The 56,192-nt window shown below is 71.0% G+C and carries 51 protein-coding genes, 2 tRNA genes and 1 other RNA gene (1 of these 54 running past the window's edge); 20 read left to right on the plus strand and 34 right to left on the minus strand.

Annotation, left to right across the window (positions count from 1 at the left end; all coding sequences use genetic code 11):
* Window positions 1-143, minus strand: partial view of an inorganic phosphate transporter gene (locus ACZ7OU_RS50065; RefSeq protein WP_470260749.1) — the start only. Its footprint begins 982 nt before the window's first position; only the first 143 of its 1,125 coding nucleotides appear in the window; the start codon lies at window positions 141-143; its stop codon lies beyond the left edge, outside the window.
* A 201-nt stretch (window positions 144-344) separates the two neighbouring features.
* Between ACZ7OU_RS50065 and ACZ7OU_RS50070 the strand changes: the two genes are divergently transcribed.
* The 3 genes from ACZ7OU_RS50070 (at window position 345) to ACZ7OU_RS50080 (ending at window position 4,385) form a co-directional block, all read left to right on the plus strand.
* Window positions 345-1,778 (plus strand): acyltransferase, encoded by a 1,434-nt coding sequence (locus ACZ7OU_RS50070; protein ID WP_470260750.1) that lies wholly within the window; start codon window positions 345-347, stop codon window positions 1,776-1,778.
* The gene (locus ACZ7OU_RS50075) at window positions 1,775-3,382 is read left to right on the plus strand and encodes a sialidase family protein (protein ID WP_470260751.1); all 1,608 of its coding nucleotides are present in this window, start codon (window positions 1,775-1,777) and stop codon (window positions 3,380-3,382) included. The genes ACZ7OU_RS50070 and ACZ7OU_RS50075 overlap by 4 nt, the downstream gene beginning before the upstream one ends.
* A 136-nt stretch (window positions 3,383-3,518) precedes the next feature.
* Window positions 3,519-4,385 carry an esterase/lipase family protein gene (locus ACZ7OU_RS50080; protein ID WP_470260752.1) on the plus strand — a complete coding sequence of 289 codons (867 nt, stop codon included), beginning with the start codon at window positions 3,519-3,521 and terminating at the stop codon, window positions 4,383-4,385.
* Here the strand turns inward: ACZ7OU_RS50080 and ACZ7OU_RS50085 are convergent.
* The 6 genes from ACZ7OU_RS50085 to hutH form a co-directional block, all read right to left on the minus strand.
* On the minus strand, window positions 4,369-5,526 hold the full coding sequence (locus ACZ7OU_RS50085; RefSeq protein ID WP_470260753.1) for an FAD-dependent oxidoreductase: 1,158 nt from the start codon (window positions 5,524-5,526) through the stop codon (window positions 4,369-4,371). The genes ACZ7OU_RS50080 and ACZ7OU_RS50085 overlap by 17 nt on opposite strands.
* Window positions 5,527-5,634: 108 nt before the next feature.
* The gene (gene hutI, locus ACZ7OU_RS50090; RefSeq protein WP_470260754.1) at window positions 5,635-6,780 is read right to left on the minus strand and encodes an imidazolonepropionase; all 1,146 of its coding nucleotides are present in this window, start codon (window positions 6,778-6,780) and stop codon (window positions 5,635-5,637) included.
* Window positions 6,768-8,000, minus strand: coding sequence for a formimidoylglutamate deiminase (locus ACZ7OU_RS50095; RefSeq protein WP_470260755.1), 1,233 nt, complete (start codon window positions 7,998-8,000; stop codon window positions 6,768-6,770). The genes hutI and ACZ7OU_RS50095 overlap by 13 nt, the downstream gene beginning before the upstream one ends.
* Before the next feature lie 101 nt (window positions 8,001-8,101).
* On the minus strand, window positions 8,102-9,298 hold the full coding sequence (locus ACZ7OU_RS50100; RefSeq protein WP_470260756.1) for an allantoate amidohydrolase: 1,197 nt from the start codon (window positions 9,296-9,298) through the stop codon (window positions 8,102-8,104).
* Window positions 9,295-10,956, minus strand: a complete 1,662-nt coding sequence (gene hutU, locus ACZ7OU_RS50105) for a urocanate hydratase (protein ID WP_470260757.1) — start codon at window positions 10,954-10,956, stop codon at window positions 9,295-9,297. Before hutU ends, ACZ7OU_RS50100 begins: the two co-directional genes overlap by 4 nt.
* A complete protein-coding gene (gene hutH, locus ACZ7OU_RS50110) occupies window positions 10,956-12,482 on the minus strand; it encodes a histidine ammonia-lyase (RefSeq protein WP_470260758.1) in 1,527 nt (508 codons plus the stop codon). Before hutH ends, hutU begins: the two co-directional genes overlap by 1 nt.
* Window positions 12,483-12,566: 84 nt before the next feature.
* On the opposite strand from hutH, the gene ACZ7OU_RS50115 reads away from it, so the two are divergent.
* From ACZ7OU_RS50115 to ACZ7OU_RS50125, 3 genes are all read left to right on the plus strand, one after another.
* Window positions 12,567-13,349 carry an IclR family transcriptional regulator gene (locus ACZ7OU_RS50115; protein ID WP_470260759.1) on the plus strand — a complete coding sequence of 261 codons (783 nt, stop codon included), beginning with the start codon at window positions 12,567-12,569 and terminating at the stop codon, window positions 13,347-13,349.
* Window positions 13,350-13,447: 98 nt separating this feature from the next.
* A complete protein-coding gene (locus tag ACZ7OU_RS50120; protein WP_470260760.1) occupies window positions 13,448-14,665 on the plus strand; it encodes an MFS transporter in 1,218 nt (405 codons plus the stop codon).
* Window positions 14,666-14,804: 139 nt separating this feature from the next.
* Window positions 14,805-16,043 (plus strand): GGDEF domain-containing protein, encoded by a 1,239-nt coding sequence (locus ACZ7OU_RS50125; protein WP_470260761.1) that lies wholly within the window; start codon window positions 14,805-14,807, stop codon window positions 16,041-16,043.
* A 1-nt stretch (window position 16,044) separates the two neighbouring features.
* Here the strand turns inward: ACZ7OU_RS50125 and ACZ7OU_RS50130 are convergent, their stop codons facing one another.
* Together ACZ7OU_RS50130 and ssrA are read right to left on the minus strand one after the other, a co-directional pair.
* A complete protein-coding gene (locus ACZ7OU_RS50130) occupies window positions 16,045-16,254 on the minus strand; it encodes a hypothetical protein (RefSeq protein ID WP_470245642.1) in 210 nt (69 codons plus the stop codon).
* A gap of 1,347 nt (window positions 16,255-17,601) precedes the next feature.
* Window positions 17,602-17,970, minus strand: a transfer-messenger RNA (tmRNA) gene (gene ssrA, locus ACZ7OU_RS50135).
* A gap of 159 nt (window positions 17,971-18,129) precedes the next feature.
* Here ssrA and ACZ7OU_RS50140 point away from each other — a divergent pair.
* The 3 genes from ACZ7OU_RS50140 to ACZ7OU_RS50150 are packed head-to-tail and all read left to right on the plus strand — an operon-like array spanning window position 18,130 to window position 20,621.
* Window positions 18,130-18,813, plus strand: coding sequence for a sensor domain-containing protein (locus ACZ7OU_RS50140; protein WP_470260762.1), 684 nt, complete (start codon window positions 18,130-18,132; stop codon window positions 18,811-18,813).
* Window positions 18,810-19,940: a sensor histidine kinase gene (locus ACZ7OU_RS50145; RefSeq protein ID WP_470260763.1), complete on the plus strand. Its 1,131-nt coding sequence runs from the start codon at window positions 18,810-18,812 to the stop codon at window positions 19,938-19,940. Before ACZ7OU_RS50140 ends, ACZ7OU_RS50145 begins: the two co-directional genes overlap by 4 nt.
* Window positions 19,941-19,979: 39 nt before the next feature.
* Window positions 19,980-20,621 carry a response regulator transcription factor gene (locus tag ACZ7OU_RS50150; RefSeq protein WP_329051584.1) on the plus strand — a complete coding sequence of 214 codons (642 nt, stop codon included), beginning with the start codon at window positions 19,980-19,982 and terminating at the stop codon, window positions 20,619-20,621.
* Here the strand turns inward: ACZ7OU_RS50150 and ACZ7OU_RS50155 are convergent.
* A complete protein-coding gene (locus tag ACZ7OU_RS50155; RefSeq protein ID WP_470260764.1) occupies window positions 20,606-21,037 on the minus strand; it encodes a GlcG/HbpS family heme-binding protein in 432 nt (143 codons plus the stop codon). The genes ACZ7OU_RS50150 and ACZ7OU_RS50155 overlap by 16 nt on opposite strands.
* A 141-nt stretch (window positions 21,038-21,178) precedes the next feature.
* Here ACZ7OU_RS50155 and ACZ7OU_RS50160 point away from each other — a divergent pair, with 141 nt between their 5' ends.
* On the plus strand, window positions 21,179-21,403 hold the full coding sequence (locus tag ACZ7OU_RS50160) for a hypothetical protein (protein ID WP_470245646.1): 225 nt from the start codon (window positions 21,179-21,181) through the stop codon (window positions 21,401-21,403).
* 93 nt (window positions 21,404-21,496) lie between these two features.
* Window positions 21,497-22,798, plus strand: coding sequence for an acyltransferase family protein (locus ACZ7OU_RS50165; RefSeq protein ID WP_470260765.1), 1,302 nt, complete (start codon window positions 21,497-21,499; stop codon window positions 22,796-22,798).
* Here the strand turns inward: ACZ7OU_RS50165 and ACZ7OU_RS50170 are convergent.
* The 8 genes from ACZ7OU_RS50170 to ACZ7OU_RS50205 all read right to left on the minus strand — a co-directional run bounded on the left by ACZ7OU_RS50170 (window position 22,788) and on the right by ACZ7OU_RS50205 (window position 28,805).
* Window positions 22,788-23,684, minus strand: a complete 897-nt coding sequence (locus tag ACZ7OU_RS50170) for an amidohydrolase family protein (RefSeq protein WP_470260766.1) — start codon at window positions 23,682-23,684, stop codon at window positions 22,788-22,790. The two genes, ACZ7OU_RS50165 and ACZ7OU_RS50170, sit on opposite strands and share 11 nt — an antisense overlap.
* On the minus strand, window positions 23,681-24,163 hold the full coding sequence (gene smpB, locus ACZ7OU_RS50175; RefSeq protein ID WP_470245649.1) for an SsrA-binding protein SmpB: 483 nt from the start codon (window positions 24,161-24,163) through the stop codon (window positions 23,681-23,683). The genes ACZ7OU_RS50170 and smpB overlap by 4 nt, the downstream gene beginning before the upstream one ends.
* 47 nt (window positions 24,164-24,210) lie before the next feature.
* Window positions 24,211-25,104, minus strand: a complete 894-nt coding sequence (gene ftsX / locus ACZ7OU_RS50180) for a permease-like cell division protein FtsX (RefSeq protein WP_470245650.1) — start codon at window positions 25,102-25,104, stop codon at window positions 24,211-24,213.
* Window positions 25,105-25,158: 54 nt separating this feature from the next.
* Window positions 25,159-25,848 (minus strand): cell division ATP-binding protein FtsE, encoded by a 690-nt coding sequence (gene ftsE / locus ACZ7OU_RS50185; protein WP_470245651.1) that lies wholly within the window; start codon window positions 25,846-25,848, stop codon window positions 25,159-25,161.
* Between the two features lie 172 nt (window positions 25,849-26,020).
* The gene (gene prfB / locus ACZ7OU_RS50190) at window positions 26,021-27,124 is read right to left on the minus strand and encodes a peptide chain release factor 2 (RefSeq protein ID WP_470245652.1); all 1,104 of its coding nucleotides are present in this window, start codon (window positions 27,122-27,124) and stop codon (window positions 26,021-26,023) included.
* 63 nt (window positions 27,125-27,187) lie between these two features.
* Complete coding sequence (locus ACZ7OU_RS50195) at window positions 27,188-27,688, minus strand: PadR family transcriptional regulator (protein ID WP_470245653.1); 501 nt, start codon at window positions 27,686-27,688, stop codon at window positions 27,188-27,190.
* 378 nt (window positions 27,689-28,066) lie between these two features.
* A tRNA-Met gene (locus ACZ7OU_RS50200) sits at window positions 28,067-28,143 on the minus strand.
* Between the two features lie 77 nt (window positions 28,144-28,220).
* Window positions 28,221-28,805 carry a TetR/AcrR family transcriptional regulator C-terminal domain-containing protein gene (locus ACZ7OU_RS50205; RefSeq protein ID WP_470260767.1) on the minus strand — a complete coding sequence of 195 codons (585 nt, stop codon included), beginning with the start codon at window positions 28,803-28,805 and terminating at the stop codon, window positions 28,221-28,223.
* A 94-nt stretch (window positions 28,806-28,899) separates the two neighbouring features.
* On the opposite strand from ACZ7OU_RS50205, the gene ACZ7OU_RS50210 reads away from it, so the two are divergent.
* A complete protein-coding gene (locus ACZ7OU_RS50210) occupies window positions 28,900-30,318 on the plus strand; it encodes an FAD-dependent monooxygenase (RefSeq protein ID WP_470260768.1) in 1,419 nt (472 codons plus the stop codon).
* Window positions 30,319-30,368: 50 nt separating this feature from the next.
* Here the strand turns inward: ACZ7OU_RS50210 and ACZ7OU_RS50215 are convergent.
* Window positions 30,369-30,442, minus strand: a tRNA-Met gene (locus ACZ7OU_RS50215).
* A gap of 67 nt (window positions 30,443-30,509) precedes the next feature.
* Window positions 30,510-33,515, minus strand: a complete 3,006-nt coding sequence (locus tag ACZ7OU_RS50220) for a UPF0182 family protein (RefSeq protein WP_470260769.1) — start codon at window positions 33,513-33,515, stop codon at window positions 30,510-30,512.
* Between the two features lie 150 nt (window positions 33,516-33,665).
* Between ACZ7OU_RS50220 and ACZ7OU_RS50225 the strand changes: the two genes are divergently transcribed.
* Window positions 33,666-34,208, plus strand: coding sequence for a PPA1309 family protein (locus ACZ7OU_RS50225; protein WP_470260770.1), 543 nt, complete (start codon window positions 33,666-33,668; stop codon window positions 34,206-34,208).
* On the opposite strand, the gene ACZ7OU_RS50230 is transcribed toward ACZ7OU_RS50225, so the two are convergent.
* Window positions 34,205-35,311, minus strand: a complete 1,107-nt coding sequence (locus ACZ7OU_RS50230; protein WP_470260771.1) for a YlbL family protein — start codon at window positions 35,309-35,311, stop codon at window positions 34,205-34,207. The genes ACZ7OU_RS50225 and ACZ7OU_RS50230 overlap by 4 nt on opposite strands.
* A 91-nt stretch (window positions 35,312-35,402) precedes the next feature.
* On the opposite strand from ACZ7OU_RS50230, the gene ACZ7OU_RS50235 reads away from it, so the two are divergent.
* Window positions 35,403-36,776: a zinc-dependent metalloprotease gene (locus ACZ7OU_RS50235; RefSeq protein ID WP_470260772.1), complete on the plus strand. Its 1,374-nt coding sequence runs from the start codon at window positions 35,403-35,405 to the stop codon at window positions 36,774-36,776.
* A gap of 297 nt (window positions 36,777-37,073) precedes the next feature.
* Here ACZ7OU_RS50235 and ACZ7OU_RS50240 read toward each other — a convergent pair whose 3' ends face one another.
* Entirely contained in the window at window positions 37,074-37,583 is a 510-nt protein-coding gene (locus ACZ7OU_RS50240) for a M48 metallopeptidase family protein (RefSeq protein WP_470245660.1), read from the minus strand.
* A gap of 230 nt (window positions 37,584-37,813) precedes the next feature.
* On the opposite strand from ACZ7OU_RS50240, the gene ACZ7OU_RS50245 reads away from it, so the two are divergent.
* The 3 genes from ACZ7OU_RS50245 (at window position 37,814) to ACZ7OU_RS50255 (ending at window position 41,308) form a co-directional block, all read left to right on the plus strand.
* Window positions 37,814-38,860, plus strand: a complete 1,047-nt coding sequence (locus ACZ7OU_RS50245) for a ThiF family adenylyltransferase (RefSeq protein ID WP_470260773.1) — start codon at window positions 37,814-37,816, stop codon at window positions 38,858-38,860.
* Window positions 38,861-38,920: 60 nt separating this feature from the next.
* Window positions 38,921-40,261, plus strand: a complete 1,341-nt coding sequence (locus ACZ7OU_RS50250) for an ABC1 kinase family protein (protein WP_470260774.1) — start codon at window positions 38,921-38,923, stop codon at window positions 40,259-40,261.
* Between the two features lie 162 nt (window positions 40,262-40,423).
* Window positions 40,424-41,308, plus strand: coding sequence for a hypothetical protein (locus ACZ7OU_RS50255; RefSeq protein WP_470245705.1), 885 nt, complete (start codon window positions 40,424-40,426; stop codon window positions 41,306-41,308).
* A gap of 40 nt (window positions 41,309-41,348) precedes the next feature.
* Here the strand turns inward: ACZ7OU_RS50255 and ACZ7OU_RS50260 are convergent, their stop codons facing one another.
* The 6 genes from ACZ7OU_RS50260 to ACZ7OU_RS50285 form a co-directional block, all read right to left on the minus strand.
* Window positions 41,349-41,534 (minus strand): hypothetical protein, encoded by a 186-nt coding sequence (locus tag ACZ7OU_RS50260; RefSeq protein WP_470260775.1) that lies wholly within the window; start codon window positions 41,532-41,534, stop codon window positions 41,349-41,351.
* Complete coding sequence (locus ACZ7OU_RS50265) at window positions 41,531-42,403, minus strand: class I SAM-dependent methyltransferase (protein ID WP_470260790.1); 873 nt, start codon at window positions 42,401-42,403, stop codon at window positions 41,531-41,533. Before ACZ7OU_RS50265 ends, ACZ7OU_RS50260 begins: the two co-directional genes overlap by 4 nt.
* Before the next feature lie 626 nt (window positions 42,404-43,029).
* Window positions 43,030-43,287 carry a hypothetical protein gene (locus ACZ7OU_RS50270; RefSeq protein WP_470245665.1) on the minus strand — a complete coding sequence of 86 codons (258 nt, stop codon included), beginning with the start codon at window positions 43,285-43,287 and terminating at the stop codon, window positions 43,030-43,032.
* Entirely contained in the window at window positions 43,284-43,640 is a 357-nt protein-coding gene (locus tag ACZ7OU_RS50275; protein ID WP_470260776.1) for a WhiB family transcriptional regulator, read from the minus strand. The genes ACZ7OU_RS50270 and ACZ7OU_RS50275 overlap by 4 nt, the downstream gene beginning before the upstream one ends.
* Before the next feature lie 152 nt (window positions 43,641-43,792).
* Window positions 43,793-44,050, minus strand: coding sequence for a hypothetical protein (locus ACZ7OU_RS50280; RefSeq protein ID WP_470245667.1), 258 nt, complete (start codon window positions 44,048-44,050; stop codon window positions 43,793-43,795).
* Between the two features lie 371 nt (window positions 44,051-44,421).
* On the minus strand, window positions 44,422-46,512 hold the full coding sequence (locus ACZ7OU_RS50285) for an ATP-dependent DNA helicase UvrD2 (RefSeq protein ID WP_470260777.1): 2,091 nt from the start codon (window positions 46,510-46,512) through the stop codon (window positions 44,422-44,424).
* Between the two features lie 56 nt (window positions 46,513-46,568).
* Between ACZ7OU_RS50285 and ACZ7OU_RS50290 the strand changes: the two genes are divergently transcribed.
* Window positions 46,569-47,297, plus strand: coding sequence for a DUF4191 domain-containing protein (locus tag ACZ7OU_RS50290; protein WP_470245669.1), 729 nt, complete (start codon window positions 46,569-46,571; stop codon window positions 47,295-47,297).
* A gap of 56 nt (window positions 47,298-47,353) precedes the next feature.
* Here the strand turns inward: ACZ7OU_RS50290 and ACZ7OU_RS50295 are convergent, their stop codons facing one another.
* Window positions 47,354-47,743, minus strand: coding sequence for an RDD family protein (locus ACZ7OU_RS50295; protein ID WP_470260791.1), 390 nt, complete (start codon window positions 47,741-47,743; stop codon window positions 47,354-47,356).
* A 269-nt stretch (window positions 47,744-48,012) separates the two neighbouring features.
* Between ACZ7OU_RS50295 and glnA the strand changes: the two genes are divergently transcribed.
* Window positions 48,013-49,437: a type I glutamate--ammonia ligase gene (gene glnA, locus ACZ7OU_RS50300; RefSeq protein ID WP_470245670.1), complete on the plus strand. Its 1,425-nt coding sequence runs from the start codon at window positions 48,013-48,015 to the stop codon at window positions 49,435-49,437.
* 69 nt (window positions 49,438-49,506) lie between these two features.
* Here glnA and ACZ7OU_RS50305 read toward each other — a convergent pair whose 3' ends face one another.
* The 5 genes from ACZ7OU_RS50305 to ACZ7OU_RS50325 all read right to left on the minus strand — a co-directional run bounded on the left by ACZ7OU_RS50305 (window position 49,507) and on the right by ACZ7OU_RS50325 (window position 55,389).
* Window positions 49,507-49,932: an acyl-CoA thioesterase gene (locus ACZ7OU_RS50305; protein WP_470260778.1), complete on the minus strand. Its 426-nt coding sequence runs from the start codon at window positions 49,930-49,932 to the stop codon at window positions 49,507-49,509.
* Window positions 49,933-49,947: 15 nt separating this feature from the next.
* Window positions 49,948-52,923 (minus strand): bifunctional [glutamine synthetase] adenylyltransferase/[glutamine synthetase]-adenylyl-L-tyrosine phosphorylase, encoded by a 2,976-nt coding sequence (locus tag ACZ7OU_RS50310; RefSeq protein ID WP_470260779.1) that lies wholly within the window; start codon window positions 52,921-52,923, stop codon window positions 49,948-49,950.
* Between the two features lie 30 nt (window positions 52,924-52,953).
* Entirely contained in the window at window positions 52,954-54,087 is a 1,134-nt protein-coding gene (locus ACZ7OU_RS50315; protein WP_470260780.1) for an inorganic phosphate transporter, read from the minus strand.
* Between the two features lie 95 nt (window positions 54,088-54,182).
* Window positions 54,183-54,932: a type 1 glutamine amidotransferase gene (locus ACZ7OU_RS50320; protein ID WP_470260781.1), complete on the minus strand. Its 750-nt coding sequence runs from the start codon at window positions 54,930-54,932 to the stop codon at window positions 54,183-54,185.
* Window positions 54,933-54,951: 19 nt separating this feature from the next.
* Window positions 54,952-55,389, minus strand: a complete 438-nt coding sequence (locus ACZ7OU_RS50325; protein WP_470260782.1) for a rhodanese-like domain-containing protein — start codon at window positions 55,387-55,389, stop codon at window positions 54,952-54,954.
* A gap of 111 nt (window positions 55,390-55,500) precedes the next feature.
* On the opposite strand from ACZ7OU_RS50325, the gene ACZ7OU_RS50330 reads away from it, so the two are divergent.
* Window positions 55,501-55,950, plus strand: coding sequence for an Lrp/AsnC family transcriptional regulator (locus ACZ7OU_RS50330; protein ID WP_470260783.1), 450 nt, complete (start codon window positions 55,501-55,503; stop codon window positions 55,948-55,950).
* Window positions 55,951-56,192 lie beyond the last annotated feature (242 nt).

A 56,192-nucleotide genomic window follows, 5' to 3' on the forward strand; every position in this document is an offset into this window, starting at 1 on the left:
GACACGGCGACCGCCACCCGCGGTTTCAGCGCGCCGGTGGCGATCGAGGTCGCCATCGCGTTGGCCGTGTCGTGGAAGCCGTTGGTGAAGTCGAAGGCCAGTGCCGCGACGATCACCACCAGCACGATGAGTGAGAAGTCCATGGCGGCCCTCTTCCGATGCCGGAGACGGTTCGTTAGCAACGCTACTGATCAACAAGACGCGCTCCGATCCCTGTCGTGTGACGGCTCCCTGAACTTCGGATGAACCGAGGTGGGGACAGCCCCACCCCGGACCCGGTGGTCTGGCCCAGTGCCCCCGGCCGATTCGCCTGCGACCGTCGATGCCGGACGAAAGGGGCAGCGATGAACAAGCTCGGGTGGGCGGTCGTCGCGACGGTGGCGTCGGCGGTGTTGTTCTTCTTCGGCACGGGATTGGACCCGGTGCCCGAGCTCGCCTGGCTCGCGCCGCTGCCGATCCTCCTGCTCGCCCCGCGCGTCCCCGGCGCGGCCGCGCTCGGCTGCGCGTTCGTCGCCTACCTCGCCGGCAGCTCCGGCAGCTGGAGCTACTTCTGGCACTCCCTGGCGGTTCCCCGGCCGGCCGCGCTCGCGATCCTCGGCGGCAGCGCGCTGCTGTTCGCACTGGCCGTCGGGCTGTTCCGGCCGCTGGTCCGGCGCGGCCACGGTTTTCTGGCCGCCTTCGCCGCACCCGCGTTGTGGACCGCCGCGCTCTACGTCGTCTCGCTGCTCAACCCGACCGGGCTCATGGGCACCCTGATGACCACCCAGGCCGACCGGCCGGACGTCGTGCGGATCGCCGCGGTGACCGGCGGCTGGGGCGTGGAGTTCCTGGTGCTGTTCGTCCCGGCCGCCGTGGCCGCCGCGCTCGCGCCCCGCGTCCGCGGCCTGGCCCGGCTGACCGGGCTGGTCGCCGTGGCCGCCGCGCTGGGCGCACTCGTCTTCTGGAACGTGCCGGCGCCCACCGGCCCGTCGACGCGGATCGCCCTGGTCGCGCCGGGGCAGAACCGCTGGGCGGTCGACGTCGCCACGCCGGACGGCCAGGCGCTCGTCCGGTCCTATGTGGACCAGATCGGCCGGCTGCCGGACGGCGTCCGGGCCGTCGTGCTCCCGGAAGCCGCCTTCGCGGTCGACCAGGCCAGCCGCCCGCGCCTCGTCGACGCCTTCACCGAGGTCGCCCGGGTCCGCGGTCTCGACGTCGTCACCGGCGTCCTCGACACCACCCCCGAAGGCCGGTTCAACGCCGCTCTGGCCATTCCGCCGTCCGGCGCTCCGGTCGAATACCGCAAGTGGCACAACGGGGATTCGCCGAACCTCGCGTCCGGCACCGAGCTCGTGCGCCTCGCCGGGATCGGGCTCATGGTGTGCATGGACGTCAACTTCGCCGACCCCAGCGGCGAATACGGCGAAGCCGGGACCGGCCTCGTGCTCATCCCGGCGTCCGACGAGGACGTCGACGGCTGGGAACACAGCCGCACGGCGCTGATCCGCGGCGTCGAGAACGGGTTCTCGGTCGCGTGGAGCGCCGCCCGCGGCACGCCGATGCTCGCGGACGCCGGCGGCCACGTCCTGGCCGACGCCCACACCGGCGGCAGCCCGTTCACGGTGGTCGTCGCCGACGTCCCGCTCGGCCCGGGCCACACGCCCTACGCCCGCTTCGGCGACTGGTTCGCGTGGCTCTGCGGCCTGGTTGCCTCGATCGGAGTAGTCGTGACGCTGTTCGGGCGAACCGGGGAAAAGGCGAGCACCCCCGCCGGGCCCGCCGCTACGGTCGGTCCATGACCTTGCGGCAACCCGACAGCCCCAGCGGCGTCACCCGGACCGTCCGGCCGGCCAAGCCGACCATCGCTTATGGACAGGACACCCAGCACTCGGCGTTCCCCAGCGTGACCCGGCTGCCGGACGGCACTTTGTACGCCGTCTTCCGCCAGGGCAGCAACCACTACGTCAGCCGCGACGGCTTCCTGCGCGCCACCTCGAGCCCCGACCAGGGCCGGACGTGGTCCGCGCCGGCGACCATCGTCGCCGCGTCCGCGGGCACCGACTACCGCGACCCGTCGGTGTCGCTCAGCCGCGCCGGCACCACGCTCTACCTGACCTACTTCAAGGGCACGACCTCGGTCAACGCCGCCGGCTCGTTCTTCCGCTCCTCGACCGACAGCGGCGCGACGTGGAGCGCCGAGACGCGGATCGACGCGAGCCTGCCGTCGTCGGCGATCACCGCGCCGGTCGTCCAGCTCCCCGACAACTCCCTGCTGGCCACGCACTACTCGAAGAGCTCCGGCGACACGTTCGACTCGGTCTGGCTGGCCCGCTCGACCGACAACGGCGGCACGTGGACGTCGACGAAGCTTGTCAACGGCCAGACCGCCGGCCGCGACTACCAGGAGCCGTATCTGGTGCAGCGGGACAACGCGCTGTTCCTGACGTTCCGCTGGGGCAACAACGCCTCGATCGGGGCGGCCCTGTCGACCGACAACGGCACCACCTGGTCCACCCCGGCCGCGGCGTTCGCCGGCAGCGGCCGGCCGTCGTCGGTGTGGCTGGCCGACGACACGATCGTTGTCTACGTGCGCGACGCGTCCCGCCGGTTCGCGGTGCGAGGCACGCGCGACCGCGGCACGACGTGGCTGCCGCCGGTCGTCGTCCAGACGCCGCCGAAGGGCGGGATGTCGACGTACGCGTCGATGCTGGAGACGACGCCGGGTCAGGTCTTCACGGTGCTGGCCGCCGAGGACTCGACGAGCACGGAATCGCGGCTGGCGTTCACGTACCTCGGCAGCGGGGCGCAGACGACGCCGCTCGGGTCCATCCCCGGCGAGCGGGACGCGGCCTGGTCGAACTACGACCAGCTCGTGCTGGGCACGACGTTCCAGCAGCCGAACGGCGGCCTCCCGATCCCGTGGTGGACGGGCAACGGCGCGGTGACGGTGACCGACGGAGTGCTGCGCTCGGCCAGCGCCGACAACGTCGCCGACCACGCGGTCCTCGAGACCAGCAGCGCGGACCACCGCGTCGAGGCCGACTTCGCGTGGACGGGCCAGGCCGGGTTCGGCCTGTTCCTGCGCTACACCGACTCGGGGAACTACCTGCTGTTCACGGCCGAGACCGGAGGGGCGAACCTCCGGGTCTACAAGGCGATCAGCGGCACGTTGACGCAGCTGGCGATCGTGACGGGCAAGCCGGTCAACGCGGGCGGATTCCACACTCTGGCGGCGGCCGTCCGCTCCGGCACGGTGACGGCCGCGGTCAACGGCGAGACGCTGATCCACTTCGACCTGTCCGCGGGCGACAACTCGGCGCTCAGCGGGACGGCGGCCGGGGTGAAGGTCAACGAGCAGGCCGGCGGCACGAACCAGTGTCGCCGGGTGGTGATCACCACCTGAGCTCCACGGCCGGGGATGATTGTGACGAGTCACAATCATCCCCGGTCATCTCTGAGCGTTCTCCCAGGTCGCTTCCAGCGGTATGTGACAGACCATGATCTGCATCACCTACTGACGGGTAACTGGAGGCAACGGAATGCGGGTCACCAACGGCGGTGTCAAGCGAATCCTGGCCGTGCTCGCCGCGGCGCTCACCTTCGGCGCGGTCGCGCCATCGATCGCCGAAGCGGCACCGAGCAGCGGCTGGAACGACTGGGGCTGCCGTCCGTCGGCCGCGCACCCGGAGCCCGTCGTCCTCGTGCACGGCCTCGGTGCCAACGACACCGTCAACTGGTTCTTCCACGCTCCGAAGATCGCCGCCCAGGGCTACTGCGTCTTCTCGCTGACCTACGGCACCGGCATCCTCGGCCCGGGCGTCGGCGGGCTCGCGTCGATGCGGGACAGCGCCGCGCAGCTCGGCCGGTTCGTCGACCGGGTGCGGTCCGCGACCGGCGCCGCGAAAGCCGACATCGTCGGCCACTCCGAGGGCAGCACCATGCCCGCGTACTACCTGAAGTACGGCGGCGGTGCCGCGAAGGTCGCGCACTTCGTCGGCTTCGGCGCGAACTACCGCGGCACCACGCTCGGCGGCCTCGACAAGCTGGCGAAAGCCCTGCTCACGACCGTGCCCGGGCTGGGCCTGGTCCTGAAGACCGCCTGCGGCTCCTGCACGGAGTACCTGGCGCCGTCGGCCTTCCTGGACGACCTCGCCCGCGGCGGCGTGCACGTTGCGGGGCCGTCCTACACGAGCATCGTCAGCAAGTACGACGAGGTCGTCACGCCCTACACCAGCGGCATCCTGAACGAGCCGGGCGCGACGGACATCGTGCTGCAGGACTTCTGCCCGTCCGACGCCTCGGGTCACCTGAGCCAGGCGATCGACCCCAACGTCACCGGCCTGATCCTGCACGCGCTGGACTCGTCCTACACGCCGAAGTGCACCCCGTTCACGCTTCCGCTGTGAGCGGGTTCTGCCCGAGGAACCGGCGTCCGTTTTCGGCGGACTCCCGGACGGCGTCGAAGCCGTACTCCACCATCGCGGACTCGTAAGCCGCCACGGCCTCGAGCTGCGGAGCCCCGGCCAGCGCGGACGCCAGCGCCGCACCGTCGCGCAACGCGGTGTTGGCGCCCGCGCCGCCGGCCGGGCTCATCGCGTGGATCGCGTCGCCGACGAGCGTCACCCGCGACGGTTCCCACGGCCCGATCGGCACGCTCGTGCGGATCGGCTGCGGGAACGTCGCGGGGACGTCCCAGTGCTCGACCATCGCGCGGGCCAGCGGGTGCCAGTCTTCGACCAGCCCGAGCGCGACCTTCCGCAGGTCGTCCGGGGTCATCGCGGCCAGCTCCGCCTCGGTGTGGCCGACGACTTCCCAGCGCGCGCCGACCGAGCACGTCATGTACGGCTCGCCGTCGCGCAGCTCCAGATCGGGCACCAGGCGCGCGCACGCGCCAGCTACCGACTCGGGGTAGTCGACCGGCGCGAACCCCACCATCGTCCGGTCCGGGCCGACCATCATGGTGAAGATCGCGAACATCTCCGGGTCGAACAACCGCCGGGTGGCCGGGGTCAGCGGGATCCGGCCGTACAGGTGCACGAGCCCGGCGTCGACGACCTCGGCGTGCGGGAGGTACTGCCGCCGCACCGGCGAGTTGATCCCGTCCGCGCCGACCAGCAGCGTGCCCCGGGCCGACGTCCCGTCGGCGAAGTGCGCGGTCACCCCGTCCACGTCGGTCTCGTAGTGCGTGAACTGCTTGCCGTACGCGACTTCCTGGCCGTGCAGCAGGATCTGCCGCAGCGTGAAGCGGTTGATGTTGAGGTGCGTGCCCTCGTCTTCCAGGCGCGTGAGCAGCCGCAATCGCTCGTCGTAGATGTTGGTGTGCGGCCGCGCCCGGCCCGCGGTGGCGCGGAAGAGCTCGTGCAGCTCGGGACGCAGCACCGCGCGCAACGCCGAATCGCCGTCGCCGCCGATGTGCAGCCGGTAACCCTGCTTGCGCGCGCCGGGCGACTCGTCGCGTTCGTGGACCTGGCAGGGGATTCCGGCTCGGCGCAGGCCCTGCGCGAGGCACAGGCCACCCAGACCGGCACCGATGATGATCACGGACACAGCTGTCCCTTCGTCACGGATGAGGAAGGGACGCACAGGTAAGCCTGCTTGCGCTTGCCCGGACTAACCCATACCGGACTGTGTCTTCGCGCGTCCTCGGTTCCGACGTTAGCGCACGCGATCCCCGGCGCGCCACACCGACTTCGTCAGCGGCACTCCCGGCCGGTAGGCCAGGTGCGTCACCGACGGCGCGTCGAGCACGTGGACGTCCGCCCGCGCGCCGGGCCGCAGGAAGCCCACGTCGTCGCGGCGCAACGCCTTCGCGCCGCCCGCCGTCGCCGACCAGACGGCCTCTTCGATCGTCATGCGCATCTGCAGCACGGCCGTCGCGACGCAGAACGCCATCGACGTCGTGTACGAGCTGCCCGGGTTGGCGTTGCTGGCGAGCGCGACCGTCGCGCCCGCGTCGAGCAGCCGCCGCGCCGGCGCCAGGGACTGCCTCGTCGACAAATCGCACGCGGGCAGCAAAGTCGCGACGGTATCCGACGCGGCCAGTGCTTCGACATCGGCGTCCGAAAGGTACGTGCAGTGGTCGACGCTCGCCGCGCCGAGCTCCACCGCGAGCCGCACGCCGGGCCCCTCGCCGAGCTGGTTGCCGTGCACGCGCAGGCCGAGCCCGCGCCCGGCGGCGGCCTTCAGCACCCGCGACGACTGGGCCTCGTCGAACGCGCCGGTCTCGCAGAAGACGTCCGCCCAGCGCACGCTCTCCGCGACGGCGTCGAGCATTTCACCGCACACCAGGTCCACATAGGACTCCGCGTCGGCACCCGGCGGTACCAGGTGCGCGCCGAGGAATGTGACCTCGTCGGCGACCTCCGCGGCGATCCGCGCGCTTCGCGCTTCGTCGGCGACCGTGAGGCCGTAGCCCGTCTTGGTCTCCAGGCAGGTCGTCCCCTGCTGAGCCGCTTCCTCGACGTGACGACGCAGGTTCGCCGCCAGCTGCTCGTCGGACGCCTCCCGCGTCGCGCCGACCGTGATCGCGATTCCGCCTGCCGTGTAGGGCTTTCCGGCCATCCGCGCCTCGAACTCGGCGGTGCGGTCGCCGGCGAAGACGAGGTGCGTGTGGCTGTCGACCCAGCCGGGCAGCACCGCGCGGCCCTCGACGTCGACGCGCTCGTCGGCGTCCGGCGCCTGGGCGGCGGGGCCTGCCCACGCGATCTGGGCGCCGTCGATGACGAGCGCGGCGTCGGTGAGCCGGCCCAGTCCGGCGTCGTTCGTGGTGAGCTCGCCGATACCCGTGATCAGGACTGCCACAGTGCCTCGATCTCCTTCGCCAGAACGGTTTCCGGTCGCTCGACCAGCTGGTGTTGACCTTCCCGCACGACCTCGCGGCCCGCCACGACGACGTGCCGGACGTCGGCGCCGGACGCCGCGAACAGGACCCCGGACGGCTCGATCCCGGCCGTCCGGACCGAGTCCAGGCCGACCGTGACGAGGTCCGCGCCCTGCCCGGCGGAAAGCGAGCCGACCTCGGACCAGCCGACGGCCGCGTGATCGGTGCCCGCTTCGAGGAGCTCCTCGGCGGTGAAGCGGCCGCGTTCCTCGCTGGCCAGGCGGTCGTCCAGCTCCAGCGCGCGCGTCTCCTCGAAGGCGTCGACGACGGCGTTGGAGTCGCTGCCGACGCTCAACCGGCACCCGGCGTCCCGCAGGGCGCGGGCCGGGCCGATGCCGTCGCCGAGGTCGCGTTCGGTCGTCGGGCAGAAGCACGCTCGCGCGACGCTCAGCCGGTCGATGTCCGACGCGGTCAGGTGGGTGGCGTGCACGGCGACCAGCCGGTCGGTCAGCACGCCGTGGTCGTGCAGCAGCTCGGTGGGCGTGCGGCCGTAGGCGGCCTGGCACTGCTCGTTCTCGGCGCGCTGCTCGGAAAGGTGGACGTGCACGACCCGCGCACTGTCCACAGTTGACAGTTCGGCCGCCGGAACCGCTCGCACCGAGTGGATCGCGGCGCCGACGCGGAACAGTTCGTCTTCCTTCAGCTCCGCCACACGCGAGGCCCAAGCCGAAGCCGAGCCGTCGGAGAACCGCCGCTGGACCTCGTCCGGCTCGACGCCGATGCCGCCCGCGAGGTAACACGTGTCGAGGAGCGTCAGCCGGATCCCGGCGTCCGCCGCGGCCCGGCGCAGGGCCTCCCCCATCGCGTTCGGGTCGGCGTACGGCTTCCCGCCGGGCGCGTGGTGCAGGTAGTGGAACTCCCCGACGCTCGTGTAACCGCCGAGGACCATTTCGGCGTAGACCCCGCGCGCCAGCCGGTAGTACGTGTCGGGGTCGAGCCGCGCGGCCAGCGCGTACATCCGCTCGCGCCACGTCCAGAACGTGCCGCGCTCGTGGTGCGTCCGGCCGCGCAGGGCGCGGTGGAAGGCGTGCGAATGCCCGTTCGCGAACCCCGGCAACGTCAGTCCATTCAGGACTACACCGCCTCGAGGCGCACCCACGGTCACCGACGTGATCCGGCCGTCCGAGACGTCGATCCGCACCGCGGAAGCGATTCCGCCGGGCAGCCAGGCCTGTTCGCACCAGAAAACTGTCGGTGCCGGGCGGTAGGCTGGAAACGGGGGGCGCCCCCGCGGGCCGGAGGTCATCGCGCCAGCCGTTCCAGCACCGTGGCCAGCGCAGCGGCGCCGGCCTCGACGTCGCCGGACTCGGCGAACTCCTCCGGCGAGTGGCTGATCCCGGTCGGGTTGCGCACGTAGAGCATCCCGGACGGGACGAACCCGGCGAGGATCGCCGCGTCGTGGCCGGCGCCGGTCGGCAGCTCCGGCGGCGCGCCGAGCCAGCCGCCGAGGTCGCGGCGCAGCGCGTCGTCGAACACGACATCGTCCGAATAGGACTCCCGCGTCACCTGGACCCGGCAGCCTTCCTCGGCCGCGGCGGCGGAGGCGGCCCGGCTGATCTCGCCGACCAGCTCGGGCGTTCCCGAGCCCGGCACCCGCGCGTCGAGCCAGAGGTCCACTGTGGACGCGATGACGTTGGTGCCGCCGGGGGTCGGCACGAGCCGGCCGACGGTCGCCCGCGCGTCCGGCACCTTCGCGGCCAGCCGCCGGACGGCGGTGACCGTCGCGGCCGCGGGCAGCATCGGGTCGGCCCGGTCCGCGATGAGCGTCGCGCCGGCGTGGTTTCCCTGCCCCTCGAAGGAGAACCGCCACCGCCCGTGCGCGATCACCGTGCTGCCGACGGCCACCGGCGCACCGAGGTCGACGAGCCCGCGCCCCTGCTCGACGTGCAGCTCGACGAACCGGCCGATCCGGTCGAGCCGCTCCGCGTCGGGCCCGATCCGAGCCGGGTCGAAGCCGGCCTTCGCGGCCGCTTCCGCGAACGTGACGCCGTCGGCGTCCCGCAGGCCGCGCGCCTTGTCGGCGTCGATGGTGCCGGTGAGCAGCCGCGAGCCGAGGCACGGGACGCCGAACCGGCCGCCCTCCTCCTCGGCGAAGACCACGATGGCGAGCGGCTTTCCCGGCCGGAACCCTTTGGCTTGCAAGGCTTCCACGGCGGCCAGCGCGCTCGTGACACCGAGCGGACCGTCGAACGCGCCACCACCGGGCACCGAGTCGAGGTGGCTGCCGGTGACGACGGCGTTGCGTCCCGGCGGCCCCCACCAGGCCCAGATGTTGCCGTTGCGGTCGGTCTCGACGTCCAGTTCGAGCCCCAGCGCGCGCTCGACGAACCACGCGCGCAGGTCCTGCTCCGGCCCGTCGAAGGCGTGCCGGGAGTAACCGCCGCGCTTCGGGTCGCGCCCGACGTCGTCGATCTCGGCGAGCAGCCCGGAGGTCGTCACGCCTGGTCCCGCATCGGCACCCGCACGCCGCGTTCGTCGGCCACGTCGTTCGCGCGGTCGTACCCGGCGTCGACGTGGCGGATGACACCCATGCCCGGGTCGTTGGTGAGCACGCGCTCCAGCTTCTGCGCGGCCAGCGGCGTCCCGTCGGCGACGCTGACCTGCCCGGCGTGGATCGAGCGGCCCATGCCGACGCCGCCGCCGTGGTGGATCGACACCCAGCTGGCGCCCGACGACGTGTTGACCAGCGCGTTCAGCAGCGGCCAGTCGGCGATCGCGTCGGAGCCGTCGGCCATGCCCTCGGTCTCGCGGTACGGCGAGGCGACACTGCCGGAGTCGAGGTGGTCGCGGCCGATGACGACCGGCGCCTTCAGCTCGCCACTGGCGACCATCTCGTTGAACCGCAGGCCGGCCAGGTGCCGCTCGCCGTAGCCGAGCCAGCAGATCCGCGCCGGCAGGCCCTGGAACGCCACGCGCTCGCCGGCCAGCTTGATCCAGCGGGCGAGGGATTCGTTCTCCGGGAACAGTTCCAGCATCGCGCGGTCGGTCGCGGCGATGTCCTCGGGGTCACCGGAGAGCGCGGCCCAGCGGAACGGGCCGTTGCCCTCGCAGAACAGCGGGCGGATGTAGGCGGGCACGAAGCCGGGGAAGTCGAACGCGCGCTCGCAGCCGCCCAGCTTCGCCTCGCCACGCAGGGAGTTGCCGTAGTCGAAGACCTCGGCGCCCTTGTCGAGGAAGCCGAGCATCGCGTCGACGTGGTCGGCCATCGACTCGCGCGAGCGGTCGGTGAACTCGTCGGGCTTCTTCGCCGCGTAGTCGTGCCAGTCGTCGACGCTGACACCCTTGGGCAGGTACGAAAGCGGGTCGTGCGCGGAAGTCTGGTCGGTGACGATGTCGACCTCGACGTCGCGGCGCAGCAGCTCCGGCAGCACCTCGGCGGCGTTGCCGACGACGGCGACCGACAGCGGCCGCTTCTCCTGCTTCGCCTTGGTGACGCGGGCGATCGCGTCGTCCAGGTTGTCGGCGACCTCGTCGAGGTAGCGCGTCTCGACGCGGCGGTGCGCGCGCTGCGGGTCGCACTCGATGACCAGCGCGACGCCGTCGTTCATGGTCACGGCGAGGGGCTGCGCGCCGCCCATGCCGCCGAGGCCGGCGGTCACCGTCAACGTCCCGCGCAGCGACCCGCCGAACTTCTTCTTCGCGACGGCGGCGAACGTCTCATACGTGCCCTGGAGAATGCCCTGGGTGCCGATGTAGATCCACGACCCGGCCGTCATCTGGCCGTACATCGTCAGGCCCTGCTGCTCGAGGCGGCGGAACTCCGGCCAGGTCGCCCAGTCACCGACCAGGTTCGAGTTGGCGATGAGCACGCGCGGCGCCCACTCGTGCGTGCGGAACACGCCGACCGGCTTGCCGGACTGCACGAGCAGCGTCTCGTCGACCTCGAGCGAGGTCAGTTCGCGGGTGATGGCGTCGAAGCTGGCCCAGTTGCGGGCGGCCTTGCCGGTGCCGCCGTAGACGACCAGGTCCTCGGGCCGCTCGGCGACGTCGGGGTCGAGGTTGTTGTGGAACATCCGCAGCGCGGCTTCGGTCTGCCACGACTTGGCGGTGAGCTGGGTGCCGCGGGCGGCACGGACTACGCGGGGCTCGTGGTTCATCAGACCTCCAGACGGGCGGCGTCGAGGACGGCGCCGGAGCGGACGAGTTCTTCGGCGGCCGCGATCTCGGGCGCCAGGTGGCGGTCGGGGCCGGGGCCCGCGACCTTCGTGCGGAGCAGGTCGCGGACGCGGCCGGTGACCGGCGACGGCTCCAGCGGCGCGCGGAAGTCCAGCGCCCGGGCCGCCGTCAGCAGCTCGATGGCCAGCACCGTGGTCAGGCCGTCGACGGCCTTGCGCAGCTTCCGCGCGGCCGACCAGCCCATGGAGACGTGGTCCTCCTGCATGGCGCTGCTCGGGATGGAGTCGACGGACGCGGGCACGGCCAGCCGCTTGAGCTCGCTGACGATCGCGGCCTGCGTGTACTGGGCGATCATGTGGCCGGAGTCGACGCCGGGGTCGTCGGCGAGGAACGGCGGCAGGCCGTGCGAGCGGGCCTTGTCGAGCATCCGGTCGGTGCGGCGCTCGGCGATGCTGGCGACGTCGGCGACCGGGATGGCCAGGAAGTCCAGCACGTACGCGACGGGCGCGCCGTGGAAGTTGCCGTTGGACTCGACGCGGCCGTCTGCGAGGACGACGGGATTGTCCACAGCGGACCGGAGTTCCCGGTCGCCGACGAGCTCGGCGTGGGTGAGGCTGTCGCGCGCGGCGCCGTGGACCTGCGGGGCGCAGCGCAGCGAGTAGGCGTCCTGGACGCGGTTGCAGTCCGGGCCGCGGTGGCTCTCGACGATCTTCGAGCCCTGCAGCGCCGCCCACATCCGCGCGGCGGACGTGGCCTGACCGGGGTGCGGCCGGAGGGCCTGGAGGTCGGCGGCGAACGCGCGGTCGGTGCCCAGCAACGCCTCGACGCTCATCGCGGCGGTGATGTCCGCGATGTCGAACAGCCGGTGCAGGTCGGCGGCGGCGAGCAGGAGCATGCCGAGCATGCCGTCGGTGCCGTTGGTGAGGGCGAGGCCCTCCTTCTCCGCGAGGACGACCGGCTCGATGCCGGCGTCCTTCAGCGCTTCTTCCGCTTTCACGATCGCGCCGCGGTACTCGACTTCGCCTTCGCCCATGAGCGCGAGCGCGACGGCGGCGAGGGGCGCGAGGTCACCGGAGCAGCCGAGCGAGCCGTACTCGTGGACGATCGGGGTGATCCCGGCGTTGAGCAGGGCCGCAAGCGTTTGCGCGGTGCCCGGGCGGACGCCCGTGTACCCGCTGGCGAGGGTCCGCAGCCGCAGCAGCATCAGCCCGCGGACGACCTCGGTCTCGACGGCGGGCCCGGCCCCGGCGGCGTGCGAGCGGATCAGGCTGCGCTGCAGCGCGGTCCGGCTCTCGACGGGGATGTGACGGGTGGCGAGCGCGCCGAAGCCGGTCGAGACGCCGTAGGTGGGCGTGACGGCGTGGGCGAGGTCTTCGATGTGCTGGCGGGTGGCGACGAGGTTCTTCTCGGCCGCGTCCGTGAGCCCGACCGGCGCGTGGCCGCGGACGACGTCGACGACCTGGGCGGCGGTCAGGGGTTCCGGGCCCAGGAGCACTTTTTCCGGCATGGGCTCATTGGACACGGCGTTTCCCGCTGGTGGGATGCCTCAACGAGTGGTTTCGTCTGGGATCCCAGACATTAGGCTCGGGTCATGGGCGAGAGCAGCAAGGTGCCGGCGTTGCGCCGCGGCTTGGCGGTGCTGAGCCTGCTGGCCACGCGCCCGGGCCCGGTGACCGCGGCGGCGATCGCGCGCGAAGCGGGACTCCCCCGCTCGACGACGTACCACCTGCTCAGCGAGCTGGAGGCGGCCGGGTTCGTCGTCCACCTGCCCGCGGAACGCCGCTACGGCCTCGGCATCGCGGCCTTCGAGCTGGGCTCGGCCTACCTCCGGCACGACCCCCTCGAACGGCTGGCCGGGCCGCTGCTGCGCAAGCTCGTCGACCGCGCCGGCCACACCGCGCACCTGGGCGTCCTGCACGGCAACGAGTCGCTGTACCTGATCAAGGAGCGCCCGGCCCGGCCGGAGACGCTGGTGACCGAGGTCGGCGTCCGGCTGCCGGCCCAGCTGACGGCGTCCGGCCGCGCGATCCTGCGCCACCTGCCGGCCCCGCACGTCCGGGCGTTGTTCCCGTCGCCGTCGTCGTTCGTCCTCCGCACCGGCCGCGGCCCGCACACCCTCGCCGACCTGCGCCGGACGTTGACGGCGGAGCGCCGGCTCGGCTGGTCGGTCGAGGACGGCCACGTGACGGCGGGGTTCGCCTCGGTGGCGGCCCCGGTCTTCGACCACGGCGCCCGCCCGCTGGCGGCGATCAGCGTGACCCTGCGCCACCACTGCGCCGCCGACCCGTGCACGGAGACGTGGCCGGACCTGGCGGCCGAGGTGGCGGCGACGGCGGCCGAGCTGACCAGCCGCATCGGCGGCCACCCGGGCTGACCCGCTGCTGCGATCGGGGCAACTGTCACCGAACGGCTCGATTCCACTCCGCTGGGTTATTACCGTGGCTGACAGGGGTTTCGAGGGGACGTCGGCTGATGGACGACGCACGGGTGACGCGCGTGGGGTTCGGCGCGGTCCTGGCCGTCGCCGAGTTCCGCGCGATGTGGGTCGCCGAACTGCTGTCCATCTGCGGGGACCAGCTCGCCCGCGTCGCGCTCGCCGTCCTCGTCTACCAGCGCACCGGCTCGGCGGCCCTGACCGGCCTGACCTACGCCCTGACGTACGTGCCCTCGCTGCTCGGCGGCATCCTCCTGGCCGGCGCGGGCGACCGGTGGCCGCGCCGGGACGTCATGGTCGTCACCGATCTGGCCCGCGCCGCGCTGGTCGCCGTCATCGCGGTCCCCGGCGTTCCGCTCTGGGTGCTGTGCGTGCTGGTCGCGGTGATGACGGCGCTGGGCGGGCCGTTCAAGGCGGCGCAGCAGGCGCTGCTGCCCTCGGTGCTCGAAGGCGAGCGCTACCTGCTCGGGATGGCCCTGCGGAACGTGACGATCCAGGGCGCGCAGCTGGCCGGGTTCGCCGGCGGCGGGCTGCTGATCGCCGCGCTCGCGCCGTCCGCGGCACTGGCGCTGGACGCGGTGACGTTCGTGCTCTCGGCGGCGTTCCTGGTCACCGGCGTGCGCCGCCGGGCGGCGGTGGCGCAGGCGGTCCGGCCCGCCTGGCTGTCGACGACGTCCGCGGGGATCCGGCTGATCTGGCGCGACCCGGCGTTGCGGACGCTGGTGGCGCTGAACTGGCTGGCCGGCTTCTACGTCGTGCCGGAGGCGCTGGCCGCGCCGTACGCGGCCGGGATCGGCGCGGGCGCGGCGCTGGTGGGGCTGCTCATGGCGGCGGACCCGGCGGGCAGCGTGCTGGGCGGCGTCGTGTTCGGGAAGTGGATCCCGGAACGCGCGCAGGTCCGTGTGCTGGGCTGGCTCGGGATCGCGGCCGGGCTACCGCTGGTCCTGTTCGTCTTCCGGCCGGGGCTGGTGCTGTCGGTGGTGCTGCTGGCGGCGTCCGGGCTGCTGGCCACCGGCTACAACATCCAGGGCACGGTCTCGTTCATGCGCCGGGTGCCCGACGAGCACCGCGCGCAGTGCGCGGGCGTGAACTCGGCGGGGCTGATCACCGTGCAGGGCGTCGGCGCGGCCGCGGCAGGCGCGCTCGCCGACGTGCTGAGCCCGGCCCACACCATCGCCGCGGCCGGGGCGGCGGGTGCCGCGGTGGCCGTGCCGATCGCGAGGGCGTGGCGCCGGGTCGGGCTGGAGGAACCATGACCTCAGTTGTCGCGTCCGCACATGGCGCGCCTCCCTCCGGCACTCCGGGCCGGCCCGGCTCCGTCACCGGCCGGACACCATGAGTATGCGGACCGGCGCCGGGACCCCGCGCGGCGGACCACGCTTTCGTGACGTCCTCGTGGCTCCACGGCGCTGGGCGCTGTGGAGCCAAAGTCCGCGGGTGATCGTCTACTGCCTGCTGAGCGAGGCGGTGGCGGTGGTGCTGACGCTGCGCCCGTTCCCGGTCGCGGTGGACCGCCGGACGCTGCTGATCCTCGCGGTGCTGCTGGTCCTGGGCGTGGTGCAGTCGGAGACGGGCCGCCGGGTCGAGCGCATCCGCCGCCGGGTGTCGGGGACCCCGCACATCAACATGACGTCGGTGTGGACGTTCGCCGGCGTCCTGCTGCTGCCCCCGTCGCTGCTGGCGGTGCTGGTCTGCGGCCTGTACGCGCACCTGGCGGTCCGCAGCTGGTACCGCCTGCAGCGGGTGCCGGTGTCGAGGACGGTCAGCAACGCGGCCATCATCCTGCTCTCGTGCTACGCGGCCCAGGCGGTCATGCGGGTCTCCGGTGCACCGGACGTGCGCTCGGCTTTCACGCACGGCTGGGCCGGAACGTTCGCGATCGCGGCGGCCGGAGCGACGTTCTTCCTGGTGAACGCGCTGCTGGTGCTCCCGGCCCGCCGTGAGATCGGCCGCACCCCGGAGGCGCTGTTCGGCACGTGGTCGGACAACGGCCTGGAGGTGGCGACGCTCTGCCTGGGCGCGTTGAACGCCGTGGCCCTGGCCATGCTGCCGGGCCTGGTGGTGCTGGTGCTCCCGCCGTTGCTGCTGTTGCACCGGACGGTGCTGGTGAAGCAGCTGGAGGTGGCGGCCCACCGCGACGAGAAGACGGGCCTGTACAACACGAGCGGCTGGCACTCCCTGGCCGAGCGAACCCTCTCGGGCGCCGCCCGTCAGCAAACGACGTTCGGCCTGCTGATGCTGGACCTCGACCACTTCAAGCAGGTGAACGACACGTACGGCCACCTGGCGGGCGACGCGGTGCTCAAAGCGGTGGCCGAGGCGATCATCGCAGCGGTCCGAGGCCGAGGCGACGCGGTAGGCCGCTTCGGCGGCGAAGAGTTCGTGGTGCTGTTGCCGGGCATCGCCCACCCGGACATCGGAGCGGTGGCGGAGCGCATCCGCCGAGCCGTCACCGCCCTGAAGGTCCCGGTGGGCCAGCTGTCGATCACGGGCTTGTCGACATCGATAGGCATGGCGGTCTACCCGAAGGCAGGAACCTCACTACAACGCCTGCTGGACGCGGCGGACACGGCCCTCTACCACGCAAAAGCAACCGGCCGGAACAAGGTGGTCCACGTAGCGGACCTGGTGTAGATCAGACGGCCTTCTGCCGCCGCCCGGCATCGAGCCCGAGCATGGCAAGCAACTCGGCACATTCCAGGACGTTCGAAGAGTGCCCGGCCACAGTGATAACGGCCCGATCATTCTGTTCGGCAAGCCGAACGGCCTCCTCGGCCCGGATAACCCCCATCCGACTGTCTTCATCGTTGGCGGTCGAGCTGCCGTTGGAACGGGCCCAGGTCATCTGGCCACCTACTTCCGGCCCCGCGGGTGCAGAGCCATGGTCGGGCCTCCAGCATGACACTCACAAAAATTTCACCCACAAGTGGGCCCCATCACAAGCCCTAAACACAGCGAGTAGACCTCAATGGAAGGGGCAACGGCCAAGCGGGCGGTAGACCCGAAACCGCAGGTAGATGCGTGGTTGGCGACTGAAAAGCCCGTTTGAGGAGCGGTGACCGGGGCGCGCGGCGAGGGACGGGCTGGCCGGGGTGGGCCAACTGGGTGACGGCCGGGGTGAGTCGGCTGGGGATGGGTGGGGTGGGCGAGGTGCGGCCGGCTGGGATGAGCGGCGAGGAACGGCTCGGCTGAGAATGCGCCGACCAGGTTGCGGGTGGGATGGGCCGGCTGGCGGTGAACTGAGCGGGGCGGGCAGGGCCGGACGGAGCGGGGCCGGGCGGAGCCGGGCGGGCGGAGCCGGGCCGGGCAGAGCGGGCCTGGTGGCGGGCCGGGCGGAGCCGGGGGGGGCGGGCGGAGCCGGGCCGGGCCGGGCAGGGCGAGGCGGGCAGGGCAGAGCCGGGCAGGGCAGAGCCGGGCAGGGGCAGGGCCGGGCAGCGCCCAGCCTGGCGGGGCAGGGCAGGGGCAGGGCCGGGCAGCGCCGAGCCGGGCGGGGGCAGGGCCGAGCCGGGCAGGGCGAAGTGGGGCAGGGCGGGCAGGGCGGGCAGGGCGGGCAGGGCGGGCAGGGCGGGCAGGGCGGGCAGGGCGGGCAAGGCAAGCCAGGGCGGAGCGGCCGCGCCAGGCCAGGCGGGGCGAGCCGGGCCAGGCGGGGCAGGCCAGGCAGGGCAGGCCAGGCAGGGCAGGCCAGGTCCGTAGCCCTTCCGGCACCCCGAAGCCCTGATTGTGACTACGGCCGTCAGCACCGCGTCAAGGCGGGAAAGCGTGCCTTGACCCGGCACTGCCGGCCGTGTTCTGGCTTCGGATCGGGGTGCGGGGGGGGTCTGGGTCCTCGTCGGTGCGTGTTCGCGCGTCGGCTCGCGCGTGAGCGGCGCGCCATGCGCAGCGGTGCAGGCTGTGGCCAGGCGCAAGCCGCAGCCCAGCCGGCGAGGCGCCAGCCGCAGCGAGGCGCGAGCCTCAGCCGCGAAGCGGGGGCAAGGGGCAGAGCCCCAAAGGCGGGGTCCAGGGGCGAAGCCCCGGAGAGAGGGGCGAAGCCCCGAGAAGCAGGGTCCAGGGGCGAAGCCCCGGGGAGGGGGTCCAGGGGAGGGGGTCCAGGGGGCGAAGCCCGCCTGGCGGGGGTCTGGGGGTTCGACCCCCAGAAAACATGGACGAAACCGAAGAGAAGGCCGAAGCCCCGAAGGGGCGACGGCCTTCTCGAAGGTGGAGGTGCCGGGAATTGAACCCGGGTCCTCTGGCGTATCAACAGGACTTCTCCGTGCGCAGTCCGCTACGTCTCTACTTGGCCCCCTCGGTCACGCGAACAAGCCGAGGTGACGAGCCCAGCCACTGTTTGCTTCACGACTGTTCCCCGTGGCCGGGACAGTCGCTGAGCCTCCTAGCTGATGCCGGTACCCGGGCCGGAGGCGAACCCGGGCCGACAGAGACGCACTCGCTCAGGCGGCGAGGGCGTACTCGCGCTGACTGGAGTCGGCGCTTATTTGGTTGCGATGACGCTTAACGGTGGTCTCTCGCCTGCACCGGCACGCTTCTCCTGAATCAACGTCCAAAGTCGAAACCGTTCACCCCCTTGGTGGGAACACAACCTGTACATCATAACGCGTCCCGCCATCCCTTTACTCCAGGTGGGTAGGGCCAGCCCTACCGCGAGGATGCCCGCGCGCACCATGTCCGGAACGGCCGGCGGAGACGACCCTGGAGTCCATCGTGGGATGAAGGGAGCCTGGTCATGGATAGCGAAAGGCGGGATCCGCCGTTCGGCGGTTCGGTGGTGTTCCTGCTGATGAACCTGCCGCTGGGGGTGGTGGCGTTCGCGGTGCTGACGACGTTCCTCGCGGCCGGGCTGGGGACCGCGGTCGTGTGGGTGGGCGTGGGCCTGCTCGCGCTGCTCGTGCTGGGTGTGCGGGGGGCCGCCCGGCTGGAGCGGGCGCGGGTCTACGCCCTGCTCGACCGGTACATCGACCTGCCTTACCTGCCGCTGCCCGCGGAGGGGCAGAAGAACCGGTGGAAGGGCCGGCTGAAGGACCCGTCGACGTGGCGGGACCTGGCTTACTTCTTCGTGCTCTTCCCGCTCGGCATCGTCGAGTTCGTGCTGGTGACGACGTTCTGGTCGACGAGCTTGGCGCTGGCGGGGCTGCCGATCTACTTCCGATGGCTGCCGGGCGGCGCGTACTACTTCCCGTCCGACGACCTGCGGTGGCTGACCGTGGATTCGACGGTGGAAGCGCTACCGTGGGCAGCGCTGGGGGTGTTGTTCATCGCGTTGTCGGTGGCGCTGACCAAGGCGCTGGCGGGGGTGCACGCCCGGCTGGCGAACGCGCTGCTGGGGACGACCGTGGCCCAGCGCCGTCGGATGGAGCGCTGGTGGGAAGACCGGGAAGACGCGGAACAGAAGAACCTGGTGGCGGGATGACCGAGGCGCAGCGGCTGGAGCACCCGCGGCCGAACCCGGCTCGCACGATCGTGTACATGATCGTCAGCTTCGTCTTCCGGATCCTGCAGTTCGTGCTGATCGTGACGGGGATCGCGGTGGGGGTCGGCACGGCGGTGGTGTGGGTCGGGTTCCCGATCCTGCTGGCGACGACGAGCTTCATCCGCTGGTCGGCGGACCGGGAGCGGGCGTGGCTGGGGTCGATGCTGCGGGTGCCGCTGCCGCCGGTGGAGCGGCGCTCGCAGGAGGGCCTGCCCCTGCTGCGGCGCTGGATGGTGCGGCTGAGCGACCCGACGACGTGGCGTGACCTGGCGTACCTGATGGTGGCGTTCCCGCTGGCTTGCGCGGAGCTCGGGATCGCGATCGCGTCGATCGTGCTGCTGCCGATGGCGATCTGGGTGACGCCGTGGCTGGGCTGGCTGCACGGCGAGCTGGGCATCGCGTTGCTGGGCCCGAACCGGACGGAGCGGCTGGAGCAGAAGGCCGAGCGCCTGCAGGCGTCACGCGCCCGGGGTGTCGACGCCGCCGAAGCGGAGCGGCGCCGCATCGAGCGTGACCTCCACGACGGCGCGCAGCAGCGGCTGGTCGCGGTCGCGATGAGCCTCGGGCGGGCGAAGTCGAAGTTCGACCAGGACCCGGACATGGTGCGGGAGCTGATCGACGAGGCGCATTCGGACGCGAAGCTCGCCGTGTCGGAGCTGCGCGACCTGGCGCGCGGCATCTACCCGGCGGTGCTGGGCGACCGCGGGCTGGACGCGGCGTTGTCGGCGCAGGCGGCGAAGTCGCCGATCCCGGTGGACGTGACGGTGACCGTGGACCCGCGGCCGCCGGCCGCGGTGGAGACGACGGCCTACTTCATCGTCGGCGAGACGCTGACGAACATCGCGAAGCACTCCGGAGCGTCCGAAGCGGAAGTAAAGGTGTGGCGGACCGACGACCACGTGGTCGTCGAGATCACCGACAACGGCCACGGCGGCGCCGAGGTGCGGCCGGGCGGCGGGCTGGCCGGGCTGGCCGACCGCGCCGCGACGATCGACGGCGTGATCACGGTCGTCAGCCCGGTCGGCGGGCCGACGGTAATCCGGGCTGACCTCCCCTGCCAATGGTGAATAAGCTGGCTCCCGTTCATCCACGAGCTTGGGGGCCGGATGCGGGTAGTCATCGCCGAAGACGCCGTGCTGTTGCGGGCCGGGGTGACCCGCCTGCTCGCCGACGAAGGCATCGAGACGGCCGCGGCCGTCGACAACGGCGACGACCTGCTCGGCGCGATCAAGGAACACCGTCCTGACCTGGCGATCGTCGACGTCCGGATGCCCCCGACCTTCACCGACGAGGGCCTGCGCGCGGCCTTGGCGGCACGCAAGGAGATCCCGGGGCTCCCGGTGCTGGTGCTTTCGCAGTACGTCGAGGAGTCGTACGCGGTGGAGCTGCTGTCCGGCGGCGCCGGCGGAGTCGGCTACCTGCTGAAGGAGCGGGTGGCGGACGTCGAGGAGTTCCTGGACGCGGTCCGCCGGGTGGCGAACGGCGGCACGGCGATCGACCCGGACGTGATCGCCCAGCTGATGGCCCGCGGCCGCCGCAACCCGCTGGACGCGCTGACCGCCCGCGAGTCCGAGGTGCTGGGCCTGATGGCCCAGGGCCTGTCGAACACGGCGATCGCGAACTCCCTCGTGGTTTCGCACGGCGCGGTGGAGAAGCACATCGGCAACATCTTCTCGAAGCTCGGTCTCGAGGCGAGCGCGGAGGAACACCGCCGGGTCCGCGCGGTACTGACCTACCTGGGCCGCTGAGCCCGCCACCGTTCCACGGCTGTCTGCACCGCCTGCTCGTCTTCCCGCGCGTGCGCACCGGAAGCCCCGGCAGCTCCGAGGACGACGTCTCCGTCCGTGACGAGGACACCGCCCGCGTACGGGACGTAGTCCCCGTGGAAGAGGTGTTGGATGCCGTCGACGATCGGTCCCGGCAGCTCGATCCCGCCCGACGGCCGCAGGGTGAGCAGCGCGGTACGAGCCTTGGCCACGGCGATCCGGCTGGTCATGGGCATCCCGCCATCGGCCCGGCGCAAGGTGATCACCTCGCCGGCGACGTCGAGCACCGCGACCGCCAGCGGCGGGAACCCCCGTTCGGCTCCGATCGCCAGCGCGGCCGCCACCAGTTCGTCGGCATCGGCCAAGGTCAGACCGGGAAGGCGGGGAGACTCGATCATGAAGTCGAGCCTACCGACCGCTGAGCGGACGTTCGGTGACCAAAAGTCCCGTAAAGTGGACATAGGGTCACCCGTTCCGCGGGCGGCACCCTCCCCACCCCTCACCTACCATGAGCGGACCCGCCGGAGAGGAGCGCGCAGATGTCCGACGAGTCCCGCTGCGTCCGCTTCTTCGGAGGCCCGCTCGACGGCCGCGTCCAGGAGCTCGGGGACGCCGAGCCCGTGCCCGGCACCGTCATCCGGCACATCCACCTCCACGGCGGCCCGAAGATCGAGACCCGCTACGAGCTCGGCCTGACCGAAGGCGGCTGGGAGTACCGCGTCTCCGCGACGCGGCACGAACCCGAGCCGGACAACCGGCGGTAGGGAGAACCCCCGCATCGAGCGGGGGTGAACAGGACCCCGAAGACGCCGGTCAGCACCGCTGTTCCCGCAGGTCGAAGCGGCCAGGATTGGCGCATGCAGACAAGCCGGGACCGCTTCCTCGACGTCGTCCGGGCGGGGGCCATCCTCGCCGTCATCGCCCAGCACTGGGTCATGCCGGTGCTCTCCTACTCCGACGGTCACCTCGCCACGGGCAACGCGCTCGCGACGCCGGGGTGGTGGGTCGTCACCTGGCTCAGCCAAGTCATGCCGCTCGTCTTCTTCGCCGGCGGCGCGGCCAACCTGATCTCGTTCCGCCGCGCCGAATCGCCGCGCCGGTGGCTCGCGGCCCGCCTGAAGCGGCTGATGGTACCGGTGCTGCCGCTGATGGCCGTCTGGCTCGTCGTCCCGGACTTCCTGCGCGGCCTCGGCGTCCCGCCGCAACCGCTGCAGGTCGGCAGCGCGATCGCCGCGCAGCTGCTGTGGTTCCTCGCGGTCTACGTCCTCGTCGTGCTCCTCACGCCGCTGATGGTCGCCGCACACCGGCGCTGGGGCCTGAAGGTGCCGCTCGTCATGGGGGTCGCCGGCGTCCTCGTCGACGTCGCGCGCTTCAACGACCTCGGCTACATCGGTTACGCCAACGCCATCTTCGTCTGGGTCGCCGTCCACCAGCTCGGCTTCCACTACGTCGAAGGCCGCCTCGGCGACCTCACCCGCCGCGCCGCGCTGACGCTCTCGGCCGCCGGCTTCGGCGTCACGGCGATGATGGTCGCCTTCGGCCCGTACCCGGCCAGCATGATCGGCATGCCGGGCGCGCCGGTGTCGAACATGAGCCCGCCGACCGTGCTGCTCGCCTTCCTCGCCGTCGGCCAGATCGGCCTGCTGCTCGCCTTCCGCCCGCAGCTCAACGCGCTCGCCGGCCGACCCGGCATCGGCAACGCCCTGAGCTGGCTCGGCGCGCGGTTCATGAGCGTCTACCTGTGGCACATGCCGGCGCTGATCGTGGTGGCGGGCGTGACGGTCTACGGCCTCGGCTACGAGACGCCCGCGCCGGGCACGCTGCTCTGGCTCGTCATGGCGCCCGCGTGGTTCGCGGTGTGCGGGCTGGTGCTGCTGGGCCTGCTGCGGCTGTTCGCGCACTTCGAGCTGCAGCGCGACACCGCCGAGGTCACCGCGCGGGTGCCGCAGCTGGTCGTCGCCGGGCTGATGATCTCCGGTGGCCTGCTCGGTCTCGCCGCGCACGGGTTCGCGCCGCTGTCCGACGGCATCGCGCACGGCCCGGTGCCGTGGGTGGTCCTCGCGACGGCCGGGTTCCTCTTGGCCGGCAAGCAGATCCCGGTGCTCGACCTGCTCGGCCGCGCGGTGGACGTCACGGAACGGACCGCCGTCAGGCGTTGAGCAGCTTCAGCGGGGTGTCGTGCAGGACGGCCCGCAGGAACGGCTCCCCCAGGCGATCGTCGGCCGCCCAGCCGGCGATCGCCTGCAGCTGCGTCGCGTAGGAGTACGGGATGTTCGGGAAGTCCGTGCCGAGCACGACGCGGTCGCCGAACTCGGCCAGGCGCGCGGTCCAGTCCGGCGGCAACGGCGACATCGCCTCGGCGAACGGGACGCCGACCATCGTCGTGTCCAGGTGCACGCGCGGGTACTTCGCGAGCAGCTCGAACGCCGTGCCGAACTCGGGCATCGCCGCGTGCGCGAGCACCGCCGTCAGCTTCGGGTGGCGCTTCAGGACCTCTTCGAAGACCGACAACCCGGTGAAGTCGCCCCGCAACGGACCGTGTCCACAGTGGACGACGACCGGGACACCCGCGTCGGCCAGCGAACCCCACACCGGGGTCAGGTGCGGGTCACGCGGGTCGTACGCGCCCACCTGCACGTGCGCCTTGAACACCCGGGCGCCGGCGCGCAGCGCACCGTCCACAGCGGACCCGGCGCCGGGCTCGGGGTAGAACGTCCCGGTCGGCACGGCGTCCGGTACCCGCGCGGCGAACTCCAGCGCCCACTCGGTCAGCCACTCCGCCATCCCCGGCTTGTGCGGGTAGACGAGCGGCGCGAAGCGCAGGACACCCAGCGAGCGCAGGGTTTCCAGCCGCTCCTGCTCGGACGTCCGGTAGTGCACCGGCCACTCGGTGCCGTAGTGCGTCGAGGCCCGGTCGAAGTACGCCCAGACCTTGTCCATCACCGGTTTCGGCAGGAAGTGGACGTGCAGGTCGACCAGGCCCTGCAGGCCCAGCGACGCCGTCCAGCGTGCGACATCGGCGTCGGAAGCCGGGCCCGCCGTCACTCCGTGAACCGGCCCTTCAGCGCGCGGCCCATGGCCTTCCTGATGTCGCGGTCCGCGTCACGCTTCGCGAGCGTCTGCCGCTTGTCGTAGGCCTTCTTGCCTTGGGCCAGCGCGATCTCGACCTTGACCTTGCCGTCCTTGAAGTACATCGACAGCGGGACCAGGGAGAGCCCGCTCTCCTTGGTCTTGCCGATGAGCTTCTCGATCTCGCGCCGGTGCAGCAGCAGCTTCCGGGTGCGCCGCGGCATGTGGTTGGTCCACGTGCCCTGCGTGTACTCCGGGATGTGCACGTTGCGCAGCCACACTTCGCCGTCGTCGACCGTCGCGAACGCGTCCGCCAGGGACGCCTTGCCCTCGCGCAGGCTCTTCACCTCGGTACCGACGAGCACGAGACCGCATTCGTAGGTGTCGATGATGGAGTAATCGTGCCGCGCCTTGCGGTTCGACACGATCACCTTCTGGCCACGTTCCTTGGGCATACGACCACTCTACGTGATGTCCGGGGCCGCAAGCAGCCGGTTAAAAGCTAGTGCCGGACGTACAGCCGCAGCGTGACGTAACCGGTGATGGCGGAGATCACCATGGAGACGCCCAGCAGGATCGGCGCGACCGGGAACAGCAGCTCCAGCGTGGTGATCTTCGGGAACACGTCGCCGGTGAACACCGCGTCGAGGAAGCCGACCTTGGTGATGACCAGCATGATGATCCCGAGGATCGCACCGACCGCGCCGGCGACCACCGCCTCCAGGAGGAACGGTAGCTGCGTGTACCACCGCGTCGCGCCGACGAGCCGCATGATGCCGACCTCGGTGCGCCGGGTGAACGCGGACACCTGGATCGTGTTGGCGATCAGCAGCAGCGCGGCGATGGCCATGATGAGCGCGGCCCCGAACGCCATGTTCCGGACACCGTTGAAGGCGTTGAACACGCGGTCGAGGAACTTCTTCTGGTCGTCGACCTTCCGCACGCCCGGCTTGGTGCCGTACTCCTGCACGATCGACTCGCTGCGGTCCGGGTCCTTCAGCTTCACGTGCAGCGAAGCGGGCAGCGACTCCGGCCCGGTCAGCTGGATGAGCTCCGGCTGGCTCTCGAAGATCTTCTTGAACCGGTCGAAGGCCTGGTCGCGGTTTTCGAACACGACCGACTCGACGCCGTCGTTGCTCTGGAGGGACGAACGCAGCGACTGGCACAGCGACTGCGTGCAGTTCTTGTCGTTCGCGCTGATGTCGTCGGTGAGGTAGACCGAAACCTCGACGTCGGCGAGGAAGTTGGCCTTCATCTTGTCGATCGTGCGCACGGCCAGGAGGCCGCCGCCGAGCATGGCGAGCGACACGGCCGTGGTCAGCATCATCGCGATGGTCATCGTGATGTTCCGGCGCAGGCCGGTGATTACCTCACTGAAGACGAAACTGGCACGCATGTCGGGGTCTGGTCCTTGGTGTCGGGGGCGTTGGCGGGGCGGGGAGGGCCGGAGTCAGCGACCGATGCCGTAGACGCCGCGGGCGTCGTCGCGGATCACCCGGCCGAGCTGCAGCTCGACCACTCGGCGCCGCATCGAGTCCACAATGCCGTGATCGTGGGTCGCCATCAGGACGGTCGTGCCGGTGCGGTTGATCCGCTCCAGCAGCAGCATGATGTCCTGGCTGGTGTCGGGGTCCAGGTTCCCGGTCGGTTCGTCGGCGAGCAGCACCAGCGGCCGGTTGACGAACGCGCGCGCGATCGCGACGCGCTGCTGCTCACCACCGGAGAGCTCGTTGGGCAGGCGGTCCGCCTTGCCGTCGAGGCCGACGAGCTCCAGCACCTCGGGCACGACCTTCTTGATGGTCGGGGCGGGCTTGCCGATGACCTCGAGGGCGAACGCGACGTTCTCCGCGACGGTCTTGTTGGGCAGCAGGCGGAAGTCCTGGAACACGCAGCCGATGGTCTGCCGCAGGCGGGGGACCCGGCGGCGGGCCAGCTTGACGACGTCGAAGTTCGACACCATCACACGGCCCTTGCTCGGCGTCTCTTCGCGCAGCAGCAGCCGGAGGAAGGTCGACTTCCCCGACCCCGAGGGACCGATGAGGAAGACGAACTCACCCTTTTCGATGTTGACGGACACCCGCTCGAGCGCGGGCCGCGTCGAGGTCTTGTAGACCTTGGAAACCTCTTCGAGCCGGATCACGATTCGGCATACTACCCACCGGTGTCGTGAAGCCCCGGTTGCCCGGTCCACCCGGGTGGAGCAAGGGGCGTTTGCGCACGGTGAGCGGTCGTCCGGACACCCGTTGCGCCGATCAGGGGACGACTGGGCCGGGTGGCCGACGCGGTGCGCCGGCCACCCGCCCACGCGTCGATCAGACGGTGGCCGTCTGCTTCCGCCAGCGGATGCCGGCGTCGAGGAAGCCGTCGATCTCGCCGTCGAGCACCGCGGACGGGTTGCCGACCTCGAACTCGGTCCGCAGGTCCTTCACCATCTGGTACGGGTGCAGCACGTAGGAGCGCATCTGGTTGCCCCAGCTGGAGCCGCCGTCCTTGAGCGCGTCCATCTCGGCGCGCTCTTCTTCCTTCTTCCGCAGCATCAGCCGGGCCTGGAGGACCTTGAGCGCGGCCGCCTTGTTCTGCAGCTGCGACTTCTCGTTCTGGCAGGAGACGACGATGCCGGTCGGCAGGTGTGTGATGCGCACCGCGGAGTCGGTCGTGTTGACGCTCTGGCCGCCGGGACCCGACGAGCGGTAGACGTCGACGCGGATGTCCTTCTCCGCGATGTCGACGTGGTCGACCTCTTCGACCTCGGGCAGCACCTCGACGTGCGCGAACGACGTCTGGCGCCGGCCCTGGTTGTCGAACGGCGAGATCCGGACGAGCCGGTGGGTGCCCTGCTCGACCGAGAGGGTGCCGTAGACGTAGGGGGCGGTGACGTTGAACGTCGCCGACTTGATGCCCGCTTCTTCGGCGTAGGAGATGTCGTAGACGTCGGTCGGGTAGCCGTGGCGCTCGGCCCAGCGCAGGTACATGCGGAGCAGCATCTCGGCGAAGTCCGCGGCGTCGACGCCGCCCGCTTCGGAGCGGATCGTGACGACGGCGTTGCGGGCGTCGTACTCACCGGAGAGCAGGGTACGGACCTCGAGGCCGTCGATGGCCTTCCCCAGGTCGGCCAGCTCGGTCTCCGCCTCGCCCATGCTGCCGGAGTCGCCCTCGTCCGCGGCGAGCTCGTACAGCACGCCGAGGTCGTCGAGCCGCTGGCGCAGCTCGCTGACCCGCCGCAGCTCGCTCTGCCGGTGCGAGAGCTGGCTGGTGACCTTCTGCGCCGCCTCCGGGTCGTCCCAGAGCGTCGGGCTCGAAGCCTGCTGCTCGAGGTCGGCCACCTGGGCACGCAGCGCGTCCAGGTCCATCACCGACTCGATCTGCGTCAGCTTGCCGGTCAGGTCCCTCAGTGCCGCGTCGAACTCATCACTCACGTTTGTCGAGGTTACGGCAAAACCCACGACCGGTCGCGAGGGCCGGTCGTGGGCGCGCGAACTTCAGGCCGCGGGGATGGCGTCGAGCAGCTTCAGCGCGGCCTTGGCCTGAGCCTGGGCGAACTCGGCGACGGCCTTCTCGTACGGCCCGTCGGCGGCCTTGGTGGCCGCCTTCGCGTCGTCGAGCTGCTGGCCGTAGCTCGTCCGGGCCGAGTCGAGCAGCACCTGGCGCTGCTTCGCGGTCAGCGACGCCGCGTGCACGAGCCGCAGGATGAGCGGACTGCGCAAGTGGTCGGGACCGGCCTCGGACGTCAGCCAGGCCTTGAAGGCCTTCTTGCCGGCGGCGGTGATCAGGTACTGCTGGCTGGACCGCGGGCCCTGCTTGCCGAGCCGGACGAGACCTTCTTTGGACAGCGCCGGGAGCTCCCGGTACACCTGGCTGCGGGTGACGCTGAAGAAGGCGCCGAATCGGTCACCCGCTCCCGCGACGAGCTGCCCGCCGGTGGCGGGACCGTCGTGGAGCAGACCGAGGAGGGCGGCGGCTGTTGCATTCAATTCGGACACGTCCCCTAGATTCCCACTTATCGGCCGCTGTGTCCACAGTGGTCAGCAGATCTGTCCATTGTGGCTAGTGAGATCCCCTCGTTCGGCCCAATGCGACCAGGTCCACTGTGGACCCGGACACGCTGTGCAACCACCGGGGCGGCACTTTGGTCCAACCAGCCGCACGCGAGACGCTCCGACGCCGCCAGGCAGGTGAGTCCGCCGGGCGCCCCTCCCCGGCTTGGCCGACTCCGGACACGCACCGCAACCGCACGGAAACGGCGTTCACATCGTGGGATCCGCAGTGATTCGACAGTTTCGCGGAAAAGTCGGCAGTGAAACTCGTGCGAACATGACAAAAGAGGCACGTTCCCGAATTTCCGAGAACGTGCCTCTTGGTGGTAGCGGGGACAGGATTTGAACCTGCGACCTCTGGGTTATGAGCCCAGCGAGCTACCGAGCTGCTCCACCCCGCGCCGTTGTGGTACTTGAATAGATTACACGGGGTGGCCATCGGCTTTTCACCGGGGTCTCCAAACCGGCTGACCAGGCGTTACTTCGCCTCGAGCCACATGCGTGCTCCACTGAGGACCATCTCCAGGCCGTCCTCGAACCGCGAGCCGACGTCGGCGAGCAGGTCCCCGGCCGCCTCGCTGCGGTACCGCTCGTCCAACTGGCCCGGCACCGGGTAGACCGCCTGCTCTTCGATGGTGAAGCCGACGACGTAGCTGTAGACGGTGAACAGCGCCTGGCTCGCCCGGCGCTCGTCCAGCCCGGCTTCGATGCTCCGCCGCAGGGGACTCGGCCCGACCGATCCGGTGTCGCCGAGGTAGGTGCCCGCGAAAACCTTCCCGCCGTCGCGGTAGGACAGCATCATCCGGCGCAGCGCCCGCGCGCCGTGCGCGACGGCCTCCCACTCCCCCAGCGACTCGGGCGGCCGCCGGTCCTCCGCCGAGTCGCGGTACATCTGCGTCGCCATCTCGTCGAGGAGCTCCTGCTTGTTCTTCATGTGCCAGTAGAGCGCCGGCGCCTTGACCCCGAGATCGGCGGCGATCAGCCGCAGCGTGAGCCCGTTGAGGCCGGCCTCGTTGAGCAGCTTCAGCCCCGAGCGCGCGATGTCCTGCCTGGTCAGGGCCATGTTCCCGGTTCTCCTCGCAGTGCTCGCTTGACAATTTAACGATGTTAAGGGCATCCTCGGGTCAGGTCAATTTAACGTTGTTAAGGAGCTGGGGATGAACGAGCTGAACGCCGAGGTGGTCGTCGCGGGGGCGGGACCGACCGGGCTGATGCTGGCGAACGAGCTGGCACTGGCCGGAGTGGACGTTCACGTGCTCGAGCGGATGCACGAGCGGACGGGTCTGTCGAAGGCGCTGAACCTGCAGCCGCGCACGGCGGAGGTTCTCGATCTGCGCGGCCTGCTGGGCCGGGCGGAGCAGCGGTCGTTCGCGACTGTCGCGGACGGACACTTCGCGGTGATCCCGGTGAGCTACACCGGCTGGGACACGCGGCACCCGTACCAGGTCGGCATCCCGCAGGCGCAGGTCGAGGCGGCGCTGGAGGAGCGGCTGGCCGAGCAGGGCGTGAAGGTGCTGCGCGGCCACGAGCTGACCTGCTTCGAGCAGGACGCAGCCGGCGTGACGGTCACGGCGGGCGACCTCCGGGTGCGCGCGGCGTACCTGGTGGGCTGCGACGGCGGCCGCAGCGCGGTCCGCAAGGCCCTGAACCTGCCGTTCGAGGGGATCGAAGGCCGCGGCCACGGCGTCTCGGCGGACGTCCTGTTCCGGGCGACCCCGCCGGGCGCGCCGACGGAGTGGCGGTCGATGGGGAACATGGTGACGTCGCTCAGCCCGGGGAAGTTCATCGGCCTGATCCCGCTGGGCGAGCCGAACCTGTACCGCCTCAGCTACGGCGATCGCCTGAACCGCCCGGACGACCTCCGCGCCGCGGTGCCGGAGGAGGAAGTCCGCGCGGCGGTTCGCGAACGCTTCGGCGAGGAAGCGGAAATCGAAGAGATCCGCTGGCTATCGCGGTTCTCGGACGACAGCCGCCTGGCGGCGAAGTACCGGGTGGGCCGGGTGCTCCTGGCGGGCGACGCGGCGCACACCCACTTCCCGGCCGGCGGCCAGGGCCTGAACCTGGGTGTCCAGGACGCGATGAACCTGGGCTGGAAGCTGGCGGCGGAGCTGGCCGGCCGAGCCCCGGCGGGTCTGCTGGACACGTACGAGACGGAGCGCCGCGCGGTGGCGAACGGCGTGCTGCAGAACGTGGCGGCCCAGAACGCCCTGATCCCCCTGACCCCGGACCAGCTGGCCCTGCGCGCGCTGTTCCGCGACCTGACGGCCCTCCCGGAGGTCCAGCACAAGCTGTCGGGAATGGTCTCGGGCCTGGACATCCGCTACGAGGGGCCGGAACCCCACCCGGCGGCGGGCGCCCGTCTCCCGGACTTCAAGCTGGGCAACGGCTTCGCGAGCGACCTGTTCCACAGTGGAAAGTTCGTCCTGCTGACGAAAACCCCGGCAGCACCACCCCACCCGGCGGTAGTCGTAGCCGAAGTCCCCGAACTCCCCTGGCCCGACCTGACGACGATCCTGGTCCGCCCGGACGGTTACGTCGCTTCGACAACGGGATCCGTCGCCGGCTGGCTCGCCTGACGCACGAAAAAGCGCGGTTGGCCAACTTCGCCAACCGCGCTTCCCGTCTGTAGCGGGGACAGGATTTGAACCTGCGACCTCTGGGTTATGAGCCCAGCGAGCTACCGAGCTGCTCCACCCCGCGTCGTAGTACCTACCTTACGCCCCTGTTTCCAGGAGGTGCAAAGCAGGTGCCACTTAGGTAACTGACGTCACCCTCCAGGCTGCGAACTTGGCGGCGGGGTGCTGGTCCCCGGCGCCGCCGTCTTGGCCGCTTCGTACTCCCTCGCCGCGGCATCCAGGGCCGCCAGAGCCGCACCCTGGTCCGTGAAGTTCCCGGACTGCTGGGCCGCCTTGAGCTTCGCGATGGCCGACTGGATGTCCGTCACGGCCTTGTCGAGTGCCGCGTTGCCGCCCCCGGTGTTGGGTGGCGTCGTGGTCGGCGTGGTCGTGGGTGTCGTCGGCGGGGTGGTCGTCGGCTGGCCCGCCTGAGGCGGCGTGGTCGTCGCCTCACCGCTGCCCGCGCCGAAGATCTGATCCAGGGCTTCCTGGAGCGTCGCGCCGTAGCCGACCTTCGGTCCGTACGAGACGAGCACCCTGGCCAGCTGTGGATAGCTGTTCTGGTTGCGCTGCCGGATGTACACGGGCTCCACGTACAGGAAGCCCTGCGCGACCGGCAGCGTGATCAGGTTGCCGTAGATCGGGATGACGTTGGGGTTGTTGAAGAGCGTCCGGTCCTGCGCCACCCGTGGATCGCTCTGGAACCGGTTCTGGACTTGGACCGGACCGTCGACCTGGGTGGCTCCGGTCGCCGCGCTGGGTAGCTGGAGGACGCGGATCTTCCCGTAGTCGTTCGGATCCGAGGAGACCGACATCCAGGACGCGAGGTACTGCCGCTGCAGACCGGTGAGCGAGCTGGTCAGCTGGAACGTCGGTTTGCTCTGGCCAGGCGTGTCCGCGAGGACGTAGTAACCGGGCTGGTTGGCCGCGCCGGCCGCGGCCGGGTTGGAGCCGCCCTCGGCCGTCGGGTCCTGCGGGACGCTCCAGAACGCCTGCTGCGAGTAGAACTCCTGCGGGTTGCTGACGTGGTAGCGCGACAGCAGCTCACGCTGGATCTTGAAGAGGTCCTCGGGGTAGCGGAAGTGCGACCGCAGGTCCGGCGAGATCTCGGAGCTCGGCTTCACGAGCCCGGGGAAGACCTTCTCCCACGCGTTGAGGACCGGTTCCTTGTCGTCGATCGAGTACAGGTTGACCGTGCCGTTGAAGGCGTCGACCGTGGCCTTGACCGAGTTCCGGATGTAGTTGATCGAGCTGTTGGCCTGGCGCGCGACGCCGTTGAGCGAGTCGTTGGTGGCCGCGCCGAGCTGCGTCTGCTGCGAGTACGGGAAGTTGTTGATCGTCGTGTAGCCGTCGATGATCCACTGGATCTTGCCGTCGACGACCGCGGGGTACGGGTCGCCGTCGAGGGTCAGCCACGGCGCGACCTTGCTGACGCGCTCGCGCGGGTCGCGGTTGTACATGATCTTCGAGTTGTCGCCGATGGCGTCGGAGAACAGGATGTTGCGTTCGCCGTACTCGGCCGCGAAGGCCAGGCGGTTGAACCAGTTGTCGACGGAGACGCCGCCGGTGCCCTTGTAGGTGTAGCGGTCGGTGGCGGTGTCGTACTCGCCGGGCGCGTTGCCGGTGGTACCTCCGACGATCGCGTAGTCGGAGTCCGCGGCGGACAGTTCCCCGTAGTAGATGCGGGGTTCCTTGACCTCGATGCCGGGCTGGCCCGGGGCCGGCGAACCGGCGCCGGCCGGGTTCTGCGTGTCGCTGGTGGTCGCGATCGGGTAGCCGCCGTCGGAGTTGGCGTCCTTGACCGCGCGGTCGATCGTGTTGGCGGGCGCGGCGACGAAGCCGTTGCCGTGGGTGTAGACGAGGTGCTTGTTGATCCAGCTGGTCTGGTTGCCGGTCAGGCCCTCGGTCTTGATCTCCTTGGCGGCGACGATGTAGTCCTGCGTGGTGCCGCTGACGGTGTAGCGGTCGATGTCGAGCTTGGCCGGGAAGCCGTAGAAGTTCTCGCGGCCGACGCGCTGGGTGAAGGTGTCGGAGAGGATGTTCGGGTCGAGCAGCCGGATGTTCGACATCGTCCCGGTGTCGGCCTTGAGCTGCTCCGGCGTGGCCGACGCGTTGCCCGTGTACGGCTGGTACTGGACGTCGGTGAGGCCGAAGGCGCGGCGCGTGGCGTCCATGTTGCGCTGGATGGACGTCGCTTCCTTCTCGTTCGCGTTCGGCTTCACCGAGAACTGGTCGAGGATCGCGGGCCACGCGACGCCGACCAGGATGCTCGACAGGATCAGCAGCACCAGGGCGATCGCCGGCAGCTGCAGGTTGCGCAGGAAGGCACCGGCGAAGAACGCGATCGCGCAGATCACCGAGATGCACAGCAGGATCAGCTTGGCCGGCAGGACCGCGTTCAGGTCGGTGTAGGTCGCACCGACGAACAGCGGCATGCCCCGGTCGGACAGCAGCAGGTTGTACCGGTCGAGGAAGTACTCGGCCGCCTTCAGCAGCACGAAGAGGCCGACGGTGATGGCGAGCTGCGCGCGGGTCGGGCCGGCGAGCTGCCCGCCCTTGCCGGCCAGCCGGATGCCGCCGAAGACGTAGTGCGAGATCAGCGCACCGAAGAAGGAGATGACGACGGTGATGAACAGCCAGCCGAGCAGCCAGTTGAAGAACGGCAGGTCGAAGGCGTAGAAGCCGACGTCGTTGCCGAACTCGGGATCGGTCTGGCCGAACGAGGTGCCGTTGAGGAACAGCTGCACGACCTGCCAGTCGCCCTGGGCGGACAGCCCGGCGATGAGGCCGGTGAGCGCCGGGATCCCGATGCCGAAGAGGCGGATGCGCGCGACGATCGCGGACCGGTAGCGGGCCAGCGGGTCGTCGGCGCCGGAGATCGGCACGAACACCGGGCGGGTGCGGTAGGCGATCATCAGGCTGACCGCGAGCGCACCGCCGACGAGCAACCCGACGGCGAAGAACAGGATCACGCGGGTGACCACCTGGGTGGTGAACACCGACCGGGCACCCACTTCACCGAACCACAACCAGTCGACGTACGTGTCGAGCAAGCGGGCTCCGAGCAGGAGCGCCAGCACGATCACCGCGGCGATGATGAGGAGGATCCGGCTCCGCCGGGACAGCTTCGGCAGGCTCACCGGGGGCCGAGTCGCCACGGTGCACGCTCCTGTCATTCGTCAGCACTTGAACAGGGGCGCTCGCGCCCCCTGATTCCCTAACTCTACGGATGCCGTGGGAAGTTCCCGGGACCCGCCCGAATCGGACTCGCGGCGTGGTCGCGCGGAGGGGCCTGACACGATGTCCCCATGGAATCGCAGCAGGCCGGGGTGGCCGCTCTCGCGCGCGAGATCGAGGACTTCATGGCCGCGAACGGCTGGGACCAGCCGCCGCAGCTGTTCGCGCTGGTGCCGACCGCGGCGCTGCTGGACGAGCAGCCGGAGCTGGCGGGCCAGCTCGATCGGGCGAACCCGCTGACGCCGGTGGCCCAGGAAGCGCTGCCCGAGGGCGACCTCGCCGACGCGCTGGCCCGGATCGCGTGGCCCGATCTGGTGATCGGGTGCGCGCTCGCCCAGGAGATCATCGTGCTGCCGCCGGGCTCGGAGTCGGAGCTGCCGGACGTCACGGAAGCCGACGCGGAGAGCCTGCGCCGCGCGGCCGCCGACCACCCGCAGCGGACGGAGGCCCGCCTGGTGGCCGCGGTCCTGCGCGAGGGCGACGGCGCGTGCGTCATGCGGCTGCGCGGGATCGGCACGGCCGAGGGCACCGACGAGTCGATCGACGAGATCGTCGAGAGCCCCGACCTCGCCCCGAACCTCCTCGAGGCCCTCAAGGCGACGCTCCTCCCCTAGCAGGAGGTCGTCGGGCGGCCCGCCTTCAGGTTGGCCAGCTGCGCGAGCGCGTCGTCCAGTGTGGACACCTTGATGAGGTTGAGCCCGTCCGGCGCGGTGCTCTTCGCCTCGGCGCAGTTGTGCTCGGGCACCAGGAAGTCGGTGGCGCCGGCCTCGCGCGCGCCGACGACCTTGAACGAGATCCCGCCGATCGGGTCGACCTCGCCGGTCTCGGTGATCTCGCCGGTGCCGGCGATGTGGCGGCCGCCCGCGATGTCGTCACCCTTGAGGCGGTCGATGATCGCGAGGGTGAACATCAGCCCGGCCGACGGGCCGCCGACGTCCTGCAGGGAGATGTTGACGTTGAACGGCGCCTCGGCGCGGTCGACCGCGGTGAGGCCGACGAAGCCCTCCTTGCGGTCGGGGCGCGAAGCGAGCGTGAGCGGCACGGTGCGCTCCGGCTGACCGTCCGACTGGAAGGTGATCTGGACGGTCTGGCCCGGCAGGGTGCCGGCCAGCGCGGCGCGGACGTCGGCGGCCTCGACGATCTTCTTGCCGTTCACCGTGATCAGCTTGTCGCCGGGGGCGAGCACGTGGTCGGCCGGGCTGCCGGAGACGATCTGCTTCGCCAGCACCTTGATCGGGTAGCCGAGCTTGCGCAGGGCGGCGACCTGGGCGTTCGACTGCGAGTCCTGCAGCTGCTGGATGTTCTCCTGCTTGACCTGCTCGTTCGTCTCGCCCGGCTTGAAGTACTCCTCGCGCGGCGCGAGCGCGTAGCGGCCGCTGGCCCAGAAGCCGAGGCCCTGGAAGAGCGTGACGCCGTCGTGCAGCGAGACGGTCGTCATCCGCAGCTCGCCGGTCGTCGGGTGGGTCTCGTGACCGGTGACCTGGATGACCGGGTTGCCCGCGGCGTCGCGACCCAGCGTGTCGTAGGTCGGGCCGGGGCTGATCGCCACGAACGGCACCGGCACGACCAGACCGAGCACCACGAAGACGAGGAACAGCGAGCCGCTGACCACGAGCGTCCAGCCGCGGCGGGTCATCCGCCGGGCGTCGCCACCGGCCTCGGCACCGGGGTCCGGGCTGCTCTTCGCGGGGGCGGTCTGCTCGGAGGACTTGGTCACGACCGACAGCGTACGGTGACCGTGTTCGCTTCTCGGTGAAGGCCACGCACATGACGCGCTTGAGCCTTCCCGACCCGCGTACGGTGGACGCATGAGCAAACCCCCGTTCGGCTTCGGACCTTCCGATCCCGACAAACGAGGTGAGAACGAGCCTTCGGAACCATCCGGTGCCGAGGCCTTCAACCAGCTCGGGCAGATGCTGAGCCAGCTGGGCCAGATGCTCAGCCAGGCCGGTACTTCCAGCGGGCCGGTGAACTACGACCTCGCCAAGCAGATCGCCCTCCAGAGCCTGGGCAGCGCCGGCAACACCGGCGAAAGCCGTCTCGGCTTCTCCGGTGGAGACGACTCGAACGCCGCGGTCCGCGACGCCGCCCACCTCGCCGAGCTGTGGCTGGACGCGGGCACCCAGTTCCCGGCCGGCGCGACGTCGGCGGTCGCCTGGTCGCCGCGCACCTGGGTGGAGAAGACACTGCCGACGTGGCAGCGGCTCTGCGACCCGGTCGCCCGCCAGGTGTCCGGCGCCTGGATGGAGGCGCTGCCCGCGGAGGCCAAGGAAGCCGCCGGCCCGCTGCTGCAGATGATGGGGCAGATGGGCGGGATGGCCTTCGGGTCGCAGCTCGGCCAGGCGCTGGCGCAGCTCGCCCAGGAGATGCTGACGGCGTCCGAGATCGGCCTGCCCCTGGCCCCGGCCGGGACATCGGCGCTGCTGCCTGCGAACATCGAGAAGTTCGCCGAGGGCCTGGAGCTGCCGAACAGCGAGATCCTGGTGTTCCTGGCCGCGCGCGAGGCCGCGCACCAGCGGCTGTTCACGCACGTGCCGTGGCTGCGGCAGCGCCTGCTGGCGACGGTCGAGGAGTTCGCGCACGGCATCTCGGTGGACACGTCGGCCCTCGAGTCGCTGGCCGGCCGGATCGACCCGGCCAACCCGGCGAGCATCGAAGAGGCGATGTCGTCCGGGCTGCTGGAGCCCCAGACGACCGACGAGCAGAAGGCGGCGCTCAGGCGCTTGGAGACGCTGCTCGCCCTGGTCGAGGGCTGGGTCGACGTGGTGGTGGCCGACGCGGTCGGCGACCGCCTCCCGGGAGCGGACGCGCTGCGCGAGACCCTGCGCCGCCGCCGCGCGACGGGCGGCCCGGCCGAGCAGACGTTCGCCACGCTGGTCGGCCTGGAGCTGCGCCCCCGCCGCATGAGGGACGCGTCGAACCTGTGGAAGCTGGTCGGCGACCGTCACGGCCTGGAGAAGCGCGACGGCCTGTGGTCCCACCCGGACCTGATGCCGACGGCGGAGGACCTGGACGAGCCGATCGACTTCGCGGACCGCGTCGGCGAGACGGGTTCCCTCGACGACCTGGACCCGATCGCGGAGCTGGAGCGCACGGCGCAGTCGGAGAGTTCCAAGCGCGACGAGAAGGCCAAGGAGACCCCTCCGGACCCGGAGGAAAGCGACGGCGAAGGCCGCAGCTGAACCCAGTCCGGCAGAACGGGCGCCTCGCTCCGCGAGGCGCCCGTTCCCGTCCCACCGCCCGTGTCGTCCACCCAGGCACGCGTGTCGTCCGCCCAAGCACGCGTGTCGTCCACCCAATCACGCGTGATGCCCCTCCAGACACGCGTGATGCCTCTCTGATCACGCGTGATGCCCCTCCAGGCACGCAAGCCGACCGTCCCGGTACGCCGGACCCACCAGGCATGCGGCCTCTCGGACCGCCCGTCCACGCAGCCGGGGCGGCCCGTCGCAGCGGACCGCCCCGGTCACGTCACCCGCTCAGCACTCGGTGTCGATCCCCCAGCCGGCGGCGGCCGCCAGACCTTCGAGGTATCCCATCGCGCGTTCCGTCTTCGGGTACTTCCGCACCAAAGCCCAGAACGCCGCGTCGTGCCCGGGCTCGCGCAGGTGCGCCAGCTCGTGCACCAGCACGTAGTCCAGCACCCACGGCGGGACCTTCCGCAGCCGGTCGCTGACCCGGATGGTCGCGTCGACCGGCGTGCAGGACGCCCACCGCGTGCGCATCGGCTGCACCCAGCGGACGCTCGCCGGCACCGCGTTGCCGCCCAGGTACTTGCCCGACAGCAGCGCGCAGCGCGCCAGCAGGGCGTCGTCCGACGTCTTCGGGGGCGCCGGCCGACGTGGTTCCGAGCGCTGCAGCTTGCGCTCCATCTCGGCGACCCAGTGTTTCTCCTCCGCCCTGGTCATGCGCGCGGGGATGAGGACGATGAGCGTGTCGTCCTTCCAATACGCGGTGACCGTCCGGTGCCTGCGCTGGCTGCGCCGCACTTCGACCTTGTGTTCAGGTGTGTCCGACAGGGGGCTCGTTTCCCCCCGGCCTCTCAGGGAGGGCATCTGTGCTTCGACCACTCGACAACGGTAAGGCCCGGCACCGACAACTCCGAGCGCGTTGAGGTCACAGAGCCGAGTTGTCCACAGGCCTCTTCACTTGTGGACAACTCGGCCGATCCGACGCCTTCCCGGGCTCGATCGTCGCCGCCGGGTGCCATCCTCCGGACATGATCCTCTCCACCGCGGACATGCCTCCGGTGCTCCTGCCGGCCCATCCCGCCCTGCTCCCGGGCATCACGGTGCTCGAACGCGGCCCGCACGAGATCCAGCTCGGGCTCGACCCGCGCCACGGCGTGATCGTCGAAGGCCTGCCACCCGGCCTCGTCGCGCGACTGCGAAAACTCGACGGCAGCAAGCCCGTCGAGCGGCTGTTGCTCGCCGAGAGCGAACACCGCGACCAGCTGCGGACCCTCCTCCGGCAGCTGGCCGCGCTCGGCCTGGTCACCGACGCGGGCCGCCCGGACGGCCCGGGGCTCCGCGGCGAAACCGGCTTCTGGTCCCTGCGAGCCCGCCACTACCAGACCGCACTGAGCGACCGGCGGCGCGCCACGGCGGTCACGGTGCACGGCGACGGCCGGGTGGCGGTCGCGGTCGCCGTGCTGCTGGCCAACGCCGGGATCGGGCACGTCGAGCTGGAGCTGCGCGGCACCGTGACCGAGCACGACCTGGGCACCGGCTTCACGGGAGCCGACCTGGGCCGGTCCCGGCGCCAAGCCCTCGGCGACCTGCTCCGCCGCGTCGATCCCGAGGTCCGCGTCACCCGCCTGCACGACCGCTACCCGGACTTGGCGCTGCTCACCGACGCCGTCGTCCCCGCACCGGAGGTCGTCACCGCGCTGATGGAGGACGGCGTCCCGCACATGGCCGTCCGCGTCCGCGACGGGACGGGCATCGTCGGGCCGCTGGTCGTCCCGGGCCGCAGTTCGTGCCTTCGCTGCGCTGACCTGCACCGGACCGACCTCGACCCGTGCTGGCCCCGCGTCGCCGGGCAGCTGACCGGGCGGCACCAGCGGCCCGACCTCGGCGCGGTCCACGCCTGCGCGTCGCTGGCCGTCGCGCAGGCCATGCGGCTGCTCTCTCCCGCCACGCCGGCGCCCCCGGCCTGGAACGCGACCCTCGAGATCGACGCCTTCGACGGCCGCATCCGCCACCGCGGCTGGCCCCCGCACCCGCGGTGCGGTTGCGGCGCTCCGGCGCCACAACAGGAGACGTAGGCCACTAAGACGTCGTGAGCAGGCTGCGCGCCGCCGAGGACGCAAGGCAGAATCGCGGGGGTGACCGACTTCCGCGACCCAGGCGATCGTGACCCCGCGATGCCGCGCAAGGGTGCCGCCCGTACCGCCAAGCTCGCCAGTCTGCCGCTCGGGATCGCCGGCCGGGCGGTCGGCGGGTGGGGCAAGCGACTGGCGGGGCAAAGCGCGGAGCAGGTCAACGCGACGCTCTCGGCGAAGGCCGCCGAGCAGCTGTTCGAGGTGCTCGGCACGCTCAAGGGCGGGGCGATGAAGTTCGGCCAGGCGCTGAGCGTGTTCGAGGCGGCGGTGCCGGACGACATGGCGAAGCCGTACCGCGAGGCGCTGACGAAGCTGCAGGCCGCGGCGCCGCCGATGGCGGTCCGGCAGACCCACCGCGTGCTCGCCGAACAGCTGGGGCGCACGTGGGGCAGCCGGTTCGCCTCGTTCGACGACGAGCCGGCGGCGGCCGCGAGCATCGGCCAGGTGCACCGCGCGGTCTGGCACGACGGCCGCGAGGTCGCGGTCAAGGTGCAGTACCCGGGCGCCGACGAGGCGTTGCGCAGCGACCTTCGGCAGCTGCAGCGGTTCAGCAGGCTGTTCCAGGCGTTCGTGCCCGGCACGGAGGTCAAGCCGCTGCTGGCCGAGCTGGCCGAGCGCATGAACGAGGAGCTCGACTACCAGGCCGAGGCCCAGCACCAGCGCGCCTTCGCGAAGGCGTTCGAGGGCGATCCCGGCATCCTCGTGCCGCGGGTGGTGGCCAGTGCGCCCAAGGTCGTCGTGACGGAGTGGGTGACCGGCACACCGTTGTCGAAAGTCATCGCGGACGGCGACCGCGAGACGCGGAACCTGGCGGGCCGGCTGCTGGCGGAGTTCCACTACTCGTCCCCCGAGCGCGTCCACCTACTTCACTCGGACCCGCACCCGGGCAACTTCATGATCACCGGCGACGACAGGCTGTGCGTCATCGACTTCGGCGGCGTGGCCCGGCTGCCCGACGGCATCCCCCGCCACTTGGGCGAGATGACGAGGCTGGCCCTCGACGGCGAGTCCGCCGACCTGATGCGCCTGCTGCGGGAGAACCGCTTCATCCGGCCGGACAGCGACCTGACGGCGGACGAGGTCCTCTCGTACCTGGCGCCGTTCACCGAGCCGCTGGCCGAGCCGACGTTCCATTTCACGCGCAAGTGGATGCAGCGGCAGGCGTGGCGGGTCGGCGACAGCCGCGGCAACGACTTCCGGGTCGGACGGTCGCTCAATCTGCCGCCCGAGTACCTGATGATCCACCGGGTGACGGCGGGGTCGACGGGCATCCTGTGCCAGCTCGACGCGGAGATCCCGGCACGCGGCATCGTGGAGCGCTGGCAGCCCGGTTTCGCCACCTGAGTTGTCCACAGGCCGGTCCGCGAACGGACGGATTCCGGCGAGTTGTCCACAGCTGCGGGAGACGGGGTTCCACCCGGTTGGCCGAGCCCTCATGCTCGATTCATGGCTGCTACTCAACGCACTGATCCGCTGGCCCTCGGTAACCCCGGCTCGTGCGAGGTGATGAACCTCGAACAGCTGCGCAAGGCCGGGGTGTCCGACCGAAGAACCCGGCGGCTCTGCGGCCCCGGCGGGCCGTGGCGCCGCCTGCACCCCGGTGTCGTCCTGCTGCGCAACAGCGCCCCGACGCGACTGCAGTTGCTGCACGCCGCGCTGGTGCGCTACGGGCCGAGGGTGGTGATCACCGGCGCCGACGCACTGCAGGCCCACGGCGTGAAGTGCCCGGCGGACGACGAGATCCGGCTGCTGGTGCCCGACCACTGCCGGGTGGCGTCCTGCGAAGGGGTCAGCGCGGCCCGCACGGCCCGGCTGCCGGCGCCGACGGTGGTCGACGGGCTGCCGTTCGCACCGCCGTCACGGGCGGCACTCGATCTGGCGAGGTCCGAGCCCGACCCGGCGCGCATCCGTCACCTGCTGACGCTCCCGCTCTACTGGGGCCTGTGCGACCGGCAGGAGCTGCTGACGGAGCTGGCCGACGGACCCCAGCGCGGCACGGCCGCGGTCCGGAAGGTGCTCGGCGAGCTGGACGAGGGCCCGATCCAGGCCCACGGCCTGGCCACGCGGGTCCTGGACACGGCACGCCTCCCACCGCCGAACTGGGACGTGACGATCTGCGACCGCCGGGGCCGGCGTATCGGCGAGGCGGACGGGTGGTGGGACGAGATCGGCCTGGCCTGGCAATACCGCTGCGGCCCCGGCACCGGCGGCTTCTCACATCTGGCATTGGCGGCGACGGGGATCGTCCTGGTCCGCTGCACCGTCCGCCAGCTGCGTCAGGTCCCGCACGAGGTGGCGCGAGAACTGGCCCTGGCCTTCGGCGAGGCCTCCCGAACCCCGCGTCCGAAGGTCCGTGCGGTGCCGATGACCCATGTCGGCGATGCGGCATGACAGCCTCACCAAGTCGTGCGTCGCCGGGAGCGCGGATCGATCACCAGTATTCGTCGGGCAGCTTGCCCTCGATGTCGCGCACGTGCTGCCGCGCGCAGTCCGGGCACAGCCACCGCAGCGAGCCCCGCTCGCGACTGGCCACCCAGGCGAGCGCGGTGGCCGAGGCCTCGTCGGCGCCGCGGGTGCGCCCACAGCGCGTGCACGCGACCGGTTCCGGGGCGCTCACGGCAACCGTCCACAGTGGATCGCCTTGGCACCGAAGAGGAACAGGTCGTCCCGGCGGGCAAGGAAGTCCGGGCCGTCGGGATCGGTCAGCGCGGTGACGGCCGCGCGATCATCCGCATCGAGCCGGTCCCCGGCAGACTCGGCGAGCCACCCGACGCGATGCACGACGTACTCGCGCAGCAGGTCCGAACCCGGCATGGGGTGATCGATGAGCGCACCGAACGACTCGACGTCCTCGAGCCCGGCCTCGCGAAGAGCGCGCGGCCAGCCATAGGGCATGGCGACGCTGCCCGGAAGCCCGGCCCGCATCCCGGCGAACCACTCGGCCCGCGCGGCGAGCAGCCGTTGTTCCAGCCCGGGCCGTCCCACCCCGACATCCCAAGGGAGGCACCGCATTTCGAGCCCGCCCTCGCCGATGGCAAGCACTCCACCGGGCCGCAGCAGGCGGGCGAGAGAGCACAAGGCGGCCTGCTGATCACCAACGTGGTGCACGACGCCCGAGGCCCACACGAGATCAGCGACGGGCACCCGTTCGGCCAACCGCGGATCGGCAAGATCCCCGTGCACGCCGACAACCTCGACACTCGTCCCGGCGGCCTCGGTCACGCCCCGACGAGCCTCGGCCAGCAGCGCGGAGGTCGCATCGAGGAGCACGATGGTGCCCCCGTCCCGACGGGCAAGCTCACGCGCGAAGAGCACGCTCATCCCACCGGCCCCACACCCGACATCGAGCAGGATCGGCCGCGCGGGCAGGAGCCCGAGCAACCGCCCCGCGACAGGCGCGAGCGCACCGGCATCAAGCGAGTCGGCCATGCGCAACTGAGCGAGCCGATCCGCCCAGTCGATGTCGTCGTGGGTGTGTACGGACATCACCCCATTCAACACCAGCAGAAGCAACCGAACAGCACCCGAAGGAGGCCACCGAACCCATACCCGCAGGTCAGTGCTCACTGGCGGCCCGGTACTCCGCCTCGGTGAGCCCAGGCAGCCCCGCCGCGGGGCAAGCACCCGGCCAGCGCGCACTCGGGCGGGCACTCCGCGAAGCACCCACTCCTGCGAGCCTCGGCCAGCGCGCACCCGGCGAAGCGCGCAGCCCAACGATTCTCGGCCAAGCACGCACTCCAGCGAGCGCCCGGCCCACGTGCACTCCGGCGAGTCTCGGCCAGGCGCACTCCTGCAAGCGCCCGGCGAAGCACGCACTCCGGCAGGCACCCCGGCCAGCGCACTCCATCGCGCACTCGGCCAAGCGCGCAGTCCAGCGAGTTCCGGCCAGCACGCACTCCGGCGCACCCGGCCAAGCTCGCACTTCGGCGAGCCACGAGTCGCGGCCGGCGTCCACCCGAGCGCAACCCGGCGCCGCGAGCCCCGAGCCCCGAGCCCCGAGCCAGGCAGGCCCACCACCTCGCCCGGGCAACCGGCGCCCCCACCAGCACCCCGACAGCCCGCTGACCAGCACAAAGGCCCCCGCCACCCCGAGGGGCGGCAGGGGCCTGCGCTCAGTTCTGGTCCAGCTCGTACCGCTCCGCCCGGCGAGACGCCCATCGGGCTACTCGCGTCCACCGGCGGATCGCACGCGCGCTACCTCGGGCCCGCTGGGCGCGGACCCCCTCTTCCAGATCCCGTATTCGAGCCCTGGACAGTTCTTCGTAAAGCAACATCTCGCTGATCTCCTCGATCTCGGTCTTCGTCAACTGCAGTTGCGGACCGCACATCCGCGCTTCGTGGTCCTTCGTGGTGACCGGTTCGACGCTCATGCGGCGGCGCTCCGGTGGTCGCCGGTGGCCTTGGCCGCGGCGGGCTCGACGACGGCGTTCTTGCGCGGACGGCCACGGGGCCGCTTGCGCGCGATGACGGCGCCGCGCTCGAAGATCTCGCCGCCCCAGACGCCCCACGGCTCGCGACGAGCCAGTGCGCCCGCCAGGCAGGCCTCGCGCACCGGGCAGTCGGTGCACTGCGCCTTCGCGCGCTCGAGCTCGGCCGGGGACTCGGCGAACCACAGGTCCGCGTTGCCCGAACGGCAGGGCAGAGCCGCGTCCGGCACGGCGATGGGGTCGAGCAGGTCGGCGAATATTGCCTCACCCGAGGTGTAGGCGATGGCCGAAGACATGGCAGTTCCTCCTTGTGTCGTACGGGTTTTCGGTTGGGAGATGGAGCTGGGCAATGCTGGTCCTCTTGGGGTTGTGCAGCCAAAAACACGAAGGCCGCGGATCCGGGTTTTCCGGTTCCGCGGCCTTCGTGAGCCTCTAGTCCTGACTTAGGTCAGGAACTTCGCTCCCGTAACGACAACGGAACACGGAACTGCTTGATGGTCGACAGATCAGCCTGCGGGTACGCGGCGAGAACGCCCTGCGTCCCGAAGACGACGTCACCGGTGGCCCAGCGCCGCTCGACGCGACGCATGGCCTGGGTCTCGTGCACGCTCACGGGCACAGCGGTGCCGGGGCGCTGAGTGGCCGGGACTTTCGCGGCGCAGGACAGACGGGTGCCCGGATTCGTGAGCGTCATGGTGTTGATCATTTCACCGGCACCTCCTTCTGTACTCTGCACACGGGCCGCCAGGCGGCACGTCGGTCGTGGCTCTACTCGTGGATCCCCAGGCGAGCCCTTCGGGCTCGGTACTGGCAGGTTATTGCCCCCCACCACACCGGGGCAACTCAATTAACAGGAAAATCCTCGAAGTTACGAAGATCGCCCCTGAGCAGCGGGTTCGCCGCGTCGATCATGGCTCGGACGCGGTCAACAGCGCATCGCCGCGACACCGCCACACGAGTGAAGCGAGCACGACCACACCGGCCGACACACACCAGCAGCCAGTCCGCGCGAGCCGCGAGAGCCAGGCCGAGAGCCGATCGAGCGGCCCCAGCCCGAACGCGGCCGCGCCCTCGTCACTACTCCGCCGACGCGCGGACGACGCCGAGGATCTCCGCGCCGAACCGGTCGAGCTTCGTCGCGCCGATCCCCGAGATCGACACCAGCGCCGCCTCGTCGGCCGGGCGCTGCTCGGCGATGGCCATCAGCGTCGCGTCCGTGAACACCACGAACGCCGGCACCTTCAGCTCGCGGGCCCGGTCACCGCGCCAGGTCTTCAGGCGTTCCAGCAACCCCTCGTCCACCGTGGACGGGCACTTCCCGCAGCGGCCCAGCTTGACGTCGAGGGTCTCCAGCAGCGGCCCGCCGCAGACGCGGCAGCGCGTCTTGATCGGCGTCGCCGGCTTCTGCTGGGTGCGCGCCGCGCGGGCGGCCGGGTGGTCCTCCGGGATCAGGCCGTACAGGAAACGGCTGCGTCGCCGGTTGCGCCGCGCTCCCGGCGTGCGGGCCAGCGCCCACGACAGCCACAGGTGCTCGCGGGCCCGCGTGACGCCGACGTAGAACAGCCGCCGCTCTTCCTCGATCGCCGCCTCGTCGTCGCCGGCGTGCAGGATCGGCATCGTGCCCTCGGCGAGGCCGACGAGGAACACCGCGTCCCACTCGAGGCCCTTCGCCGCGTGCAGCGACGCCAGCGTCACGCCCTCGACCGTCGGCGGGTGCTGGGCCGCGGCGCGCTGGTCCAGCTCGGCGTTGAAGCGCGGCAGGTCCGCGTCCGCGACCGTCGAGGCCAGCTCTTCGGCCAGCTCGACGATCGCCAGGAGCGCGTCCCAGCGCTCCTTGGCCGCGCCACCCGCCGGCGGCGACTCGGTGAGCCCGACGCGGGCGAGCACCGACCGCACCGTCGTGACCAGGTCGGAGCTGCCGTCGCCGCTCGCCGCCCGCAGCGCCGACATCGCCTGCCGGACCTCGGTCCGGTTGAAGAACCGCTCGCCGCCGCGGACCAGGTACGGGATGCCGGCCTCGGTCAGCGCCGACTCGTACGCCTCCGACTGCGCATTCACCCGGTACAGGACCGCGATCTCGCTCGCCGCGACGCCGCCGTCCAGCAGCTCGCGCACCCGCCGCGCGACGGCCTCGGCCTCGACCGCCTCGTCGTCGAACTCGGCGAAGCGCGGCTCCGGGCCCGGCGGCCGCTGGCCGATCAGCTTCAGCCGCGAACCCGCCGGCCGCCCGCGCGCGGCGCCGATGACCCGGTTCGCCAGCGAGACGACCTCGGGCGTCGACCGGTAGTCGCGCTCGAGCCGGACGACGGTCGCCTCCGGGTAGCGCCGTGTGAACTCCAGTAGCGACTTCGGCGACGCGCCGCCGAAGGAGTAGATGGTCTGGTTGGCGTCACCGACGACGGTCAGGTCGTCGCGGCCGCCGAGCCACGCGTCGAGCAGGCGCTGCTGCAGCGGCGTGACGTCCTGGTACTCGTCGACGACGAAGCAGCGGTAGCGGTCGCGGAACTCCTCGGCGACGACGCCGTGTTCTTCGAGCACCGCCGTCGTGTGCAGCAGCAGGTCGTCGAAGTCGAGCACCTGCGCGGTGTTCTTCAGTTCTTCGTAGTTGCGGTAGACCTCGGCGATCTGCGCGGCCGGCGCCGGGATGTCCCGCTGGGTGCGCGCGGTGACGGCCGGGTAGTCGTCCGGGCTGACCAGCGACGCCTTGGCCCACTCGATCTCGCTCGCCAGGTCGCGCAGGACCTCGATCTCGGTCCCGAGCTTGGCCCGGGTCGCGGCCTGGCCGACGTAGCGGAACTTGTTCTCCAGCAGGTCCCACGGCCGGTCGCCGATCACCCGAGGCCAGAAGTAGCGCAGCTGACGGCGGGCCGCGGCGTGGAACGTCAGTGCCTGCGCGGCTTCGACGCCGAGGCCCCGCAGCCGGGTCCGCATCTCCCCCGCAGCCCGCGTCGTGAACGTGACGGCGAGCACCTGACCAGCGGAAACGTGTCCGGAACCGACCAGGTGGGCGATGCGGTGGGTGATCGTGCGGGTCTTGCCCGTGCCGGCGCCGGCGAGCACGCAGACCGGCCCCCGCGGGGCACTGGCGGCGGCGCGCTGCTCGGGGTCGAGACCATCGAGCAGACGGGTGCGGCTCTTCGGGGAAAGTACGCCAGTCACGTCCGGCATCCTCGCAGAGGGGGACGGGGAATCGGGGCAGGGGCACGCGGCCGTATCCTGGTGGGATGGCGGGACAGCAGGACAAGGAAGCGGCCAAGCAGGCCAAGAAGGAGAAGCGCGCGGCGAGCAAGGCCCGCCGTGGCCAGCTCTTCGAGGCCTTCAAGATGCAGCGCAAGGAAGACCCGTGGCTCATCCCCTGGATGGTCGGGTCGATCGTCGTCGTCGCCGGCGTGGCGTTCGGGATCGGGTTCTTCTTCGACTCGCAGTGGGTGCTGCTGCCCTTGGGGCTGATCCTCGGCGGCCTGCTCGCCATGATCATCTTCGGCCGGCGCGTCCAGAAGACCGTCTACTCGAAGGCCGACGGCCAGCCCGGCGCCGCGGCGTGGGCGCTGGAGAACCTCCGCGGCAAGTGGAAGGTGACCCCGACCGTCGCCGCGACGACGCAACTCGACGCCGTGCACCGCGTGCTGGGCGGCCCGGGCGTGGTGCTCGTCGCCGAGGGCGCTTCGCACCGCGTCAAGACGCTGCTCTCGCAGGAGAAGAAGCGCGTCTCCCGTCTGGTCGGTGACACCCCGATCTACGACGTGACGATCGGCCACGAAGAGGGCCAGATCCCGCTCAAGAAGCTCCAGGGCTTCCTGATGAAGCTGCCGCGCAACCTCAAGCCGGCCCAGGTCGACGCGCTGGAGGCGAAGCTGGCCGCACTCGGCAACCGCGGCGCGGCGATGCCGAAGGGCCCGATGCCGGCCGGCGCGAAGATGCGCAACGTCCAGCGCACGATCCGCCGTCGCTGACCCGTACCTACGACGAAGGCCCCGTCCGGCTCGGACGGGGCCTTTCTCGTCGGGGTTCAGCGCATCCTGATGACGACCGTGCCCGTCAGCCGGTCGAGCCAGCTGCGGCCGTCGGCGTTGCGGACCGCCGCCGGGATGATGACGAACGTCAGCACCGCCCGGACCAGCGCCCGCGGCGGGCCGACCACCGCGGCGCCGTCGAGCCGGGCGACCCGGATGCCGACGGCGGCCATCCCAGGCGTGAACCCGAAGAAGCCGGCGGACACGACGGAGATGACCGCCCACACTCCGCCGGACCAGAGGTTGAAGTTCTGCATCGCGACCGGGTCCTGCAGGCTGGGGTGCAGGAAGATGGCCGTGACCAGGGCCGCGACGACGAGGTCGACGACCAGCGCGAACAGCCGCGCACCCCCGCTCGCCGCCGAGCCCACGCCCGATTCGGGCAAACCGAACTTCTCGCCCGGCCAGCGCGACTCGTGCTGATCAACGTCCTGCCGGCCCTCGCCGGTGCCGGGGAGCCATTCACCGGTCCATCTCGCCACCCGTCTAGGGTATGCCGGTGGCGTGGAACACATCCGACCTGGTCGGATACCCGATATCGACCACCCGTTAACACCGGCGAAACATACGGGTGACGGTCGGGCAACACCGCACTTTTAGCGTGAGCCGAAGAGAGCACTGCCGTACGAGCTCGAACGAGAAGGAGTCACCGAGGGTGCCCACTACTCCAGACGACATCCAGCGCCTCATCGCCGACGAGGACGTCGAAGTCATCGACGTCCAGTTCTGCGACCTGCCCGGCGTGATGCAGCACTTCACGGTCCCCGCGAAGGCCTTCACCGAAGAGGCCTACGAAGAGGGTCTCGCGTTCGACGGCTCCTCGGTACGCGGCTTCCAGTCCATCCACGAGTCCGACATGCTCCTCCTGCCGGACGCGGCCACCGCGCGGATCGACCCGTTCCGCAAGGCGAAGACGCTCGCGCTGAACTTCTTCGTGCACGACCCGTTCACCCGTGAGGCGTACAGCCGCGACCCGCGCAACATCGCGCGCAAGGCCGAGCAGTACATCTCCGAGTACGGCGTCGCCGACAACGTCTACTTCGGCCCCGAAGCCGAGTTCTACATCTTCGACTCGGTCCGCTTCGACTCGGCTGAGCACGCCTCGTTCCACGAGATCGACTCGATCGAGGGCTGGTGGAACACCGGCGCCGACGAGGTCGGTGGCAACCAGGGCTACAAGACGAAGTTCAAGGGCGGTTACTTCCCCGTCCCGCCGGTCGACCACTTCGCCGACCTGCGCGACGAGATCGTCCGCAACCTGACGAACACCGGTTTCGAGATCGAGCGCGCACACCACGAGGTGGGCACCGCCGGCCAGACCGAGATCAACTACAAGTTCAACTCGCTGCTGCACGCCGCGGACGACCTGCAGCTGTTCAAGTACATCGTGAAGAACACGGTGTTCGCGGCGGGCAAGACCGCGACGTTCATGCCGAAGCCGCTCGCCGGCGACAACGGCTCGGGCATGCACTGCCACCAGTCGCTGTGGAAGGACGGCCAGCCGCTGTTCCACGACGAGTCGGGCTACGCCGGCCTGTCGGACACCGCGCGCCACTACATCGGCGGCCTGCTCAAGCACGCGCCGAGCCTGCTGGCCTTCACGAACCCGACGGTGAACTCCTACCACCGCCTGGTGCCGGGCTTCGAGGCGCCGGTTTCGCTGGTCTACTCGCAGCGCAACCGCTCGGCCTGCGTCCGCATCCCGATCACGGGCAACAACCCGAAGGCGAAGCGCGCCGAGTTCCGCTGCCCGGACTCGTCGGGCAACCCGTACCTGGCGTTCTCGGCGATGATGATGGCCGGGCTCGACGGCATCAAGAACAAGATCGAGCCGGCGGACCCGATCGACAAGGACCTCTACGAGCTCCCGCCCGAGGAGGCCAAGAGCGTCAAGCTGGTCCCGGGCGACCTCGGCACGGTCCTGGACACCCTCGAGGCCGACCACGACTACCTGCTCGAGGGCGGCGTCTTCACGCCGGACGTGATCGAGACGTGGATCTCGTACAAGCGCGAAAACGAGATCGACCCGCTGCGGCTGCGCCCGCACCCGTACGAGTTCGCCCTGTACTACGACGTGTGATCGGCTGACGCGTCCCCTGGGCACGCCGGCGGTGAGGAGCGAAGAGCCCTCGCCGCCGGCGTTTCTCGTTTACTCCGAGGTCGACATCAGCTTCAGGTCCGCGCCCGCGGCTTCGAACCGGCCGCGCGGGTCCGGCACCAGCTTGCGGATCTCCAGGTCCATCAACCCCAGCGTGCAGGTGATCTCCGCGGCCAGCGTTCCGTCGGTCTTGTAGATGTTCGAGTCCATCGAGAACGTCTTGCCGCTGCCGAACTTGACGTCGCACGTCACGTCGACCTCGTCGCCCGCGCGCAGCTCGCGGCGGAACACCACGTGGGTCTCCAGCAGCACCGATGCCACTCCCGGCAGGCCCTCCAGCGCGCCCGCCGCTTCGAGGAGCTCCAGTCTCGAAACCTCGCCGTACGAGTGGTACGTGGCGTGGTTCAGGTGGCCCAGGGTGTCCAGCTCGTAGTGCCGGACCTTGATGCGGGTCCGGAACGGCTCGCGTTCAGTCACGCACCCCACTGTAAGTCAGGCCTCGTAGAACAAGTGCTCCACCACGGTGTGCGCCCGCCGGGTGATGCGGCGGTACGTGTCCAGGAACTCGCCCGGGTCGTCGGCCGCCGACTGGCCCAGGACCCGGGCCACCGCCACCAGATCGCGGCCTGACCCCGGGACCTCGTCGACCGCCTTGCCGCGGACCAGCATTCCCGCGTTGCGCACCCTCGTCGCCAACAACCACGCTTCGCGCAGCGAAGCCGCCTCGGACGCCGAAGCCAGCCCCGCCTCCGGCAGGTGGGCCAGCGCGTCGAGCGTCGACGTCGTCCGCAGCTCCGGGACCGAGTACGCGTGCTGGAGCTGCAGCAGCTGGACCGTCCACTCGACGTCGGCGAGGCCGCCGCGGCCGAGTTTCGTGTGGCGCGTCGGGTCGGCTCCGCGGGGCATCCGCTCGGTCTCCACCCGCGCCTTGATGCGGCGGATCTCGCGCGCCTTCGTCGCGTCCAGACCGCCTTCGGGGTAGCGGATCGGGTCGATCATCGCGATGAAGCGCTCGCCGAGGTCGTCGTCGCCCGCGACGAACCGGGCGCGCAGCAACGCCTGCGCCTCCCACACCTCGCCCCAGCGCGCGTAATACGCGCGGTACGAGTCCAGCGTCCGCACCAATGGCCCGCTCCGGCCTTCCGGCCGCAGGTCGGTGTCGACTTCCAGGGCCGGGTCCGAGCTCGGCGCGCCCAGCATCTTCCGGACGGTCTCCGCGACCGACGAAGCGAACTTCACCGCGTCGGCGTCCGAGACCCCTTCGGCCGGCTCGCACACGAAGAGGACGTCGGCGTCGGAGCCGTAGCCCAGTTCGGCGCCGCCGAGCCGGCCCATCCCGATCACGGCGATGCGCGCCGGCGTGCGGCCCAGCTCCGCCTGGCGCTGGCGGAACGCCGCGGCCAGCGCGCCCTGCAACACCGCCACCCAGACGCTCGACAGCGCTTCGCACACCGCGGGCACGTCGAGCAGGCCGAGCAGATCGGCGCACGCGATCCGCAGCATCTCGTGCCGCCGCAGTGAACGCGCGGCCGCGACGGCGGCGTTCAACCCGGGCTGGCGCCGGACGGCGGCCCGCAGCGACGTCGCCACCTCGGCGGGCGTGCGGCCCAGCAACCGGGCCGGGTCGCCGAGCAGCCGCAGCACCTCCGGCGCGCGCACGAGCAGGTCCGGCACCAGCCGGGACGTCCCGAGCAGGGCGGCCAGGTTCTCCACGACCGTGCCCTCGTCACGCAGGACCCGCAGGTACCACGGCGTGTCCTCCAGAGCCTCGGACACCTTTCGGTACGACAGCAGCCCGCCGTCGGGGTCGGGCGTGTCGGCCAGGAGGTCGAGCAATACCGGCAGCAGCGCCTGCTGGATCGCGGCGCGCCGCGAGACACCGGAGGTGAGGGCCTTGATGTGCTGGAGCGCGCCGTCGGGGGCGGTGTAGCCGAGCGCCGCCAGCCGGCTCGCGGCCTGTTTGGTCGTCAGGCGCAGTGCCTCGGTCGGCACGTTCGCGACGGACTGCAGCAGCGGCCGGTAGAAGATCTTCTCGTGCAGGCGCCGGATGCCCTTGCCGTGCTTGCGGAACTCGGCCAGCAGCGCGTCACCCTGGCTCTTGCCGCCACTCGCCTTGATCCCGCTGGCCCGCGCCAGGATCCGCAGCTCGGCGGTGTCCGACGTCGCGGGGAACAGGTGCGTCCGGCGCAGCCGCCGCAGCTGCAGGCGGTGCTCGATCATCCGCAGGAACTCGTACGACGCGCCCAGCTCGGCCGCGTCCTGCCGGCCGACGTAACCGCCTTCGCCGAGCGCGGCGAGCGCGTCCATCGTGGACGGCGAACGCAGGTCGGCGTCCACGCGGCCGTGCACCAGCTGCAACAGTTGCACCGCGAACTCGACGTCCCGCAGCCCGCCGCGGCCCAGCTTCAGCTCGCGCTCGGCGTGTTCGGACGGCACGTGCCCCTCGACGCGGCGGCGCATCTGCTGCACCTCGCCGACGAAGTTGTCCCGGTCGGCGGCCGACCACACCAGCGGCGCGACCATCTCGGCGTACTGCTGCCCCAGCTCGGCGTCGCCCGCCACCGGGCGCGCCTTGAGCAGAGCCTGGAACTCCCAGGTCTTGGCCCACTTCTGGTAGTAGCCCTGGTGACTCTCCAGGGTGCGGACGAGCGCGCCGGCCTTGCCTTCGGGGCGCAGCGCGGCGTCGACCTCGAAGCACGCCTTCCCGACGATCCGCATCGTCGTGCTGGCCAGCCGCGTGGCGACGCCGAGGTCGTCGGCGCCGACGAAGATGACGTCGACGTCGCTGACGTAGTTGAGCTCCCGGCCGCCGCACTTGCCCATGGCGATGATCGACAGGTTGCCGTCGGCGGGCGCGCCGACCTCGGCTTCGGCGACGACGAGCCCGGCGGCGAGCGCGGCCTCGGCCAGCTCGGTCAGCTGCGCCGCGACCTCGGCGTAGTGGGGGTGCTCGAGTCCCTCCTCGACGAGGTGACCCAGGTCCGCGGCGGCGATGCCCAGCAGCTGGCCGCGGTAGGCGATCTTGAGAGCGTGCTCGGCTTCGAGCCCGGTGATGACCGAACCGTCGTCGCGCACGAGCGCCGTGCGCAGGTTTTCCCGGTAGCAGGCGGAGTCCGTGCACTTGTCGCCCATGAGCGACTGCCACTGCTCCGGGTTCGCGGCGATGAAGTCGGCGAGCGCGCTCGACGTCCCGAGCACGCTGAGGAGGCGGCCGCGGAAGGTCCGGTTGGCCCGCAGCTGCTCATCGAGCCGCGTCCACTCGTCTTCGTCGGCTTCGCGGATCCGGTCGATCCCGCGCAGCGCGAGGTCCGGGTCCGCGGTTCGGGACAACGCGGCGAGGACGTCGGCGGCGGCCGCCACCGGACCGGCGTCGTCCCACCAGCCGGCCGCGCGCAGCTGACCCTCGGCACGGGAGTCGGTGAAGCCGTACCTCGCCGCCGAAGCGGTCGATCGCGCGCGGTCTGCCATCGAGAACCACCGTATCCCGGCCGGCTGCGGTCAGGCGGCGAGCCGGCCCGGTTCGGTCCCGGCGGGCGTCGGTTCGGGGACCTGGAAGCTGTGCGCGGTCACGGGGTGACGTCGCGAGAGGAGCCAGATGCCGACGCCCACGCCGATCCCGACAACGCCGACGGAGATGGTGCCCGCGGCGCCGAGCGAGGCGATCTTGCCGGACACCGCACCGACGATCGCGGCGGCGGGCAGCGTGAACAGCCACGCGATGACCATCCGGCCCGCCATCCGCCAGCGCACCGGCGCCTCCCGGCGGCCGACGCCGGAGCCGACGATGCCGCCGGAGCACACGTGCGTCGTCGACAGCGGGAAGCCCAGCCGCGACGAGATCAGGATGACCAGCGCCGAGCTCGTCTGGGCGGCGAAACCCTGCGGGCCTTCGATGTCCGTCAGGCCCTTGCCGAGGGTGTGGGTGATGCGCCAGCCGCCGAGGTAGGTGCCGAGCGCGAGCGCGCACGCGGCGCTGATGATCACCCAGACGGGTGGCGACGCCCCCGCCGGCAGGCTGCCGGCGGTGACGAGGGTGAGCGTGATGACGCCCATGGTCTTCTGCGCGTCGTTGGTGCCGTGGGCGAGGGAGACGAGCGACGCCGAGACGACCTGGCCGACCTTGAACCCGCGCGTGGCCGGGCGGCCGCGGACGAGGAAGCGGTAGACGAAGTACGTCCCGATCATCGCGACGAGCCCGGCGATCACCGGGCTCGCGGCGGCCGGGACCAGAACCTTCTCGACGATCTTTCCGAAGTGGACCGAGTCGGTCCCGGCGGAAACCCAGGTGGCGCCGATCAGGCCGCCGAACAGGGCGTGCGACGAGCTCGACGGCAGACCGACGAACCACGTCACGAGGTTCCAGACGATCGCGCCGATCAGCCCGCCGAAGACGATCGACGGGCCGATCTTCGTGTCGTCCACCAGACCGCTGGAGATCGTCTTGGCGACCTCCACCGACAGGAACGCGCCGACCAGGTTCAGCACCGCGGAGATCGCGACGGCGACACGGGGCTTGAGCGCCCCGGTCGCGATCGACGTCGCCATCGAGTTCGCGGTGTCGTGGAACCCGTTCGTGAAATCGAAAACCAAGGCCGTGACGACAACGAGCACGACCAGCAACGAGGGCTCCACCCCGACCTCCGAACCCTTGTGGGGACTCCTTCCGCAAGGTACCTGAAGGGTGACGCCTGGCGTTAACAGGCTGTTGCTGATTGTGATCCCGGGCGTTAAGCCAGTGGTAACGAGCGTTGACTGTCGGCGGCGGGCTCGAGCTCCCCGGCGGCCAACCGGACGAACCGCCGCGCGAACGGGCGCCAGGTTTCTTCGATGTCGGCGTGCACGGCGATCAACGCGTCGTGCTCGAGTGAGCCCGGACGGGCGAATTCCGCCATCTCGGGCTCGTCGGCGGCCCAGCTCTCGACGACGGCGGGTGTCGTCTCGATGTGGAACTGGACACCGTAGACACAACGGTTGAACCGGAACGCCTGGTTTTGGTACAGCGGCGCGGAAGCGAGCAGCTCGGCGCCGGGCGGGAGCCGGGTGATCGCGTCGTTGTGGAACTGCAGGACGTCCTGCATGAGCGGCAGCTCGGCGAAGAGCGGGTCGGTCCACGCCGCGTCCTTTTTGGCGACGAGGTGCGGACCGACCTCGGGCCCGTCCCGCCCGACCTCGACGCGGCCCCCGGTCGCGACGGCCAGCAGCTGGGCACCGAGGCAGATGCCCAGGGTCGGGATCCGCTTCGCCGCGGCCTTGGACAGCAGCCGCCGGACGTCGGCGAGCCACGGGTGTTTCGCATCGTCTTCCGCGGCCATGCCGCCGCCGAGGCAGACGACGCCCCGATAGGCGTCGAGGTCGTCGGGCAGGTCGTCCGTCGGCAGCAGCCGGACGTCGAGCTCCGCGCCGGCGCCGGTGAGCCAGTCGCCGAGAGCGCCGAGCGGGTCCGACGCGTCCGGCTGGATGATGAGCAGTCGTGTCACGCTTTTCAGGGTAGGTGGCTCAGCAGGCGCAGCGGATCCCGGCTGTTTCTCTTTCGCCCGCCCCTTCGACGGGATAGCCGGCGGCGATCCAGGCGGTGATACCGCCGGAGAGCCGTTTCACCTGGAAGCCGAGCTGGGCGAGCTGGAGTGCGCCCTTCGTGGCGGCGTTGCAGTTGATGCTCTCGCAGTAGCAGACGTAGACGAGCCGCTTGTCGAGGTGGGCGGTGGTCTCGGCGGTCATGTCCCGGTAGGGGAGGTTGATCGCGCCGGGGATGCGAGCTTCGGAGTAGGCCGCTTCGGCCCGCGTCTCGACGATCACGTAGCCGTCGGTGTGGCCGGCTTCGAGGTCCCGGACGAGATCGTCGGGATCGACCTCGAAGGCGAGTTCGGCGCCGAAGTAGGTCATGGCGGCTTCGGGAGCCGGCGCGGGGACGGTAAGCGTGCGTGCGGTGGTCATGCCTTCAATCCTGCTGGTCCCGGGGGTTCGGACACAGGGCAGAATCGGGGTGGAAGCCCGGGCCGGCCGGGGATTTCCGGGTTCCGGCCCGGCGCACCTTGGAGAATCACGGTGGACCTCGACGACCTCGACTGGCGCCTGCTGGAGCTCCTCCAGGACGACGGCCGGCTCAGTTTCTCGGAGCTGGGCCGCCGGGTGTCGTTGTCCGGCTCGGCGGTGACGGAGCGAGTGCGCCGTCTCGAGGAGCGCGGAGTGATCACCGGCTACGCGGCGCGCGTCGACACGACGAGGCTCGGGCTGCCGATCGAGGCGTTGGTGCGGGCCCGGGTGCGAAGCCTGGACACCCCGCGGTTCCGGACGGCGGTGTTGCCGCTGCCGCAGCTCGTCTCGGCGGACCACGTCACCGGGGAGGAGTGCTGGATCCTGCGGGTGCTGTGCCGGGATACCGCGGAGCTGGAGGCGTTGGTCGAGAAGGTGCAGCGGTACGGGGAGACGACGACGTCGCTGGTGCTGTCGAGTCCGCTGCGGAGCCGGCCGGTGCCTCGGCCGCACGCGGTTTGAGGCTTCGTTTGAGGCTTCGGGTGTGTTCCGGCAGGCATCACGTGTGGCTGGGGAGGCATCACGTGTGATTGGAGGGGCATCACGCGTGATTGGGGCGTCGACACGGCGATTGTCTGGGCATGAAAAAGGGCCTGGGCCGGGAGACTCGCGTCTCAACCGGGCCCAGGCCCTTCTCCAAATTAAGTTCGGCGGTGTCCTACTCTCCCACAACCCTTCGGTTGCAGTACCATCGGCGCTATCAG

The sequence above is a fragment of the Amycolatopsis sp. NPDC114505 genome, from assembly GCF_055633615.1.

Coding starts and splice junctions, on each gene's coding strand:
- ACZ7OU_RS50070 (WP_470260750.1), top strand. CDS start 345: ATGAACAAGCTCGGGTGGGCGGTCGTCGCGACGGTGGCGTCGGCGGTG.
- ACZ7OU_RS50075 (WP_470260751.1), top strand. CDS start 1,775: ATGACCTTGCGGCAACCCGACAGCCCCAGCGGCGTCACCCGGACCGTC.
- ACZ7OU_RS50080 (WP_470260752.1), top strand. CDS start 3,519: ATGCGGGTCACCAACGGCGGTGTCAAGCGAATCCTGGCCGTGCTCGCC.
- hutU (WP_470260757.1), bottom strand. CDS start 10,956: ATGAACCACGAGCCCCGCGTAGTCCGTGCCGCCCGCGGCACCCAGCTC.
- hutH (WP_470260758.1), bottom strand. CDS start 12,482: ATGCCGGAAAAAGTGCTCCTGGGCCCGGAACCCCTGACCGCCGCCCAG.
- ACZ7OU_RS50115 (WP_470260759.1), top strand. CDS start 12,567: ATGGGCGAGAGCAGCAAGGTGCCGGCGTTGCGCCGCGGCTTGGCGGTG.
- ACZ7OU_RS50120 (WP_470260760.1), top strand. CDS start 13,448: ATGGACGACGCACGGGTGACGCGCGTGGGGTTCGGCGCGGTCCTGGCC.
- ACZ7OU_RS50130 (WP_470245642.1), bottom strand. CDS start 16,254: ATGACCTGGGCCCGTTCCAACGGCAGCTCGACCGCCAACGATGAAGAC.
- ACZ7OU_RS50140 (WP_470260762.1), top strand. CDS start 18,130: ATGGATAGCGAAAGGCGGGATCCGCCGTTCGGCGGTTCGGTGGTGTTC.
- ACZ7OU_RS50145 (WP_470260763.1), top strand. CDS start 18,810: ATGACCGAGGCGCAGCGGCTGGAGCACCCGCGGCCGAACCCGGCTCGC.
- ACZ7OU_RS50150 (WP_329051584.1), top strand. CDS start 19,980: ATGCGGGTAGTCATCGCCGAAGACGCCGTGCTGTTGCGGGCCGGGGTG.
- ACZ7OU_RS50155 (WP_470260764.1), bottom strand. CDS start 21,037: ATGATCGAGTCTCCCCGCCTTCCCGGTCTGACCTTGGCCGATGCCGAC.
- ACZ7OU_RS50160 (WP_470245646.1), top strand. CDS start 21,179: ATGTCCGACGAGTCCCGCTGCGTCCGCTTCTTCGGAGGCCCGCTCGAC.
- ACZ7OU_RS50165 (WP_470260765.1), top strand. CDS start 21,497: ATGCAGACAAGCCGGGACCGCTTCCTCGACGTCGTCCGGGCGGGGGCC.
- smpB (WP_470245649.1), bottom strand. CDS start 24,163: ATGCCCAAGGAACGTGGCCAGAAGGTGATCGTGTCGAACCGCAAGGCG.
- ftsX (WP_470245650.1), bottom strand. CDS start 25,104: ATGCGTGCCAGTTTCGTCTTCAGTGAGGTAATCACCGGCCTGCGCCGG.
- ACZ7OU_RS50205 (WP_470260767.1), bottom strand. CDS start 28,805: ATGGCCCTGACCAGGCAGGACATCGCGCGCTCGGGGCTGAAGCTGCTC.
- ACZ7OU_RS50210 (WP_470260768.1), top strand. CDS start 28,900: ATGAACGAGCTGAACGCCGAGGTGGTCGTCGCGGGGGCGGGACCGACC.
- ACZ7OU_RS50225 (WP_470260770.1), top strand. CDS start 33,666: ATGGAATCGCAGCAGGCCGGGGTGGCCGCTCTCGCGCGCGAGATCGAG.
- ACZ7OU_RS50235 (WP_470260772.1), top strand. CDS start 35,403: ATGAGCAAACCCCCGTTCGGCTTCGGACCTTCCGATCCCGACAAACGA.
- ACZ7OU_RS50245 (WP_470260773.1), top strand. CDS start 37,814: ATGATCCTCTCCACCGCGGACATGCCTCCGGTGCTCCTGCCGGCCCAT.
- ACZ7OU_RS50255 (WP_470245705.1), top strand. CDS start 40,424: ATGAACCTCGAACAGCTGCGCAAGGCCGGGGTGTCCGACCGAAGAACC.
- ACZ7OU_RS50265 (WP_470260790.1), bottom strand. CDS start 42,403: ATGTCCGTACACACCCACGACGACATCGACTGGGCGGATCGGCTCGCT.
- ACZ7OU_RS50270 (WP_470245665.1), bottom strand. CDS start 43,287: ATGAGCGTCGAACCGGTCACCACGAAGGACCACGAAGCGCGGATGTGC.
- ACZ7OU_RS50275 (WP_470260776.1), bottom strand. CDS start 43,640: ATGTCTTCGGCCATCGCCTACACCTCGGGTGAGGCAATATTCGCCGAC.
- ACZ7OU_RS50280 (WP_470245667.1), bottom strand. CDS start 44,050: ATGATCAACACCATGACGCTCACGAATCCGGGCACCCGTCTGTCCTGC.
- ACZ7OU_RS50285 (WP_470260777.1), bottom strand. CDS start 46,512: ATGCCGGACGTGACTGGCGTACTTTCCCCGAAGAGCCGCACCCGTCTG.
- ACZ7OU_RS50290 (WP_470245669.1), top strand. CDS start 46,569: ATGGCGGGACAGCAGGACAAGGAAGCGGCCAAGCAGGCCAAGAAGGAG.
- ACZ7OU_RS50310 (WP_470260779.1), bottom strand. CDS start 52,923: ATGGCAGACCGCGCGCGATCGACCGCTTCGGCGGCGAGGTACGGCTTC.
- ACZ7OU_RS50325 (WP_470260782.1), bottom strand. CDS start 55,389: ATGACCACCGCACGCACGCTTACCGTCCCCGCGCCGGCTCCCGAAGCC.